The sequence below is a fragment of the Methylomonas koyamae genome, assembly GCF_006483455.1.
Lineage (GTDB): Bacteria > Pseudomonadota > Gammaproteobacteria > Methylococcales > Methylomonadaceae > Methylomonas > Methylomonas koyamae_B.
In genome coordinates, this window is record NZ_PPPU01000003.1 from 1 (window position 1) to 57,671 (window position 57,671).

The 57,671-nt window shown below is 53.1% G+C and carries 51 protein-coding genes (1 of these 51 running past the window's edge); 35 read left to right on the forward strand and 16 right to left on the reverse strand.

Annotated features, from left to right (window positions below):
- The 3 genes from C2U68_RS00590 to gshA form a co-directional block, all read right to left on the reverse strand.
- Positions 1-772: DUF4336 domain-containing protein (locus tag C2U68_RS00590; RefSeq protein WP_260839148.1), on the reverse strand; the 772-nt coding region annotated here is incomplete at its 3' end.
- A 100-nt stretch (positions 773-872) separates the two neighbouring features.
- Positions 873-1,595 carry a phosphoadenylyl-sulfate reductase gene (locus tag C2U68_RS00595; protein WP_140910567.1) on the reverse strand — a complete coding sequence of 241 codons (723 nt, stop codon included), beginning with the start codon at positions 1,593-1,595 and terminating at the stop codon, positions 873-875.
- Between the two features lie 3 nt (positions 1,596-1,598).
- Positions 1,599-3,185, reverse strand: a complete 1,587-nt coding sequence (gene gshA, locus C2U68_RS00600) for a glutamate--cysteine ligase (protein ID WP_140910568.1) — start codon at positions 3,183-3,185, stop codon at positions 1,599-1,601.
- 246 nt (positions 3,186-3,431) lie between these two features.
- On the opposite strand from gshA, the gene recQ reads away from it, so the two are divergent.
- Positions 3,432-5,567 carry a DNA helicase RecQ gene (gene recQ / locus C2U68_RS00605; RefSeq protein ID WP_140910569.1) on the forward strand — a complete coding sequence of 712 codons (2,136 nt, stop codon included), beginning with the start codon at positions 3,432-3,434 and terminating at the stop codon, positions 5,565-5,567.
- Here the strand turns inward: recQ and C2U68_RS00610 are convergent.
- From C2U68_RS00610 to C2U68_RS00650, 9 genes are all read right to left on the reverse strand, one after another.
- Positions 5,564-6,010: a DUF1249 domain-containing protein gene (locus C2U68_RS00610; protein WP_140910570.1), complete on the reverse strand. Its 447-nt coding sequence runs from the start codon at positions 6,008-6,010 to the stop codon at positions 5,564-5,566. The genes recQ and C2U68_RS00610 overlap by 4 nt on opposite strands.
- Before the next feature lie 2 nt (positions 6,011-6,012).
- On the reverse strand, positions 6,013-6,417 hold the full coding sequence (locus C2U68_RS00615; RefSeq protein ID WP_140910571.1) for a 6-pyruvoyl trahydropterin synthase family protein: 405 nt from the start codon (positions 6,415-6,417) through the stop codon (positions 6,013-6,015).
- Positions 6,418-6,454: 37 nt separating this feature from the next.
- Positions 6,455-6,754 (reverse strand): PilZ domain-containing protein, encoded by a 300-nt coding sequence (locus C2U68_RS00620; protein WP_140910572.1) that lies wholly within the window; start codon positions 6,752-6,754, stop codon positions 6,455-6,457.
- Between the two features lie 230 nt (positions 6,755-6,984).
- Positions 6,985-7,947, reverse strand: coding sequence for a lipoyl synthase (lipA, locus tag C2U68_RS00625; protein ID WP_140910573.1), 963 nt, complete (start codon positions 7,945-7,947; stop codon positions 6,985-6,987).
- Positions 7,944-8,558 carry a lipoyl(octanoyl) transferase LipB gene (gene lipB / locus C2U68_RS00630; protein WP_140910574.1) on the reverse strand — a complete coding sequence of 205 codons (615 nt, stop codon included), beginning with the start codon at positions 8,556-8,558 and terminating at the stop codon, positions 7,944-7,946. The genes lipA and lipB overlap by 4 nt, the downstream gene beginning before the upstream one ends.
- Positions 8,559-8,566: 8 nt before the next feature.
- Positions 8,567-8,833: a YbeD family protein gene (locus tag C2U68_RS00635; RefSeq protein WP_140910575.1), complete on the reverse strand. Its 267-nt coding sequence runs from the start codon at positions 8,831-8,833 to the stop codon at positions 8,567-8,569.
- Positions 8,830-9,672 (reverse strand): D-amino acid aminotransferase, encoded by an 843-nt coding sequence (locus tag C2U68_RS00640; RefSeq protein WP_140910576.1) that lies wholly within the window; start codon positions 9,670-9,672, stop codon positions 8,830-8,832. The genes C2U68_RS00635 and C2U68_RS00640 overlap by 4 nt, the downstream gene beginning before the upstream one ends.
- Positions 9,669-10,814 carry a D-alanyl-D-alanine carboxypeptidase family protein gene (locus tag C2U68_RS00645; protein WP_409563840.1) on the reverse strand — a complete coding sequence of 382 codons (1,146 nt, stop codon included), beginning with the start codon at positions 10,812-10,814 and terminating at the stop codon, positions 9,669-9,671. The genes C2U68_RS00640 and C2U68_RS00645 overlap by 4 nt, the downstream gene beginning before the upstream one ends.
- Positions 10,815-10,956: 142 nt before the next feature.
- On the reverse strand, positions 10,957-11,589 hold the full coding sequence (locus C2U68_RS00650; RefSeq protein ID WP_140910578.1) for a helix-turn-helix transcriptional regulator: 633 nt from the start codon (positions 11,587-11,589) through the stop codon (positions 10,957-10,959).
- A 197-nt stretch (positions 11,590-11,786) separates the two neighbouring features.
- Here C2U68_RS00650 and C2U68_RS00655 point away from each other — a divergent pair, with 197 nt between their 5' ends.
- Both C2U68_RS00655 and C2U68_RS00660 read left to right on the forward strand, forming a co-directional pair.
- On the forward strand, positions 11,787-12,167 hold the full coding sequence (locus C2U68_RS00655) for a group I truncated hemoglobin (protein ID WP_140910579.1): 381 nt from the start codon (positions 11,787-11,789) through the stop codon (positions 12,165-12,167).
- 15 nt (positions 12,168-12,182) lie between these two features.
- Entirely contained in the window at positions 12,183-13,169 is a 987-nt protein-coding gene (locus C2U68_RS00660; RefSeq protein ID WP_140910580.1) for a 2Fe-2S iron-sulfur cluster-binding protein, read from the forward strand.
- On the opposite strand, the gene C2U68_RS00665 is transcribed toward C2U68_RS00660, so the two are convergent.
- Complete coding sequence (locus tag C2U68_RS00665; protein ID WP_140910581.1) at positions 13,166-14,041, reverse strand: LysR family transcriptional regulator; 876 nt, start codon at positions 14,039-14,041, stop codon at positions 13,166-13,168. The genes C2U68_RS00660 and C2U68_RS00665 overlap by 4 nt on opposite strands.
- Positions 14,042-14,163: 122 nt before the next feature.
- On the opposite strand from C2U68_RS00665, the gene C2U68_RS00670 reads away from it, so the two are divergent.
- The 5 genes from C2U68_RS00670 to C2U68_RS00690 all read left to right on the forward strand — a co-directional run bounded on the left by C2U68_RS00670 (position 14,164) and on the right by C2U68_RS00690 (position 20,119).
- Entirely contained in the window at positions 14,164-15,015 is an 852-nt protein-coding gene (locus C2U68_RS00670) for a hypothetical protein (RefSeq protein ID WP_140910582.1), read from the forward strand.
- 22 nt (positions 15,016-15,037) lie between these two features.
- On the forward strand, positions 15,038-16,615 hold the full coding sequence (locus C2U68_RS00675) for a DHA2 family efflux MFS transporter permease subunit (RefSeq protein ID WP_140910583.1): 1,578 nt from the start codon (positions 15,038-15,040) through the stop codon (positions 16,613-16,615).
- A complete protein-coding gene (locus C2U68_RS00680; protein WP_260839149.1) occupies positions 16,612-18,063 on the forward strand; it encodes an efflux transporter outer membrane subunit in 1,452 nt (483 codons plus the stop codon). Before C2U68_RS00675 ends, C2U68_RS00680 begins: the two co-directional genes overlap by 4 nt.
- 6 nt (positions 18,064-18,069) lie before the next feature.
- On the forward strand, positions 18,070-19,227 hold the full coding sequence (locus tag C2U68_RS00685) for an HlyD family efflux transporter periplasmic adaptor subunit (protein WP_140910584.1): 1,158 nt from the start codon (positions 18,070-18,072) through the stop codon (positions 19,225-19,227).
- 157 nt (positions 19,228-19,384) lie between these two features.
- Complete coding sequence (locus tag C2U68_RS00690; protein WP_140910585.1) at positions 19,385-20,119, forward strand: DUF5765 domain-containing protein; 735 nt, start codon at positions 19,385-19,387, stop codon at positions 20,117-20,119.
- Positions 20,120-20,123: 4 nt separating this feature from the next.
- Here the strand turns inward: C2U68_RS00690 and C2U68_RS00695 are convergent, their stop codons facing one another.
- A complete protein-coding gene (locus C2U68_RS00695) occupies positions 20,124-21,005 on the reverse strand; it encodes a carbohydrate kinase family protein (RefSeq protein ID WP_140910586.1) in 882 nt (293 codons plus the stop codon).
- A 226-nt stretch (positions 21,006-21,231) separates the two neighbouring features.
- Between C2U68_RS00695 and C2U68_RS00700 the strand changes: the two genes are divergently transcribed.
- The 5 genes from C2U68_RS00700 (at position 21,232) to C2U68_RS00720 (ending at position 29,157) form a co-directional block, all read left to right on the forward strand.
- Complete coding sequence (locus tag C2U68_RS00700) at positions 21,232-22,659, forward strand: circularly permuted type 2 ATP-grasp protein (RefSeq protein WP_140910587.1); 1,428 nt, start codon at positions 21,232-21,234, stop codon at positions 22,657-22,659.
- Complete coding sequence (locus C2U68_RS00705) at positions 22,653-23,594, forward strand: alpha-E domain-containing protein (protein ID WP_140910588.1); 942 nt, start codon at positions 22,653-22,655, stop codon at positions 23,592-23,594. The genes C2U68_RS00700 and C2U68_RS00705 overlap by 7 nt, the downstream gene beginning before the upstream one ends.
- Before the next feature lie 79 nt (positions 23,595-23,673).
- Positions 23,674-24,930 carry a hypothetical protein gene (locus tag C2U68_RS00710; RefSeq protein WP_140910589.1) on the forward strand — a complete coding sequence of 419 codons (1,257 nt, stop codon included), beginning with the start codon at positions 23,674-23,676 and terminating at the stop codon, positions 24,928-24,930.
- Positions 24,927-28,241 (forward strand): DUF2126 domain-containing protein, encoded by a 3,315-nt coding sequence (locus C2U68_RS00715; RefSeq protein WP_140910590.1) that lies wholly within the window; start codon positions 24,927-24,929, stop codon positions 28,239-28,241. Before C2U68_RS00710 ends, C2U68_RS00715 begins: the two co-directional genes overlap by 4 nt.
- Positions 28,242-28,383: 142 nt before the next feature.
- The gene (locus C2U68_RS00720; protein ID WP_140910591.1) at positions 28,384-29,157 is read left to right on the forward strand and encodes a PEP-CTERM/exosortase system-associated acyltransferase; all 774 of its coding nucleotides are present in this window, start codon (positions 28,384-28,386) and stop codon (positions 29,155-29,157) included.
- Positions 29,158-29,163: 6 nt separating this feature from the next.
- Here C2U68_RS00720 and prsR read toward each other — a convergent pair whose 3' ends face one another.
- Together prsR and prsK are read right to left on the reverse strand one after the other, a co-directional pair.
- Positions 29,164-30,543 carry a PEP-CTERM-box response regulator transcription factor gene (gene prsR / locus C2U68_RS00725; RefSeq protein WP_140910592.1) on the reverse strand — a complete coding sequence of 460 codons (1,380 nt, stop codon included), beginning with the start codon at positions 30,541-30,543 and terminating at the stop codon, positions 29,164-29,166.
- Positions 30,543-32,627 (reverse strand): XrtA/PEP-CTERM system histidine kinase PrsK, encoded by a 2,085-nt coding sequence (gene prsK / locus C2U68_RS00730; protein WP_140910593.1) that lies wholly within the window; start codon positions 32,625-32,627, stop codon positions 30,543-30,545. Before prsK ends, prsR begins: the two co-directional genes overlap by 1 nt.
- A gap of 75 nt (positions 32,628-32,702) precedes the next feature.
- Here prsK and C2U68_RS00735 point away from each other — a divergent pair, with 75 nt between their 5' ends.
- From C2U68_RS00735 to C2U68_RS00835, 22 genes are all read left to right on the forward strand, one after another.
- Positions 32,703-33,176, forward strand: a complete 474-nt coding sequence (locus tag C2U68_RS00735) for a Crp/Fnr family transcriptional regulator (protein WP_140910594.1) — start codon at positions 32,703-32,705, stop codon at positions 33,174-33,176.
- A 31-nt stretch (positions 33,177-33,207) separates the two neighbouring features.
- Entirely contained in the window at positions 33,208-33,945 is a 738-nt protein-coding gene (locus C2U68_RS00740) for a PEP-CTERM/exosortase system-associated acyltransferase (protein ID WP_140910595.1), read from the forward strand.
- A 41-nt stretch (positions 33,946-33,986) separates the two neighbouring features.
- A complete protein-coding gene (locus C2U68_RS00745) occupies positions 33,987-36,407 on the forward strand; it encodes a tetratricopeptide repeat protein (protein ID WP_140910596.1) in 2,421 nt (806 codons plus the stop codon).
- Positions 36,408-36,428: 21 nt separating this feature from the next.
- A complete protein-coding gene (locus C2U68_RS00750; RefSeq protein WP_140910597.1) occupies positions 36,429-37,106 on the forward strand; it encodes a polysaccharide biosynthesis/export family protein in 678 nt (225 codons plus the stop codon).
- A 55-nt stretch (positions 37,107-37,161) separates the two neighbouring features.
- Positions 37,162-38,715: an XrtA system polysaccharide chain length determinant gene (locus C2U68_RS00755; RefSeq protein WP_140910598.1), complete on the forward strand. Its 1,554-nt coding sequence runs from the start codon at positions 37,162-37,164 to the stop codon at positions 38,713-38,715.
- A 10-nt stretch (positions 38,716-38,725) separates the two neighbouring features.
- The gene (locus C2U68_RS21470) at positions 38,726-38,923 is read left to right on the forward strand and encodes a hypothetical protein (protein WP_260839150.1); all 198 of its coding nucleotides are present in this window, start codon (positions 38,726-38,728) and stop codon (positions 38,921-38,923) included.
- Positions 38,924-38,944: 21 nt separating this feature from the next.
- Positions 38,945-39,634: an XrtA-associated tyrosine autokinase gene (locus tag C2U68_RS00760; protein ID WP_260839163.1), complete on the forward strand. Its 690-nt coding sequence runs from the start codon at positions 38,945-38,947 to the stop codon at positions 39,632-39,634.
- The gene (locus C2U68_RS00765) at positions 39,621-41,288 is read left to right on the forward strand and encodes a TIGR03016 family PEP-CTERM system-associated outer membrane protein (RefSeq protein ID WP_140910599.1); all 1,668 of its coding nucleotides are present in this window, start codon (positions 39,621-39,623) and stop codon (positions 41,286-41,288) included. The genes C2U68_RS00760 and C2U68_RS00765 overlap by 14 nt, the downstream gene beginning before the upstream one ends.
- A gap of 12 nt (positions 41,289-41,300) precedes the next feature.
- Positions 41,301-42,329 (forward strand): XrtA/PEP-CTERM system-associated ATPase, encoded by a 1,029-nt coding sequence (locus C2U68_RS00770; RefSeq protein ID WP_140910600.1) that lies wholly within the window; start codon positions 41,301-41,303, stop codon positions 42,327-42,329.
- Between the two features lie 8 nt (positions 42,330-42,337).
- On the forward strand, positions 42,338-43,462 hold the full coding sequence (gene wecB / locus C2U68_RS00775; RefSeq protein ID WP_140910601.1) for a non-hydrolyzing UDP-N-acetylglucosamine 2-epimerase: 1,125 nt from the start codon (positions 42,338-42,340) through the stop codon (positions 43,460-43,462).
- A 7-nt stretch (positions 43,463-43,469) separates the two neighbouring features.
- Positions 43,470-44,339, forward strand: coding sequence for an XrtA system polysaccharide deacetylase (locus C2U68_RS00780; RefSeq protein ID WP_140910602.1), 870 nt, complete (start codon positions 43,470-43,472; stop codon positions 44,337-44,339).
- Positions 44,336-45,355 carry a FemAB family XrtA/PEP-CTERM system-associated protein gene (locus C2U68_RS00785; protein ID WP_140910603.1) on the forward strand — a complete coding sequence of 340 codons (1,020 nt, stop codon included), beginning with the start codon at positions 44,336-44,338 and terminating at the stop codon, positions 45,353-45,355. The genes C2U68_RS00780 and C2U68_RS00785 overlap by 4 nt, the downstream gene beginning before the upstream one ends.
- A 2-nt stretch (positions 45,356-45,357) precedes the next feature.
- The gene (locus tag C2U68_RS00790; protein ID WP_140910604.1) at positions 45,358-46,554 is read left to right on the forward strand and encodes a TIGR03087 family PEP-CTERM/XrtA system glycosyltransferase; all 1,197 of its coding nucleotides are present in this window, start codon (positions 45,358-45,360) and stop codon (positions 46,552-46,554) included.
- A 4-nt stretch (positions 46,555-46,558) separates the two neighbouring features.
- A complete protein-coding gene (locus C2U68_RS00795; protein ID WP_260839151.1) occupies positions 46,559-47,695 on the forward strand; it encodes a TIGR03088 family PEP-CTERM/XrtA system glycosyltransferase in 1,137 nt (378 codons plus the stop codon).
- 21 nt (positions 47,696-47,716) lie between these two features.
- The gene (locus tag C2U68_RS00800) at positions 47,717-49,606 is read left to right on the forward strand and encodes an XrtA/PEP-CTERM system amidotransferase (RefSeq protein WP_140910605.1); all 1,890 of its coding nucleotides are present in this window, start codon (positions 47,717-47,719) and stop codon (positions 49,604-49,606) included.
- 99 nt (positions 49,607-49,705) lie between these two features.
- Positions 49,706-50,491, forward strand: coding sequence for a hypothetical protein (locus tag C2U68_RS00805; protein ID WP_140910606.1), 786 nt, complete (start codon positions 49,706-49,708; stop codon positions 50,489-50,491).
- 369 nt (positions 50,492-50,860) lie between these two features.
- Positions 50,861-51,718: an HprK-related kinase A gene (locus tag C2U68_RS00810; RefSeq protein ID WP_260839152.1), complete on the forward strand. Its 858-nt coding sequence runs from the start codon at positions 50,861-50,863 to the stop codon at positions 51,716-51,718.
- On the forward strand, positions 51,715-52,782 hold the full coding sequence (locus tag C2U68_RS00815; protein WP_140910608.1) for a nucleotidyltransferase family protein: 1,068 nt from the start codon (positions 51,715-51,717) through the stop codon (positions 52,780-52,782). The genes C2U68_RS00810 and C2U68_RS00815 overlap by 4 nt, the downstream gene beginning before the upstream one ends.
- A 52-nt stretch (positions 52,783-52,834) precedes the next feature.
- Positions 52,835-54,049 (forward strand): TIGR04063 family PEP-CTERM/XrtA system glycosyltransferase, encoded by a 1,215-nt coding sequence (locus C2U68_RS00820; protein ID WP_140910609.1) that lies wholly within the window; start codon positions 52,835-52,837, stop codon positions 54,047-54,049.
- Between the two features lie 82 nt (positions 54,050-54,131).
- Positions 54,132-55,247, forward strand: coding sequence for a glycosyltransferase (locus tag C2U68_RS00825; RefSeq protein WP_260839153.1), 1,116 nt, complete (start codon positions 54,132-54,134; stop codon positions 55,245-55,247).
- A complete protein-coding gene (locus C2U68_RS00830; RefSeq protein WP_140910611.1) occupies positions 55,244-56,590 on the forward strand; it encodes a phenylacetate--CoA ligase family protein in 1,347 nt (448 codons plus the stop codon). Before C2U68_RS00825 ends, C2U68_RS00830 begins: the two co-directional genes overlap by 4 nt.
- Before the next feature lie 15 nt (positions 56,591-56,605).
- A protein-coding gene (locus tag C2U68_RS00835) for an asparagine synthetase B family protein (protein WP_260839154.1) crosses the window boundary here: on the forward strand, positions 56,606-57,671 show its 5' portion. 716 nt of this gene lie beyond the right edge of the window; 1,066 of the gene's 1,782 nt are visible here — the first part of the coding sequence; the start codon lies at positions 56,606-56,608; its stop codon lies beyond the right edge, outside the window.

A 57,671-nucleotide genomic window follows, 5' to 3' on the forward strand; every position in this document is an offset into this window, starting at 1 on the left:
GAGCGCCGCCACAAGCTTCCAGGCCAATCAGACTAACCGGCAAGTTGGCGAAATAGCTCAGCATCTCTGCCCGTCTCAGTTTCTTTTTCACCGGCCTGTCGTTCGCCGCCTGGCTGTACAGATGAAAAATGCTTTTTGCCGTATCCAGACCCACCACGTTACTATTCATTTCGGACTCCTCGTCGCTCCGTTTAAATTCTCTGGCGCAGTATGACACCGCGTGGGGTGGGGAGGAGTCCATGCCATCATCCCAATCGAGAATCCGCTGCGCACAACGATATAAGCCGGTTCGATCCTTTATCAATAACTTCATGCTGCGCGACATTCCCAGCCGGCCGTAGACGCCGAGTAAGCGGGCGGCGAGTCGCGCCAATAAAGCATGGTCTTTACCGAAACAGAACAGCAGGTCCGTCAAAATCAGCGTGCCGCTTTGTTTATGTAACCACACGGTTTCATTGATAACCGGCAGCCCTTCGATAAACAGGCTGTCCAATTCTGCGGCCCATGTCGCTCCTTCCGCTGAAGGAATGATCGGAAAACCGGCTAAATCCGGCCGTTTTTCTGCTAGCCCCGGTGCAATATAACCTTGAGCGTCGCGGCAGGCCTGCAGAAAAGGTAAGAAGAATAGGTGATGGCTTTTGTTCGGTGCGATCACGTGTTTAACCGGGCCGATTTCGGCGATCGCGCCGATCAATTCCGGCGCAGGCAATATCGGGGAATGCACCCAGACTTCGCCATTGGCGAGCCTGACAAAAGTCGACCGGGTGGTCAAGTGGAACGGACCGAGCTTAAGCGGCTGTTGCGCATACCAGATTTGGCCGGGAACCAGTGTTTGCAAACTCATAAATCGATCCGGCCGCCGCTTCGCCGGTTTATTTGCCGATGTTTCCGCCATGCAGGCCGCACTCTTTTTTCGCGCTGTCCTCCCACCACCAGCGTCCGGCGCGTTCGTGTTGGTTCGGTAACACCGGCCGGGTGCAAGGCTCGCAGCCGATACTGATATAACCGTGTTGGTGCAGGTCGTTGTAAGGCACCTGATATGCCTCGATGTAATCCCACACCTGAGCGGACGACCAATTCAGCAACGGATTGAACTTGACCAGCTGTTTGCCCGGACCGGAGAAGCCGGCGTCGAGCTGCACTTCCGGAATATCGCCACGAGTGTCCAGGCTCTGGTCTTTGCGTTGGCCCGTGATCCAGGCGTCCAAGGTCGCCAATTTCCGTTTTAAAGGTTCGACCTTGCGGATGCCGCAACATTGTTGGTGGCCGTCTTCGTAAAAACTGAACAGGCCTTTTTCCTTGACGAAGCTATCCAACTGTTCGCGGTCGGGGCTCAAAATATCGATGGCGATGCCGTAATGCTTGCGTACTTTTTCGATGAAGCGGTAGGTTTCCGGATGCAGGCGGCCGGTATCTAGAGAAAACACCTGAATGTCTTTCCGGATGTTCAATGCCATATCGATCAACACCACATCCTCGGCGCCGCTGAAAGAAATGGCGATGTTGTCGAAATTGGCCAGCGCCGCTTTCAGAATGGTGCGCGGATTTTTGCCTTGCAGTTCGGTTTGGGCAGTGTTCAGATCGAATGCGGTCATAAATTAACTCTGGGCAAAGTAACGAGATAAAAATTCGTCGAAATCGAGCTCGTCGCCGGCTTCGATTTCGGCTTGTTTCTGCAGCGAGCTGGCGGCCAGCTCTTCGAATTGGCGCTGGCTGTCGGCATCCAGCGGTTCGGCGTTGAAATAATGTTTGTGCAAGGCCGAGGTGTTGCTGGCAAAGCAGCCGAATTCCTGGCCGTTTTCGCGCATGCAGGCCAGAATCCGTGCCGACGGCGTCAACGCCGGGTTGTCGACGACGGCGAGCTGCTGCTGCAAGGCGAGTTGGTAAGGTCGATCCAGGCTGCCGCGGTCGAGTACCGCACAGATCGGTTGCATCGCGCAGAGGATGTCGTGCGCCCAATTTTGCAGGGTAACCGGAGTGCCGTTGCGGTTTAGCTCCAATCCGGGCCGGCGGCCCTGGTTGGCGACCAGCAACTGGTTGCTGTTGTTGATTTGAAACTCGTCCGGCCCCTGTGGCGGGCTATCGTGCAACAAGCAGTAAAGCAAGAACGCCTCGACGAAACGGGCGGTGCTCTCGTCGATGCCGATCGGATTCAACAGGTTCAGGTCCAAAGAGCGCATTTCCACATACAGCACGCCGCGGCGCTTCAGGGCTAAAGTCGGCTTCTCGCCGGATTTGGCGATTTGTTTCGGCCGCATGGTGCTGTAAAACTCGTTCTCGATTTGCAGGATATTGGCATTCAGTTGCTGGTAGTCGCCGTCGATCTTGACGCCAATCGCCTGGTATTCAGGATACGGTGTGTTGATCGCCGCACTCAGGCTTTGCACGTAACCTTCCAACGAGTTGTAGTCGATTTTCAGGCTGGCTTGGTTTTTACTTTTGTAGCCGATGTCGCTCATTCGCAGCGATGTGGCGTAAGGGTGGAATAAAGTATGGTCGTCGAATTCCTTGAACTGTTCCATCAGCTGCGGCCGGCTTTTAAAAAAAGTCTTGCAGATGGCCGGTGATGCGCCGAACAGGTACAAAATCAGCCAACCTTGGCGGTGGAAGTTGCGAATCAAGCCGAAATACGACTTGGAAATAAAGTCTTCCAGCGACAAGTTGCCGCCGTCGTAACCGTGCAGTGCCGGCCACAACGCTTCCGGTACCGAATAATTGAAATGAATGCCGGCGATCGCCTGCATGGTGCGGCCGTAACGATGCCACAAGCCCTTGCGGTAGATGTGTTTCATCTTGCCGATATTCGAGCTGCCGTATTCGGCGATCGGAATGCTCAGATCGCCGTCGATGCCGCACGGCATGCTGGTGGCCAGCAGCATTTCGTCGCCCAGGTGCGGGTAAACGAACTGATGAATCTGATGCATGAAATGCAGCGTTTGCTTGATATCGGCAAACGGCGGCGTGATGAACTCCAGCAGCGCTTCCGAATAATCGGTGGTGATGTGGGGGTGAGTCAAAGCCGAGCCTAGGGCACGCGGGTGAGGGGTTTGCGCGATCAGGCCGTGTTCGGTGATACGGAGGCTTTCTTTCTCGATGCCTTTCAGACCTTGTTTTAGCAGGTATTGTTGATCGCGGTCGATCAGGTATTTGAGACGGTCGGGAAAGCAGCAATAGGTAATTAGCATAGAGGAAAAGGTCGGCGCCTGTGGCGTCTGGAGTTAGCGGGCCATTATAAAGGCTGGTGTCCGGTTTATAGAAATCGGGCTGACATCGAATGGAGAGATGAGGCGGTGCGCCGGCCATTTCAAGGTTCGCCAGCGCAAAAGCGTTTGTCGGGTTCCGCGTCGCTGTCTCGAGAGGTCATCTGTGTTGTAATACGCGCTTGATACCACATCCGGCGATTGCCGCTTCGAAACCCCGATATTTTGCCGATGACCCATAACCCCGCGCTGGACAAACTACGTAGCGTATTTGGCTACGACAGTTTTCGCGGCCAGCAGCACGCTATCATCGAACAGCTGATTGCCGGCCGCGACGTATTGGTGTTGATGCCGACCGGCGGCGGCAAATCGTTGTGTTACCAGATTCCGGCCTTGGTGATGGAGGGCGTCGGCATCGTCATCTCGCCGTTGATTGCCTTGATGCAAGACCAAGTCAGCGCCTTGCATCAGCTCGGCGTCAGAGCGGCGTACTTGAATTCCACCTTGTCTCTGGAGCAGGTGCGCGACATCGAACAGCGCTTGCAAAGCGGCGAGTTGGATTTGTTGTATATCGCGCCGGAGCGCTTATCCAATCCGCGCACCCAGGCCTTGTTCAACCGTTGCAAGATTGCCTTGTTCGCGATCGACGAGGCGCATTGTGTCTCGCAATGGGGCCACGATTTCCGCGCCGATTACCTGCAATTGTCGGTATTGCACCAGCAATTTCCGACGGTGCCGCGGATTGCGCTGACTGCAACCGCCGACGAACGTACCCGCCAGGAAATCATTAGCCGCTTGGCGCTGGAACAAGCTCAAATTTTCGTCAGCGGCTTCGACCGGCCCAACATTCGCTACCGGATTGTGCAGAAGGACAATGCCCGCCAGCAATTGCTGAGTTTTATCCGCAGTGAGCATCCCGGCGATACCGGCATCGTCTATTGCCTGTCGCGTAAAAAAGTCGAGGAAACCGCGGAGTGGCTCAACCAAAAAGGCCTGCGGGCGTTGCCTTACCACGCCGGTTTGGATCACCAACTGCGGCAGAAGAACCAGCACCAATTTTTGATGGAGGACGGCCTGATCATTGTCGCCACCATCGCCTTCGGTATGGGGATCGACAAGCCTAACGTGCGCTTCGTCGCCCATCTGGATTTGCCGAAGAGCATTGAGGCTTACTACCAGGAAACCGGTCGTGCCGGCCGCGACGGTTTGCCGGCTAACGCCTGGATGGCTTACGGTTTGCAGGACGTGTTGACCTTGCGCCAAATGCTGGGTGCCTCCAACGCCGATCCGGCCCATAAACGGGTGGAACTGCACAAGCTGGATGCGATGCTGGCCTTATGCGAAACGGTCAGTTGCCGGCGCCAGGCTTTGCTCGGCTATTTCGGTGACGTCCTGGAGCAGGCCTGCGGCAATTGCGATACCTGCCTGGAGCCGGTCGCGACCTGGGACGGCAGTCTGGCGGCGCAGCAGGCCTTGTCCTGTATCTACCGTACCGGCCAGCGTTTCGGCGTGACCTACCTGATCGACGTGTTGCTCGGCAAGGACGACGAACGCATCAAGCAATTCGGCCATGATTCGCAGTCGACTTTCGGCATCGGCAAAGCGCTCGACGAAAAGCGCTGGCGCTCGGTGTTCCGGCAATTGGTGGCCAAATCGTTGGTGGAGATCGACTTCGACGGCCACGGCAGTTTGCGTCTGGCCGACGCCTGCCGGCCGGTACTGCGCGGCGAGCAAACCTTGATGCTGCGCAAGGACGTGCAAACCGCCAAAACCCGGCGGGAGAAATACGAAAAACGCCAGCCGGGCGGCGCGGCGGATACGGCCTTGTGGGACGCGCTAAGAGCCAAGCGCAAACAGTTGGCCGACGAGCAGGACGTGCCGCCCTATGTGATTTTTCACGATGCGACGTTAATGGCGATGGTGGAGGCCCGGCCGCACAACCACCAGCAGTTGGGGCTGATTTCCGGCATCGGCCAGCGCAAGCTGGAATTGTACGGCGACGAGTTTTTGGCCGTCTTGGCCGAGTTCGATAACGCGGCAGAGCCGAGTTCCAGCTCCGATACCGTCGTCGAGAGTCTGGATTTGTTTCGCTTGGGTTATAGCGTGGAGCATGTGGCGCGGCAGCGGGGCTTGAGCGAGGATACCGTTTACAACCACATGGCGAAAGCGTTGGAGTCGGGTTTGGTGGAGTTGGGCGATGTCCTGACCCTGTCGCCGGCAGAGCTCGGCGAAATCGAAGCCGCGTTACTGGTGCGGCCGGACGAGCAACGCAATGCATTGAAACCGGTATACGAACAGCTGGGTGGGGCTTACAGTTACGGCATACTGCGCTGCGTCCGGGCCGCGCTACAGCGGCAGACGGCCTAGACTTGAGCGACCTCTGCCAGTTGGAAGCAGTAGTCGGTTTTCAGGCAATGGTCCAGCCATTTCTGTAGAAAATAGTTCAATCGCCACTTGTAATCGCGAATTTCAATCAGGTCGCCGGGATCCTGGTAGACCTTATCCACCGTCGGTCGGTCGTTGTCGCGGATGACTTCTGCCAGTTGGGCATCGAGATAGATTCGGATTTTGACCGCCGGTACCACCAGTTCCGAGCGTTGCTGATTGAAGCAGTGGGTTAGTTCGATGGTCAAGGTGTACGGATTGCGTTCCAGCACGTCCAGATAAAGAGCCGGTCTGTTCTGGGTCAACCCAATTGCGGATTTATCGAAGGAACGTAAATTAGGAATTAACTTGAACAATTTCTGGTAGTTGGATTCGCACAGCTGTTCCAGGCAAAACGAGGTGTTGACCGGCTGCACCAGGCTCATCGTCAATCTTCCCGATAGCAGGCGTTGGCGCTGGCGGTTTCCCACAGCACCACTTGGTCGACGTTGAAGCCCTGCTGCTTGACGTACTGGTAAATCATTTTGCTGAGCACTTCGGCCGTGGGATGTTCGTCTATGGCCAGATATTGTTCGTTATTGGCGATCAGTGCCGGAATGATCGGGTCGTCTTTGTGCAACAGAAAATTATGGTCCAAGATGTCGTCGATAAAGCTTTCGACGCAGGCTTTGACGTCGGAAAAATCGCAGACCATGCCTTGCTGGTTGAGTTGTTCCTGCCGAATCGAAATGCTGGCCTTGACGCTGTGGCCGTGCAGGTTGCGGCACTTGCCCGGATGGTTCATCAGGCGGTGACCGTAACAAAAATAAACTTCTTTGGTGATGATATACATAGCGTGCGACTTCCTTGTGGAGCGGCGGATCGGGTCCTTAATTGCCTTTGATGCTTTTGATCGACGCGGCGATTTCGTAATTGCCGTCGTTTTGTTTGACGCTGCGCACGACTTCGATGAACGCGGTCATCGGCGGTGTGATCGGTGTTTTCGGCAGAATGCTCACTTCCAGAGCCAAGCCGATATCGAACGGGCGGGCGGCGATAAACGAGACGCCGGCGCCGCTCAGCGTGGTGCATCTGCCGGTACTGACTTGGTCGGAGTCGGCCAACCGGTAAGTAATGTCGCAGTCGACGTCCATGCGGATGTAATCGCGTTTTTCATCATGAGTCAGCATTGAGTTCCTCCGATTCGAAGTGAGCGTGGTGGGTAAACGAACAATGGCGGGAGTGTACTATAAAAAAAACCGGTTCTGGGCAGGAAAACGTTGCGCTTGCACTTGACATGTTTATTTTGCCGAGCAGCTCAGGAATTTTGGGTTCCGTCGCCGGCCAGGCATTGGATAAGGGCGGATTTTGGGCTACGCGCCGGTGTCGGCGCTTGCCGGCGCGCGAGGCCGTAATGCGCCTATTCCGTCAAGCCGGCAGCCTGCATATCGGCATGGTAAGACGATCTGACCAAAGGCGCGCTGGCAACCTGGCGGAAGCCCAATTCGCGGGCGATCTCGGCGTAACGGGCGAATTGGTCCGGATGGATGTATTCCCGTACCGGCAGGTGGTCTTTGCTAGGCTGCAGATACTGGCCCAGTGTCAGCATGCTGCAACCGTGGGCCAGCAAATCCCGCATGACTTGCACCACTTCGGCTTCGGTTTCGCCTATACCCAGCATCAGGCCGGATTTGGTCGGCACCTGCGGCAAGCGTTGTTTGTGCTGTTCCAGTAATTGCAGCGAGGTTGAATAATCGGCGCCGGGACGGGCTTGCAGGTACAGGCGCGGCACCGTTTCCAGGTTGTGGTTGAATACGTCGCAAGGTTGGTTTTGCAAAATGTCGAGTGCTGTGCCCATCCGGCCGCGGAAATCCGGTACCAATACTTCGATCGTGGTTTGCGGCGATTTGGCCCGGACTTGGGCTATGCAAGCGGCAAAATGGCCGGCACCGCCGTCGCGCAAATCGTCGCGGTTGACCGAGGTGATGACGACGTATTTCAAGCCCATCGCGGCGATGGTCTCGGCCAGATTGGCCGGTTCTTCCGGGTCCAGCGGCTGCGGTTTGCCGTGGGCGACGTCGCAGAACGGGCAGCGCCGGGTGCATAAATCGCCCATGATCATGAAGGTTGCGGTACCGTGGCTGAAACATTCGCCCAGATTGGGGCAGGCGGCTTCTTCGCAGACGCTATGCAAACGGTGTTCGCGCAGCGATTGCTTGATCTTGTTGACTTGGTCGCCGCTCGGCAGTTTGACCCGAATCCAATCCGGCTTGCGCAACGGCGGTTCGCCGGTCTGTTCAACTTTGACCGGTATCCGCGACAGCTTGTCGGCTTTGCGTTGGTGGGTTTGCGGGGTAGTGCGGGACGGGGCGTTGAATGTCATGGTTCGATAGCCTTCAGCAATTGGTGGACCAGCGGCACCGCCAGTTCTTGAGTCGATATCTTAACCCCCAAATCCGCGAGTTGGGTCACTTGCAGTCCGGGGTAGCCGCAGGGGTTGATGTCTCGAAACGGGCCGAGATCCATCGCGTTGTTGATACTGATACCGTGATAACAGCAGCCGCGTTTGACGCGCAAGCCCAGCGAAGCGATCTTGCTGCCCGCGACGTACACCCCCGGCGCATCGGGTCTGGCTGCTGCCGATATACCGTATTGGCTCAGCGTGGCGATGGCGGCGTTTTCCAGCAGGCTGACCATTTGCCGGGGTCCTTGGTTCAAGCGGCGTAAATCGGCCAACAGATACACTACCAGTTGGCCGGGGCCGTGGTAAGTGACTTGGCCGCCGCGGTCGGATTCGACGACGGGGATGTCGGTGTTAGCGAGCAGATGTTCGCGTTTGCCGTTCAGACCCAGGGTGTAGACTGGCGGATGTTCGACGATCCAGATTTGATCCGGACTGTCCGGCAGTCGGTCGGCCGTGTACTGTTGCATGGCGCGCCAGACTTCGACGTAGTCGCGCAGGCCCAACTGGCGCAGTTCGGTGTTGCCGTTCACGGGCGAACTTACAGCGCCATCAAGACGTCCGGGCAGGCGGTCAGGCCCAGATAGATTGCATCCAATTGTTCGCGGCTGGTGGCTTCGATGACGACGGTGACCGCCGTGTAATTGCCGCCTTTGCTGGGGCGGCTGGTGACGGCGCCCTCACGGATGTCCGGTACGTGGCGGCGAATGATTTCAACCACGATCGCGTCGAAGTCGTCGCGGCTTCTGCCCATGGCCTTGATCGGAAATTGGCAGGGAAATTCGAGTAAGGATTCTGATTCGGTCATGACAAAGCGTTTTTATAAGCTTGCAACAATTCGTCCATGCGTTTCCAGAGCGGGCCGGGTTTACCGTCGCCGATCGCGGCACCGTCCAGGTTTACCACCGGTACGATTTCGCGGGTGGAACTGACCACCCAGACTTCGCTGGCTTGTTGCAGCGCTTCCAGGGCGATGATGTCTTCCCGGTAAGGGATTTGGTGCGCTGCCGCCAATTCCAGAATCACGTCGCGGGTGATGCCCGGCAGGATTTCGTGGCCTTTCGGCGGTGTGATCAACTCGCCGTCGATAACGGCAAACAGATTGCTGGCAGCGCCCTCAATGACGTAACCGTTTTTGACCAGAATCGCTTCAGTGCAGCCGCGGTCGACGGCTTCCTGGCGTAGCAGGATGTTGGCCAGTAGCGTGATGGCTTTGATGTCGCACAATTGCCAGCGGGTGTCGTCCAACGTAATCGCTTTGATGCCTTCGCTGCGGCCGGGGAAGGGCAGGATGTCGGCGGACATCGCGAACACGGTCGGTGTGGTCTGAGCCGGGAACGCGTGATCCCGTTTCGGCGCCCAGCCGCGGGTGACTTGCAGGTAAATGTATTGGTCGCGGCCGTCGTCGGCCAGTAGCGGCCGGAATATCGCTTCCCATTCGGCCACGCTATGCGCCAGCGGCAAACGGATACCGGCCAGACTGTTGTTTAGGCGGGCGATGTGGTCTTCCAGCCGGAACAGGCGGCCTTTGTAGGCCGGAATCACTTCGTAGACGCCGTCGCCGAACAAAAAGCCGCGGTCCAGCACCGAGACCTTGGCGTCCGCCAGCGGTAGGTATTCGCCGTTTAAATAGACTTGTTGCGTCATTCCTTCTCCAGCAAACCGATCGCGGCATCGTACAGGCGACGGAACAGGCCGCCTTCGGCCACGCTATCCAACGCCACCAGAGGTTTGCTGGCAACCGGGTCGCCGGCCAGGGTAATGTTCAAACTGCCGACTACATCGCCTTTGTTGAGCGGGGCGAATACGCCTTTGTCGATCTGGGTTTCGGCTTTCAGTTCGTTGAAGTGCTTACGCGGCGCCGTAACGTACAGGTCTTCCGCCAAGCCGACGGCCAATTTCGATGTCACGCCTTTGCGAATCCGGGTTTCGGCCAAGGCCTTGCCGCCCTCGTACAAGCGGTGGGTTTCGAAGAAACGGAACCCGTAATTCAGCAGCGACTGGCTTTCGTTAGAACGGGCATTGGCGCTGGCGGTACCCATCACCACCGAGATCAGGCGCATGTCTTCGCGTTTGGCCGAAGCCACCATGCAGTAGCCGGCGTCGTCGGTAAAGCCGGTTTTCAGGCCGTCGACCGACGGATCGCGCCACAGCAGCAGGTTGCGGTTTTGTTGGGTGATGCCGTTGTAGGTGAATTCCTTTTGCGAATCCCAGCGGTAGTATTCCGGAAATTCGCGGATCACCGCCTGCGCCAGCAGCGCCAAATCCCGCGCCGAGCTGTAATGATTGGGGCTGGGCAGGCCGGTGGCGTTTTCGAAATGGCTGTTGGCCATGCCCAGGCGGCTGGCTTGTTCGTTCATCATCGTTGCGAACGTTTGCTCGCTGCCGGCGACGTGTTCGGCCAAGGCCACGCTGGCGTCGTTACCGGATTGGATGATCATGCCTTGCAGCAAGTCTTCGACCCGGACTTGTTTATTGACTTCGACAAACATTTTCGAGCCGCCGGTTTCCCAGGCGTTCTGGCTGATCGTGACTTTCTCGTCCAAGGTTAAATGTCCGGCTTTCAATTCGCGGAACACGACGTAGGCTGTCATGATTTTGGTCAAGCTGGCCGGTGCGACGCGCTTGTCGGCATCTTTCTCGGCCAGAATCCGACTGCTGTCGAAATCCAACAAAAAGTAACTGGAGGCGGCGACGCTGGGGGCGGCCGGGGTGAAAATCGGGCCGGCGGCTGACAAAGACAGGCTGGTGAACAGTAACAGCAGCCCGCCAAACAGGCTGAATGTCATGCGAAGAGGGTGTCTCATGATTGCGATATTCGTATGTCGTTCGGGAAGCCGCTATTGTATCACCCCCGGCTCCCGCTTAGAAAAACCCGAACGCCGGGGCCGCAATACGCAAGCGGTGTGGATTCCGGTCGGCGTCCGACGGCTAGCGTTCGCCGGCGCAAATCCTGAATCGGCAGGCGCAATCCTGCTGCGCCATACACGCCGTTTGTTCGATCGGACTCTCCAATAAGGTGCCGATCAGCGCCCGGTCGAATTCGCACAATTCCGGGAATTGCTGAGCCAAGTCGTGGTAGACGCAGTTCACCGCTTTCAGGCTGAGTTGGCCGTTTTCGGTTTCCAATTCGGCGCGGTAGCCCAGGGTTTGCATCAATTCGACCAAAGTCTGGCGTTTCGCTGCCGGATCTTTGCCATTGAACTGCGGTGCCAACGACTGCGCCAGATTGACGCCCATCCGCGCCAGCATTTGCCGCAGGGCGGCTTCGCCGAGTTCTGATTTCAGTTCCGCCAATAACAAGGTGCAGAACCAGCCGTATTGCTTCGGCAAGCGGTTACGTCCCAGCTCCGTCAATTTGTAACTGCGCGCCGGCCGGCCGCCGGTGCTGTTCAAGGCCGCTTCGGCGACCAGTTGTTCTTTTTCCAATCCGACTAAATGCTGTTTCACGGCATTGCGCGAAATCTGCATTTCGACGGCCAGTTCGTCGATGCTTAGCCCGTTCGATGCAGCGAGCAGTAAATTCAGGATTTGTTCTTGGCGGGAGCCGCTGGGTTGGGTCATGGCAATGCTGCAAGTCAAAGGCTGGAGATGGCGCAATTCTATGCCGGAATCGGTGCTCGGCAAAGTATCGGAAAAGCCGATAGCTAATATAAATAAGTTTTATAATACAAATATTGTAAAAGTCGTCGGGTTGGCTTATTCTGCTCCCGGCTTCGACAAGCCGTACCGATTCATCCATTCCATATAGGCAGAACAATATGAGCGAAACCACTGCAACTCTGTACGAACAACTGGGCGGCGAAGCCGCAGTCAATGCTGCGGTCGATATCTTCTATCGCAAAGTGCTGAGCGACCATCGCATCAACCGCTTCTTCGACCACACCGACATGGACAAACAGGCCGCCAAGCAAAAAGCCTTTTTGACGATGGCTTTCGGTGGTCCCAACAATTATTCCGGCGCCGACATGCGCCAGGCCCATGCTCATCTGGTGAAAAAACTGGGCCTGGACGACTCCCATTTTGACGCCGTGGTCGAAAATCTGGCGATGACCTTGCAGGAATTGAATGTGCCGCAGGCTTTGATTCAGCAAGTCGCGGCGATTGCCGAAACCACACGCAACGACGTGCTGGGCCGCTAAGCGGAGATGCAGGTCATGCAGATACGCAAGATTAGCGTCGGCCAGCGCGAATTGGGTTGCCGGCCGGGCGAATCGGTATTGGACGCTTTGCTGCGGGAGCAGGTCGAGATTGCTTACGGTTGCCGGCAGGGCGCTTGCCAGAGCTGTATCGCCCGCAGCCTGGACGGAGCGCCGCCGGCCGCGGCCCAGGCCGGCTTGAAGGACGTACTGCGCCATCGGGACCACTTTCTGGCCTGCCTGTGCTATCCGGAACGCGATATGGCGATCGGCATCGGTTCGCCGGAACAACGCTTCTGCCACGCCACCGTGACCGGCAAGCAGTTGCTCAACGCCGAGACTTTGCTGCTGACGCTGCATACAGACCAAATATTGGACTACTACGCCGGCCAGTTCGTCAATTTGAAGCGCGGCGACAGTTTGCAGCGCAGTTATTCGATCGCCAACAACCGGGTCCACGCCCGCAACTTGACCTTTCATATCCGCCGGTTGGCCGGCGGCCGCTTCAGCGCATGGGCTCACGACGAACTGAAAGTCGGCGATCTACTGGAAGTATCCGATCCGCAGGGCCTGTGTTACTACTTGCCCAGCGGCCAGCCGGGCAATTTGTTATTGATCGGCACCGGCAGCGGCCTGGCGCCGTTGGCTGGTATCGTCAGCGAGGCCTTGCACCACGACCACGCCGGCCAGATCCATCTCTACCACGGTAGCCGGGAAATGGACGGTTTGTATTGGGTGGAGGAGATGCGCGGCCTGGCGGCGCAGCACGCCAATTTCCATTACACGCCCTGCGTATCGCGCGGCGATGCCCCGGATGGCGTCGCCAGCGGACGAGCTAATGATGTGGCGATGAAGCAATTGCCGGATTTGAAGGGGTGGCGGGTCTACTTGTGCGGCCACCCGGACATGGTGCAGCAGAGCAAACGCCAGGCTTTCCTGAATGGCGCCAAATTCGACGACATTTATGCCGACGCGTTTCATGTGGCGTCGACCACCTTGGACTAAGCGGCGAGCGTCGAATAATCCCGCTGCCGTTCGGCGGCGGCCAGGCCGCGCAGTTCAGCCAGCACTTGTTGCAGCACCGGCGAGTCGTTGTCGCGGCCGGACACCATGTAAGCCGGCAGCGTGAAACGCGGGCTATCCGCCACCGGATGCAGGCGGCCGGATTGTAGCAGCGGTGCTGCCAGACGGATCGGCAGAAAACAGGAGCCGCTGTTTTGCGCCAGGATCAATTGCAGCGCCATCCAGCCGATGTTAACCACTTGCGCCGAGCGTTCCAGGTTCGGAAAGGCATTGCTGTGCTGGGCGTAAAAACCCGGCGCCCAATCGACGTAGATGTAGTCGTCGTTGGGCCAGGGCCGGTCCGGATCGGTGCTCAGTAGTAGCAGGGTTTCGTCGAAGATGTGCTCCACCAGCAGGCCCGGGCTGTGTTGCGGCGTATACATCAGGCCGATATCCAGTGCGCCGGAAATCAGGCTGCGCATCAAGTCTTCCTCGAAGCCGATATCGGTGCGGATCGAAACATCCGGCATTTGTCGGCGAATCGCTCCTATCCAATCCGGCAGCAAGCCCTCACACAAGGCGATGCGGGCGCCGATGCTGACGCTGTCGCGGAAGCGGCTGGGTAAGCCGATGTCGTGGCGGGCCTGTTCCAAGGTCAGCAATAAGGCCTTGGCGTGGCGCAGAAAGCGCTGGCCGGGCTGGGTCAGGCTGGCGCCGGCCCGGTTGCGTAGGAACAAGGTAACGCCCAAATAGGCTTCCAGGCGCTGAATCCGGGTACTCACCGTCGATTGGGTCACGTACAGGCGGTTTGCGGCTTCCAGAAAACTGCCGTTGGCGGCGACGCTTAAAAAGGTTCTGATTTGGTCGATGTCCATGCGGTTTAGTATCGGTCTCCTCGATATTAAACTCCAATAAATATCGTTTGTCTTATCCGTGCTGGGTTTTTATAGTGAATAAATATATCGATTCGATCGTATATCCGATCTAGGAGTACAGCATGAAAACGACAACACACACCGATAAATACATTCGTGTCAATTCAAGATGGCTGCTGGGCTTGGCGCTGCCGTTGCTATTGGCGGCTTGTGCCGCGTCGCCGACAAAACCGGTCGCCTTTCAAACCAGCCAAATCCAGTCCTTGTTGATTGTGCCGGTCGCGGCACCGCCTCTGGAAGTCATACCCGACCTGCTGGAGCAACGCGACGCAGCGTATCGCCACACCCAGAATATGGCGATGGGCGTGGCGCCGGATAGGCAAAATTATCAGACTGCGGGCGGCATCGTCGTCGCCGGCATGGTAAGCAATGCGGCGGACGACGTCGATGCAATGATCAACGCTTTGCCGCCGACCGCCGCCGGTGGCCGCGCGGCTCAAACCCCGTGGACGCCGGAAAAGTCTGCGGCCGAAGCCTTGCAGGGCTTGTTGGCCCAATCTAACCGCGGTGCCGAATTGAGTCGCGACGGCTACCGATTGGCCGCGACGGATGATGCCAGCCTGCCACAATGGCGCCGAGCCATTCAAGCTTGGTATGCGCAGGATCTCAGCCAGACCAACTATGCGAGCCGTGGCCAATACGATGCCGTAATCGAATTGGGCGTGGGCCGTTACCGAATCTTCGAAGGCCAAACCTCGTTGCAACTGATGCTGAAACTGATCGATCCGGCCTCGGGCCGCGTGTTGGCCCGCACCCATTCCGAGAGCTTTCGGGTCGACGATAGCGCGCTGGCTTCGCTTCAACACGACGGTAAGGCATTCCGGCAACTGATTGCCGAGATGGCGGTACCGCTGTTGCGGCAAAGTCTCGGCGATTTGGGGCTGCGCAATGTGTCGAACGCCAATCAGAGCTGAGAACGGGCAAGCAGATTGAAGAATGAGCGCCGATTACCCGAAACGGCTGCGCGGTTGGCGCTTCAGTTTATTCAACCTGCTACTCGGCGGCGGTCATGCCTTGGTGATTTTCAACGCCGGCGCCTATATCGCGATGCTGCCCAGGGTCGCGGCCGGTTTGGGTGTGCCGCCCAGTTTCGGCACCTGGACCCAGACCGACTACATGATCGCGCTGGCCCTGGGCTTGCCGATCGGGGGCTGGTTGGGCCGCCGATTCGGTGAATACCGGCCGCTGATCTGGGCGTTCGCCGGTTTTGCGTTGGCCTCCTGGCTGTGCGCGCTCGCCGAAGACTTTCATCTGTATCTGGCGGCGCGAGTGGTGCTGGGCTTCTGCGGCGGCCTGACCCTGCCGTTGGGCCAGGCCTTGTTGCTCAAGGAATATCCGGACCAGCGCAAGTCGCTCGCTATCGGCGTTTGGAGCCTGTTTACTTTGACGCCGTTTACCTTCGGTCCGCCGCTGGGCGGCTGGGTGGCCGATTCGCTGGGTTGGCGCTGGCTGTTTTGGGGCAACATCCCGCTGGCGGTGGCGATTGCTGGGCTGCTGGGCGCCTTGCTGCATGGGCGCGGCGGGCCGCGCCTGCGGCAACGCTTGGATGTTCCGGGTTGCCTGATGGCGACAGCGATTTTATTCGGCGTGCAAGCCATTCTGAACCAGGGCAATGACTGGGATTGGGCCAATTCCGGTTACCTCATGGCGCTGGGTGTCGGCGTGGTCGTGTTGTTGCTGTATTGGCTGATTTGGGAATGGGGTTGCCGCCGGCCGTTTCTGGATATTCGCTTGTTCGGCCGACGCAATTTTACGATCGGCGTGATCGGCTTGTGCGTCGGTTTTCTGTGTTTTCAGGGTTTGTTGTCGTTGCTGATCGTGCAATTGCAGCTGGCGCTGGGTTACTCGTCGTTTCTGGCCGGCCTGGTGTTTTTGCCGATGGCGATTTTCGCCAAACCGATAGCCGGTATTTTTCATGAGGTAGTCAAACGGGTCGATGCCCGCCTGCTGGCCAGCGCCAATCTGTTGGGTTTTGCCGCCACTTATTTTTGGTTGAGCCGCTTCGACGACCCGGACAGTTTTGCCCAGTTGTGCTGGCCGAAACTGCTGGAGGGCGCCTGTCTCGGCAGTTTTTTCGTACCGTTAACCGCGTTGATGTTGCACGGCATTCCGGCCGAGCGGCATTGGCGGGCGCTGGAATTGGCCAATCTGTTGCGCATCGCCGCCGGCGCGATCGGTATTGCCTTGCAAGGGGTGATTTTCTACCGGCGTACGCCGTTGCATATGACCCGTTTCGCCGAAAGCCGCGACGCTTGGTCGGATGCCGGCGCGGATGCGCTGCAAAATTTACTGGCCGGCGGCTTCGAGGCCGATGCCGCGCTGGCCAAATTCGCCAAACTGGCGGGCAAGGCCCAAGCCATTCGCGGCTTGAACGACGCCTTCTGGTTGGCCGGCTGTATTTTCGTCGTTCTGGCGGCCTTGGTTTGGTTGGCCGAGCCGACCCGCGCCCCGGTTCGTGCCGCGCCGGCCATGCAGCGCGCGCTGGAAGAAGCATTAGTGGAGGAGGATGCATGATGGCCGTGGCGCAACGGTTCAGCTTGGTATTGTTGGCGATCGCTACAGGCGGCTGCGCGTTGTTCGGCGAGGACAGCCCTCGCGCCCAACTGGCGCTGATGCCGGCCATCGAGCAAACCTTGGCGCGTACCAGCACCGAGATGGCCGTGCAAGGCTCTTGGCCGGAGCAGCGCTGGTGGACGGCGTTCGGCAACCCGACCTTGAACGGCTTGATCGCAACCGCGCTGGCCGGCAATCCCAATCTGAAAGTCGCCGAGGCGCGTCTGCAGCAGGCCGAAACCTTGGCCGACTTTGAAGCTGCCGACCTGTATCCGACCGTAGACGCCAACGTCAGCTTTGCCGCGCAACGCTTTTCCGCCGACAGCGTGCAGGCTAAATTCGCCGGCCAGCACTTCCGCCACTTGTTGGTCAACCCGCTGGTGTTGCGCTACCACCTGGATTTTTGGGGGCGCGACCAGGCCAGTCTGCAAAGCGCGGTCGATCGCTCGCTGGCCGCCAGTGCCGAACTGGCCGACGCCCGGCTGTTGCTGGCCGTGGCCGTGGCAGGAGCCTATTTCGATTTACTGGCGGCCGCCGAAGAGTCAGAAGTGGCCGAACATATCGTCGCCGACCGGGAGACGCTTTACCGGTTGGAACAGAGCCGCCGCGCCGCCGGTTTGATTGGCGAAACGCCGCTGTGGCAAGCCGAACGCAATCTGCGCGCGGCCCAACAGGCGGCGGCCGGTTTGCGCGCCGAACAGGAATTGCGCCGTAACCAATTGGCCGCGTTGGCCGGGCAGGGTGCCGATTGGGGAACGCGGATCGGTATCGACGCCAAGGTCGTTCCGCAAGCGCTGGCCTTGCCGGCCGATCTGCCGTTGCGGTTGCTGGCGCGGCGGCCGGATCTGCATGCCGCGCGCTTGCAGGCCGAGGCCGCCGCCGAGGATATTCATGTCGCCAAAACCGCGTTTTATCCGGATGTCAATTTGCTGGCTTTCACCGGCTTTCACAGCGTCAGCCTGATTGATATTGCCTTGCAAGGCTCGAGTCTGGCCTATGCCGTCGGCCCGTCTGTCGAGTTGCCGATATTCGAAGGCGGCCGCTTGCGCGCCCAGCTTGGTTATCGGAAGGCGGCCTACGACCTGGCGGTGCAGCGCTATAACGCCGGCTTGCTGCATGCCGTGCAGGATGTCGCCGACGCCTTGAGCCGTTGGCGCGAACTGGATACCAAAGCCGCCGCACAGCAGCAAGCCGTGGCGGCCGCCGAAGCGCAAAGCCGGCTCAGCGAAAGCCTGATGCGCAACGGTTTGCACGATTGCAGCAAGCTTGTGCTGGCGCGGCTCGAAGCCAGTCGCGAGCGCCTGCTGCTGGCCGGCTTGGCGGCCGAACAACATAAAAACGCGGTCAGCCTGATCAAAGCCTTGGGCGGCGGTTACCAAGCAGCCGCCGAATCCGCAAACCAACCCTGAACCCCTATGCAGAAAACGATTCGCCCGCGCGAGATTCTCCAGCAGCGTCGCCGCCGGCTGCGCTTTGTCACCATGATGTTGCTGCTGGCCGCGCTTGCTTACGGACTCTATTGGTGGCTCACGCAACGCGATTGGGTAAAGACCGACGACGCCTTCATCGCCGGGCATTTGATTGGGGTCAAGGCTCAGGTCGACGGCACGGTGGTCGAGATCCTGGCCGAGAATACCCAAGCGGTTAACAAAGGCGATGTGCTGGTGCGGCTGGACGGCAGCTACGCGCGGGTGGCGATGCAACAGGCCGAAGCCGAGTTGGCGAAAACCGTGCGCGATTTTTACATGCAGAAAGCCCGGTTGGCGAGTTTGGGGCAGCGCCTGGCTGCCAAGCAAGCTGCCGTGGCTCAAGTCGAACATGATTTGCAACGCTTTAAAGCCGCGGCCGGCGACGGTGCGGTGTCCGATCAGCAAGTACAAAATGCCGAAGACAAATTGCGCGAATTGGCGGCGGCGATACGCGAGACCAGCGCCGAGCAGGACGGCGTGGCCGCCCAGTTGCGCGATTCCGGCGTCGAGGACTATCCGGCGGTGGCACAGGCCAAGAGCCGCTTGCGCCGGGCTTATCTGGATTACCAGCGGCGCGAGGTGCGGGCGCCGGTGGCCGGCTATGTCGCCAAGCGCAAGGTACAGGTCGGCGACAATTTGCATGCCGGCGCGGCGTTGATGGTGGTGGTGCCGCTGGACGAGCTTTGGGTCGAAGCCAATTTTCTGGAAACCCAGATTGCCGATATTCGACCGGGCCAGGCCGCCGAGATTCGGGTCGATGCTTTCGGCGGCGAACGGTTGTACCACGGCCGGGTACAGGGTTTGAATCCCGGTTCCGGCAGCAATTTTGCACTGTTGCCGACCGATAACGCCACCGGCAATTTCATTCACATTGCCGAGCGGGTGCAGGTACGGATTGCGCTCGATCCTGGCGAATTGCGCGCCCAGCCGTTGCAGCCCGGATTATCGACTTTGACCCGGGTGCATATTACCGGTGGTGGTGCGTCGGCTTTGGCATCGGAGGTGACTTTGGCCGGAGCCGCCTACCGCACCGATATTTACGACCACGAACTGGATGGGGTCGAGGACAAAATCGGCCAGATTATCGCCGCCAACCGCTCCTGACCGAGCCGCTGCCGCCGGTCGGAATAACCGTAAAAATTGCTGCAATTCACGGCCTGTCCGTGTATCTTTGTGGATTGGTTAACATAACCATAACGATAAGTTTAACCGCCAGCCCGACAGGGGCGGCTTTCTCGACTGTTTAACTCACGGATCAACCATGTGTTTTAGCGCCAATATGTCTTTGGGATTGGGGGTGGCCGGCTTGGTCGCGTCTAGCGTCACGTTTCTGGATAAGGACGAAACCTTTTGGGTCAGACTGGCCCGGGCCTATGCGATTTTCCATTTCTCGCTGATGGAATTCATTCAGTATTTCGCCTATCCGGTCGCCGACCAGTGTGGCTACGGCACTAATTTATTGCTCAGCGAATTGTCGTCGGTGCATATCAGCTTGCAGGCTTTTGCGATCATGCCGGCTTTGGCGACGTATTCGACCGACCCCAATGCCTTACGCAAAGCCTTTTTCGTCGGTTCCAGTCTGAGTGGCTTGTTCTTGATTCTGACCCGCTTGCCCAACGATTGGCAGTTGTTCGGTATCGATCCCAACTTCATCGGCCGGATGCAGTCCTGCCTGTTCATGGGGATTTACCATATCGGCTATGCGATCTCCAGCGCCTTCGGCCTGCTGGTCACTCACGGCTCGTTGTTTGCGCTGGCTTTGAGCGGCTTTGTCTGGAAAAACAATTGGCGGATCGGCACCTACCATTGCTTCGGCGCTCTGATGACTTTGTTCGTGCCGCAGTGGCTGTTCGGCGTGTCGACTGGCGAAGCGGCGGCGATGTATTGCTTTTACTCGATTCCGATCACGGCCAGTTTCATGCCGCAATTCAAACAGATTTTCATCGGCAGGGCCGCTAATTCGGCCGACGGTATGCCGGCGCGGCAGGAGTCTTAGCCGGTCAATGCCAGGCTTCTCTGAACCGCCGGTAAAATTCGGGGTCGCTGACCGTGGCCCCGCGTTGTCCGACGATGGCCGAGGCGAAATCTTGGGCGCGTTCCAGCGCCGACGCCAGCGGCCAACCGCGGGCTATCCCCAACAGCAACACTGCGGCAAAGGCGTCGCCGGCGCCAACCGTGTCGACCAGCGTCACGCTGCCGGCCGGTTTCACTTCGACAAATTCGCCGCCCGCGGTCAGCGCTAGTGCGCCATGCTCGCCGCGAGTCACCACCACGCCCTGCAAATCGTAACGTTGTTGCAATAGCAGCAGTTTGCTGTCGATGGCTTGGTGCTCCGGCAGCAACAATGCCAGCTCTTCGTCGTTCAACTTCAACCAATCGGCATCGGCTATCCATGTGTGGATGTCGTCCGCATTCCACCAGGGCGCGCGCAGATTGACGTCGAAAAACACCGGGCCGCGCCATTGGGGTTTGATCTGTTCGAAAGTCGCGCGGGATACGCCATGCCGTAGCGCCAGACTGCCATGGTAGAGCAAACCTGACTCGTGGCCGATGGGCAATTCCGGGGCGGCAATATAGTCGTAAGCTTGCTCCGCCAGAATATGGTAACTCGGCTGGCCGTTGTCGATACTGACTGTCACGCTACCGGTAGGGCGGGCGGCGTCTATCTCCACCCCATTTTGGCGCATGCCTTGGGTTTGCATGGCCGCCAACAATTCCGCCCCGGCCGAATCCCGGCCGATGCGGCTGACGAATAAGGGTTCGGCGCCCAAGCCTTGCAAATGCCAGGCAACGTTGAACGGCGCGCCGCCGAGAATCCGGCTGCCGTCCGCAAAACAATCGAACAGCGCTTCGCCGAAAATGGTGATCGAATCTGCCGGCATGGTGTCAGCCTCTTATATAGGTGTGGGGCGGCAACCTTAGCCAATCGGCCGAAAAATGGCAATCCGTTGCGATTGGCAAACGGGCCGACGGTCGTTTTAAGGGCGGCAGCTGACGTCTTGTGCACCGGATTGGTGCGCTGGTTTCGGGTTGTCTGTCGACGCCTATTTAACCGGCTGATAAATCAGCATTAATTTGTTTGGCATGTGGTTTGCTCTGGGTTAAGTCATGAATACACAAAATATTTTCGATGAAATGCGGGCCGGAGACGGCCAGGTGCGACGCCTGTATCAACCGTTTTCGGAGTGGCTGAAAGGTGTCGATCATGCTCAACTGATGCAGAAATCCCGTGAAGCGGAAATGCTGTTCCGCCGGGTTGGCATCACGTTCAACGTTTACGGCGAGGAAGCCGGTGCCGAACGCTTGATTCCGTTCGACGTGATTCCGCGGATACTGGCGGCCAACGAATGGCGCCAGCTTTCGGCCGGCGTGATTCAACGCGTCGCGGCCTTGAACGCTTTTCTGAACGATCTGTACCACGATCAGGAAATCATCAAGGCCGGCATTGTGCCGGCGACCATTCTGGAAAACGAAATGTATCGGCCGGAAATGCAGGGTGTCGACGTGCCGGGCGGGATCTATGCCCACATTGCCGGCATCGATATCGTCCGGACTGAAGAGAACCAATTTTACGTATTGGAAGACAATCTGCGCACGCCTTCCGGCGTGTCCTACATGCTGGAAAACCGCAAAATGATGATGCGGCTGTTTCCGGAACTGTTCCGCCGTTATGCAGTGGCGCCGGTCGAGCACTATCCGCAAGTGTTGTTGAACAACTTGCGCGCCGTAGCGCAGCCTGGCGTGTATGATCCGGTGGTGGTTCTGCTGACGCCGGGCGCCTACAACAGCGCTTATTTCGAGCACGCATTTTTAGCGCAACAAATGGGTATCGAATTGGTGGAAGGCCAGGACCTGTTCTGTAGGGAGAATGCTGTGTTCATGCGCACCACCGAAGGGCCGAAACGGATCGACGTGATTTACCGCCGGATCGACGACGACTTCCTCGATCCTTTGGCGTTCCGCGAAGATTCCATGCTCGGCGTGCCGGGGCTGGTTTCGGTCTACCGCAACCGCGGCGTGACTTTGGCCAACGCAATCGGTGCCGGCGTCGCCGACGATAAATCGACTTACACCTTTGTACCGGACATGGTGCGTTTCTACCTGGGTGAGGAGCCGATATTGTCCAATGTGCCGACTTACAAGCTGGAAAACCCGGACGACTTGAAATATGTACTAGAGCATCTGGCCGAACTGGTGGTGAAAGAGGTACAGGGCTCAGGCGGTTACGGCATGTTGGTCGGACCGACTGCGTCCAAGCAGCAAATCGAAGATTTCCGGGCCCGGATTCTGGCCGAACCGGACAATTACATCGCCCAGCCCACTTTGGCCTTGTCGACCTGTCCGACTTTGGTCGAGCAGGGTGTGGCGCCGCGCCACGTCGATCTGCGGCCGTTCGTGTTGTCCGGCAAGACCGTAACGCTGGTGCCGGGCGGATTGTGCCGGGTGGCGATGCGGGAGGGGTCGTTGGTGGTCAATTCCTCGCAAGGGGGCGGTACCAAGGACACCTGGGTGTTGAACGGAGATAAACCATGCTGAGCCGTACCGCCGATCATTTATATTGGATGGCCCGCTATATCGAGCGTGCCGAAAACATGGCTCGGGTGCTGGATGTGACCGACCGCATGTCGCTGGTCGCCAACAGCGCCTATGACGAGGCGGCGCGCTGGAAGCCGCCGGTATTGATCGCCGACGACCTTGCCGCGTTCGAGCGCGATTACGGCAGTTACACGGCGGCGAACGTGATGCGCTATATGGCCTTGGACGAACGCAATCCGTCCAGCATCGTCAGCGCGCTGGGGGCGGCACGGGAGAATGCCAGGGCGGTGCGAGTGGCGATGTCGTCGGAGATGTGGGAAACGGTCAACGCGCTGTGGCTGGAATTGCGGCAACGGATCCGGCTGGGCCTGCGCGAGGCCGATATCGGCGAATTTTGCGATTGGGTCAAGTCGCGCTCGCACCTGTTCCGCGGCGTGACCTTCGGTACCATGTTGCGCGACGACGGCTATAAATTCGTGCGGCTGGGCAGTTTCGTGGAACGCGCCGACAATACCGCGCGGTTGCTGGATGCCAAGTTTCAGTTGCTGCTGCCTAACGAAGATCCGGCCGCCGAAGTGGATTATTACGAATGGAGCTCGTTGTTGCGTTCGGTATCCGCGTTCGAGGCCTATCAGAAAGTTTACCGCGATACGATAGAACCGACCAAAGTCGCCGAGCTGTTGGTGTTGCGCGACGATATGCCGCGGTCGCTGCATGCCTGCTACGACGAGTTGGCGCCGATTCTGGAACAGCTTTGCCGCAAGCCCGGCTGCGAGTGCTTGCGTTTGGCCGGAGAGAACCATGCCCGGCTGCATTTCGGCCGGATTACCCACATCTTTAATAGCGGACTGCACGAGTTTTTGCAGGATTTTATCGCCCGTAACAATGCGCTCGGCATCGAGATTCAGCGCGCGTTTTTGAATAGCCCGGATTGAACCGCCGGGTAATTGCGGCTGGCCGCGGACGATGTCCGCTACAGATGCGGAACGGACAACAAGTGTTAAAGGAAGCAGGATGGTTAATTCATTGATACACCCCAAACAGGGCGATAAGGCCAATTCGGCCTGGTTCGACGAGTTTCTGGTCCGGTTGCTGGAAAACCGCGACCGTACCGGATTGACCGAAATGATTCGCGAGATCGATGCGTTGATGATCACCGTAGAGCCGGGCTGCTCGGCCGCTTATGTCAGCGAATTGGCCCTGATGACGCCTTACCACTATCTGGTGACATTGGAGTCGGAGTCGCATTGGATCCATATCCTGCGCATCGATATGGAGTCGCCGGACTTGCTGGTGCGGGAAGTGCGCGATCCGGGGCGCGGCGATATCTTCCGCAGTTTGAACGAGGTCTATCCGATCGGAGCGCATAAACCCAACTCGCGCTATATGGGCGAGATTTTCCGGGTCAGCAATCTTCACGAAGTGGTGGAGCAGCAAAAAAGCCGGGAAATCCGCTTTTTCAATCAGGACCAGATCCGAAAACTGGAATTGCCCGGCAATATGGCCATCGTCAAGCCGTCGCCTTACACCCACAACATCGTCGCTTATTGGGAACGGCCGCCGGAAGACATCCGGGTGTACGCATTGGGCAATAGCGTGATCCTGGACGAAGTCAATCGGGGTTACCATGCCGCCAAGGCGATTCAGGAAGAACTGGGGCTGGATAAACTGATCAGGCCGATCGACCATTTGGCGACGCGGGTTTACAGCCAGAACCGGGAAGTGGCGATTCTGGAGTATTTGACCCTGTCCAGCTATTACTACTGGGGATCCTACGATATCGCCAACCAGAATTCGTCGACCAACGTCACCAAGAGCATCCATTACGCCGACGAGCGCATTAGTCCGGCCAAAGTATTCACGGCGGCCAACCAGCCGTATTTCGTCAACCATTTGGTGGGATTGCCGTCGCCGACCGAAAATTTTGTCCGCAATTACGGGCCGCGTCTGCATCATTTGGCGCTGGCGGTCGCGGACGGCGAGACCGGCAACCAGGCCAATATCGATTACGTGGTCGATGCGATCCGGGCCAGGGGTAAGGATTTCCTGCTGGATGTGATCGGCTCGCGGGAAGAGGGTTTGAAGCAGATTTTTTCCAGCGCCTCCGAGCACTCGTCGTTGATTATCGAATACGTGCAGCGCTTCGGCGATTTCGACGGCTTTTTTACCAAGCAAAACGTTGCCGAGTTAACCCATGCCGCGGGCGTGGAGGAAAACTTGCGGCTATTACAGGCTGAAAGCGAAGCCGCCAATCCATTGGTGAATGCATGAGTATCCGGGTCGCGATAAACCACAAGACCAGCTATTTCTACGATAAGCCGGTGCAACTGGCGCCGCACGTGTTGCGCTTGCGGCCTGCCGTACATTCGCGGACGCCGATTTCGGCCTATTCGCTGCGGGTCAAACCGGAAAAGCACTTTATCAATTGGCAGCAGGACCCGTTCGGCAACTATTTGGCCCGGCTGGTGTTTCCGGAAAAAACCCGGGAGCTGTCGATTGAGGTGGATTTGATCGCGGAAATGACCGTGATCAATCCGTTCGATTTTTTCCTGGAGGAATACGCCGAGAAGTATCCGTTCGAGTATCCGGAGCAGCTGGCCAAGGAATTGACCCCGTATCTGGAAATTCGGGAGAAAGGGCCGTTGCTGACCGATTTTCTGAAATCCCTGCCGCGTAACGAACAAGCTGTGGTCGATTTTCTGGTGGCGGCGAACCGGGCGGTTAATCAGGCGGTGGCTTACTCGATCCGGATGGAGCCGGGTGTGCAAAGTTGCGAGGAGACTTTGCAGAAGAAACTGGGTTCCTGCCGCGACTCCGGTTGGCTGTTGGTGCAAGTGCTGCGACATATGGGCTTGGCGGCCCGCTTCGTCTCCGGCTATTTGGTGCAACTGGTGGCCGACGTCAAAGCGTTGGACGGGCCGTCCGGTACCGATCACGATTTCACCGACCTGCATGCCTGGGCCGAAGTCTACATTCCGGGCGCGGGCTGGATCGGGATGGATCCGACCTCGGGTTTGTTTGCCGGGGAGGGCCATATACCGTTGGCCTGTACCGCGGATTACGTCAGCGCGGCGCCGGTTAGCGGCGGCTTTACCGGAGAGGCTCAGACCCGTTTCGAATTTGCCAACCGCGTCACCCGGATTCATGAAGATCCGCGCGTCACCAAACCTTACACCGAGCGGCAATGGGCCGAGATTGATGCCTTGGGCGAGAAAGTCGACGCGGAATTAGTGGCCGGCGACGTCAGGCTGACGATGGGTGGCGAGCCCACGTTCGTCTCGATCGATAACATGGATGCGCCGGAATGGAACACGGAGGCCGACGGCCTGGAAAAACGTAAGCTGGCCGGCAAATTGATTCGGCGCTTGCGCGAGAGTTTTGCACCGGGCGGTTTGTTGTACTTCGGCCAAGGTAAATGGTATCCGGGTGAGGCTTTACCGCGCTGGCAGCTGGCTTGCTTCTGGCGCAAGGACGGCGTGCCGGTCTGGAAAAATCCGGGATTGCTGGCCGACGAAAGCCGGGATTACGGATTCGGTAGGGAACAGGCAGAGGGATTTGTGCGGGATCTGGCCAAGCGGCTGGGCTTGAAGGCGGCCTGCATCGTGCCGGGTTATGAAGATCCCGTGCATTATTTACACCAGGAAAGCCTATTGCCAGCTAATTTCGACCCGCAGCAGGCCGATTTAACCGACGATCTGGAACGGCAGCGGCTGGTCAGAATATTGAGCGGCAATTTGGGTGAAGCGGCCGGCTACGCCTTGCCGTTACACTGGAGTTATAGGGCTCGCTCCTGGAATAGCGCTGTGTGGTCATTTCGTCGCGGCGAGATGTATTTGTTGCCCGGCGATTCGGCTATGGGCTTGCGGTTGCCGTTGAACAGCCTGCCGTGGGTGCCGTTCGAACAACGGGAACAGCCGGTGGAGCGTAGTTTGTACGATACGGTTGAACCGCTGGGCGATATCGACTCGGAAGTCAGCCGGCGCTATAGCCAAACCGCGAAACAGGAATGGCATCCCCCCGAAATGGAGGCCGTGGACGAGCGCGACTCGAACGACCCGCTGTGGATACCGCATACCGCACTGGTGGTAGAAAGCCGGGAGGGGCGCTTGTATGTGTTTTTGCCGCCGACCAATGAACTGGAGCACTATCTGGATCTGATCGCCTCGGTAGAGGCCACCGCTGCGGCATTGAAACTTCCGGTTGTGATCGAAGGCTACCAGCCGCCGCACGATTTGCGTCTGAACCGCTTGCCGGTGACGCCGGACCCGGGGGTGATCGAGGTCAACATCCATCCCGCCGCCAGTTGGCGCGAGCTGGTCGAGAATACGGCCACGCTATACGAAGATGCGCGGCTGACCCGGTTGAGTACCGAAAAGTTCATGCTCGACGGCCGTCATACCGGCACCGGCGGTGGCAACCATGTCACTCTGGGCGGAATCACGCCGGTAGACAGCCCGATTCTGCGCCGTCCCGACTTGCTGCGCAGTTTGGTCACCTATTGGCAGCACCATCCGGCCTTGTCCTATTTGTTTTCCGGTTTGTTTATCGGCCCAACCAGCCAGGCGCCGCGGGTCGACGAGGCCCGTAACGATAGTTTGTACGAACTGGAAATTGCGTTTCAGCAAATGCCGGACGGCGAAGTGCCGGCGCCCTGGCTGGTGGACCGGTTGTTGCGAAATTTGTTGGTCGATATGACCGGCAATACCCACCGCGCCGAGTTTTGCATCGACAAGCTCTACGCGCCGGGTAGCGACTCCGGTCGACTGGGGCTGCTGGAGTTGCGCGCGTTCGAGATGCCGCCGCATGCACGGATGAGTCTGATGCAAATGTTGCTGCTCAGAACCCTGGTGGCTTGGTTTTGGCGTGAGCCCTACCGGAAGCCGCTGGTACGCTGGGGGACGCAATTGCACGATAAATACATGCTGCCGCACTTTATCGCCAGCGATATCCAGGATGTGGTGCTGGATCTGCAGACGGCAGGCTACGATTTCAAGAGCGAGTGGTTTGCGCCGTTTTTGGAATTCCGGTTTCCGCACATCGGTAGCATGCGCGTGGGTAATTTGCAGTTGGATTTACATCAGGCGATCGAACCATGGCACGTGCTGGGCGAGGAAATCACCAGCGGCGGTACTGCACGGTATGTGGATTCTTCAGTCGAACGGCTGCAAGTATCGCTGAACGGTGCGATGGGCGAGCGTTACCTGTTGAGTTGTAATGGCCGGCGGGTGCCGTTGCGGCCGACGGCAAAGCAAGGCGAAATGGTAGCCGGGATTCGCTATCGGGCCTGGAATCCGCCTTCTGCCTTGCATCCCACCATCGGCGTACAGGCGCCGTTGGTATTCGATTTGATCGATACCTGGAACGGCCGTTCGGTGGGTGGTTGCACCTACCATGTCAGTCATCCCGGCGGGCGGAATTACGATACTTTGCCGGTGAATGCTTACGAAGCCGAAGGCCGGCGGGTTAGTCGGTTTTTGCGGCACGGTTACACGCCGAGTGCCGGATCGGCGGAAGTGCCTGTCGAGCAACTGAATAGGGATTATCCGTTGACTCTGGATTTACGCTGGAATGCCACTAGCTAACTTGTTGCCTCGGTGGAGGTTGTACTTTTTTGTCACGCGGTTTCAAAATTAACAGAATTGAGATACCATTTTGAAATGGCGCGTGAAAAAGTTTTCATAGTTAGTTGAACTTATTAAACAAATTTATTAAGTGTGGTGCCGCGTGATCCAAAGTCCGCATTCATTCGATAGTTGTTTCGAGGTGTTTTTAGCCGATACGCCTGAAGCAAAAGATATCCATTACCGTATTCGCTACCGCGTTTATTGTGACGAGTTGGGCTTCGAGGACAAGCAGTTGTATCCGGACGGGATCGAGAGTGACGAGTGGGATAGTCGCGCTGTGCATTTTCTGGTCCGGCATAAATTCAGCGGCGAGTGGCTGGGTGCGCTCAGATTGGTCAGGCCCGGCAAGCAAGGCTTTCCATTCGAAGAACATTGTACCCCGTATCGAAGCCTCCCAAAGGCTTGTTACAGCCGTGCTGTAGAGATTTCCAGGCTCTGCGTGGTCAAAGAGGCTAGGCGTTTTGCGCTGCGCAAAAGCAATGTCCATTTCGATGCTAAATCGACGAATATCAGCTTTTTGCACGATTACCGTAATCTGAATCGAAGCATCATGTGGGGGCTTTATCGGGCAGCAACGGTTTATTCGGCCCGGAGCGGTATCGACGACTGGTTTATTTTTGTTACGCCGGCACTAGCGTACTTTGTTAGCAAGGAAGGCTTCTCGATGCGCCAAATCGGCGATGCGTGCGACCATCGCGGGCAAAGAACCCCTTATCGTTTGAACGTTAAACACATCTTGCAAAATCCGCTGTGGTTACAGGACTACCAACAGGATTACCGTTTGTATTCGGAATTAGCCGAGACGCGTGCGGTCCGTTACGGCGGTCGGGATTTGCACCAAATCGGGGTAGTTTCCTACGTAAACCGTGCGTGACGGTGACTACGGTGGTGGCTGGTCGTCAGAATGGTTTCTGATTAAGCCCTGTAAGCCGTACTTTTCGAACAGCCCGTAAAGTGTAGGGCGAGTTACTCCCAGTAATTTAGCCGCTTCGGAAACATTGTTGTCCGCATAATTCAAGGCGCGTTTGATGGCTACCGTTTCTGCGGCCTCCCGTACCGATTTCAGATTGAGCGGCATCGTATGTTCTGCCGAGTGGCCGATCTCCAGATCGGTTGCGGTGACGACGTTGCCGTCCGACAATATCGTTGCCCGTTTGATTTTATTCTCCATCTCCCGGATGTTGCCTGGCCAGTAGTAGGCCTCCATAGCCTGGGCGGCGTCGTGGGAGAAATGTTTTTCCTTCATATGGTTTTCCCGGCAGTAGCGCTGTAGCAGGGCGTTAGCGATAGTAATTATGTCGCCCTCCCGTTCGCGCAATGGCGGAATATCGACCACGATTTCACTCAACCGATAATACAGGTCACCGCGGAAAGCGCCTTGCTCGATCAGGTCCGGTAATTTGCGGTGGGTGGCGCAGATGATTCTGACATCGACTGCTATCTCCTTGCGGCCCCCCAACCGCTCTATCACGCGTTCCTGAATAAAACGGAGTAATTTGGCCTGTAACGCGAACGGCAAATCGCCGATCTCGTCCAAGAAAAAAGTACCGCCTTGGGCATATTCGATCTTGCCTTTGGTTTGGGCGACCGCCCCGGTAAATGCGCCTTTTTCGTAGCCAAACAGTTCGCTTTCCAGCAGCGTTTCGGGTATTGCTGCGCAGTTCACCGCGACAAATGGCTGGTCGGCGCGCGAACTTAGCTTGTGCAAGGCTTTGGCCAATAATTCTTTACCGGTGCCGCTTTCTCCGAGTAAGAGAACGGTGGCCTGGGTTGGCGCAATTTTCTCGACCATGCGCATAACCGACTGCATCTGCGGACTGGTGGCTATTACGCCGTGCAGCGGCTTTTGCTGCTGCAGATTCTGATAGTCGCGCTCTAAGGTATCCAACTGAAAGGCACGTTCGATAATCAGGCCGAGAATATCCGGGTCGACAGGCTTTTGGTAAAAATCGTAAGCTCCCAATGCTACGGCGTGAATTGCATTGGCACGGTCATCGTTGCCGGTGACGACGATGATTTTTGTTGCGGGGGCAAGAGCCAGAATTTCTCGCAGTGTGGCTAAGCCTTCACTGGCATTGCTCGGGTCCGGAGGCAGGCCCAGATCCAACGTGACAACACTGGGCGTATGTCTTCTAAAAGCGGCAATGGCTTCACTCCGGTTGCCGGCAACAACGACTTCGTATTGTTCGAAGCTCCATTTCAACTGTTTTTGCAAACCTGGGTCGTCTTCAACAACGAGCAGTAGTCTTGATTGGGTCATTAATTTCTTGGGGTTTCGGAAAGGCGTTTTGCTAACGGCAGTTGTATCGTGAATGTCGTGCCGAAGCCAGGTTCACTGTCGACGTGAATCTGGCCTGAGTTCTTAGTTATGTAATCACGGGCTTCGTAAGCACCTATTCCCATACCGGCGTTACCTTTGGTGGTGTCGAATGGTTTGAATAAGCGTTCGGCTATGAATTGTTGATTCATGCCTGTGCCGTTATCCACGATCTTGACCTGAGCATAGTCTTGGTTTTTTGTTAATTCAAGCTTAACCCAGCCACCGTCGCCACGCGTGGCGTCCTGGGCATTTTGTACCAAGTTGGTCAAGATATTGGTTAATTTTATTTTGTCTGCGGAGACCGGGCACTCGTCAAGGTTGGTTGTTAACTCAATCGGCGGCGATCCGAGGTGTTGTTGGGCTATTGAGCGGACGATGGTCGCTAGATTGACGATACTGTTTGCGGTGGCTTGAGGTTCTCCTTGTTTTAGCTGTTCGACAATATGGTGCATTTTTTTGACAACATTATTCAACGTGTCGATAGTGTCGTCGAAAAAATCGGGGTTATGTTTGTGTTTTTCGGCGTTTCTGACAATCAATGAGATTTGTGCGACTAAGTTTTTTAAATCGTGCACTAAAAAAGCGGAGAGCCTATGGTAGGTTTCGAATTGGCGATTGTTAGCCAACTCTTCGCTGGCTCGATTCAGCGCTAACGCGTTCGCTAGTTGCATGCCGACCGTTTTCAGTAGGTCATGGTCTTCCCAGTTGAGTTTTCTCGGCACTCTGGCCTGAGTTAAGACGACGAAAGCTTCCAGTTTGTTTAAGTGAAATAGCGGGACTATCAACCAGACTTGACTGTCTTCGTAGCACCAGGGGGACAAATCGATGTCGTCGTATACTTCGGGAGCATGGGATAATTCAAAGAAGTCTATAACCCACTGTTTGTTTGCCAAATAAAGGGGCAGGTCGCCTACGTTATGTAGGTAATCAATTTCCTGAGGTGTTAGTCGCAAATTTTGCTCCGCGGCCAGAAAAAATTTGCCTTGGTCATTTTTTAGCCATAAACCGCCGCCAGTGCTTTCCACCAAGTCGGTCAGGGTGTTGATAATAAAGCCTTTCAGTTCTTCCAAGGATTCAAGTTTGGCTAGAGCCTTACTGATTTTGAGCCACTCCTCGCGGTAGTCGTAACTATAGTGAAAAAAATGTTTGCTAAAGTAAACCTTGGCTAGGGCTCTAATCTTGCCCGACGTGAAAGGTATGATCAGTAGCAGTAGTGCCAGAAATATGAATACTGTTTGAGCGGTTTCACCCCACTCCGTGTTTGCGCGTTTGATATAGAACCCGGCGAAAGACATTAAAATGAGATATGCACCGCAGCCAAATAAGATTGTGGTGTAAAAAATAGTCTTGCGGGGTGTTGTCAGTTCCTGGTTTTCACTGTTAAGCTTGAGTCGGGTAGAAGTGATCGCCAAAAATGGGGTTACCATCGCATTGGTGATGCCGCGCGATTGCCAGAGTGCGAAGTCCAGATGGTTGAACAACAGAGATTTGCTGTAAACCAGTAAATCTACGGCAAAAATAGCTCCCAGGCTGACACAAAGGAATTTTAAATTCCAGCGCTGTTTCAAGGGGGTGCTGCGATAAAGTTGCTCGACCAGAATCAGACCGAGAACTGCAAATACAACATGACCGGCAAATCTGGGATCGGTGTCGAGAACGCTGGTTGTCCATCTCAACGCTTGCGGAAACGCCTCCAGGCAAAAAATTAGCAATGCAAACGCTGAAATAACGATGCTCGTGTGCCCTTTAAACAATTGCTTGTAGCTATTGTAACGCTGTTTCGAAAGTAACGATCCTAGTAGGAAAAACCAAGCTCCGTTGCGTATCGTTTCGTGGGCGAGGGTGTCGGCGAAGAAATAGTGGCTATTTTTTGTTGCGAGCGTCACGCTGGTCGACCATACGACGGAGCAGAGAACTGCTATTATGAAAGGGTAATATCGGGTTTTAATGGCTACAACGAAAATCAATAAAAGCCCGTACGCGACGCTGGCAGTGAAGTAGCTGTAGTAAATATAGTTTTCCATGTATAGGTGTTGGGGCTGCATGCTTCCCGCGGCATTATAACCAGCGAGTCAGTGTTATTGATATGGTTTCGCCTGATGATTGAGATACTTAGTGACGTTCTGAACAACCCGTTGTTTAAAGAGGGTAGTGCGTGGCGGAGGTATAAGCTGAGCGCAGGCGCCACTATCGTCAAAAAGGGTGAGCAAGGAAAAAGTTTGTTTTACTTGGAAGCAGGCTCGGTCAGGGTTTTAGGAGGGGCTGAACTGGATGGCAATAAGCGGGTCAGTCCAGGTCTATGTGATCTCGAAGCCGGAGCCGTTTTTGGCGACGTATGTTTGTATGAGGCTAGGGAGCGCACGGCCTCAGTCATATCGTTGACAGATGTCCAGTTACTGGAGATTCGTAGTGACATGTTAAGCGTTTACATGGATGACCATCCGGTTCAGGGGTATTTGTTTCTGAAAGAGTTGTTTCAAACAATGTCGAGGCGATTGGGGTTGGCAAATGATCGTATCGAGCATTTACTGGCATGGGGTATCAAAGCTCATGATATCGATAAGTATTTATAGTCGATAACCAATATTTTAGAGAGCGCATAAAATGGAAGTCGCACAAAAGCTGTCATTAGTCGAAAGCTTTAGTCGCTATTTTAGGGTTTCCTTGGCGGAGACCGTTGCGCAAAAACAGCAAGTATTTCGGATAAGGTATCGAGTGTATTGCGAAGAGTTTAAGTACGAATCGCAAGAGCATTTCATAGATCAACTTGAGATCGACGAGTACGATCCTCATTCTCGCCATTGCTTGATCACCCACATTCAAACTGGTTTGCCCGCTGGTTGCGTCAGGATGGTTCCGGCGTTGGGTCCAGAATCCGAATCGCCACTGCCTTTGGAGAAATACTGCAGCAATAGTCTGGATCGAGATGTGATCGGTAGTCTTCAGCTTGAGCGGCATACGGTATGCGAGATATCAAGATTGGCGGTCGACGGCGCTTTCCGCAGAAGAACTGGGGAAACTTTGACCCGGTTCGGCGAGATAAACGGTTTGCATTTCTCGCAGCAGGAGCAAAGGACTTTTTCATCCATTGCGGTTGCCTGCTTTTTTGCGGCAACTGTTTTAACCGAGCTCGATAAGCGAACTAATGTCTTCGCGATGATGGAGCCGTTTTTGCCGAGGATGATGCATCGGTCAGGTATAGATTTTCAGCGTGTCGGTAGGGACATTGACTATCACGGTATTCGAGCGCCCTACTTTATTACTACACAGTCTGTATTGGAAAATATGCATTCGGAATTGCGGGAACTATACGCTTGGATCAAACAAACTATTGCTGAATAACATTTGCTAAATTGTAGCTGTATTTTTGGGAGTGCTAGTAAGTGGCTATAAAAATAATTAAAGATAATGTCGATAACGGTCTGGCATTACTTTGTTTTCTTCTGCTGATTGGGTGTAACTCTCCGGTTGAAACTGCCGATAGCCATCTGCAAAAAGGGAAAGACTTTATCGAGAAAGGAGAGTTTGATAAGGCTTTCCTTGAGCTAAAAAGCGCCAATCAGAGTGATGATAAAAGAGGAGAGGTTTACTACTATTTGGCGTTGTTGGATGAAAAATCCAATAATTATAAATCGATGAAACAAAACTTGATCAGGGCGTTAGAGCTAGATGCTAATTTACTTCAGGCTAGATTAAAGCTGGGTAAGTTGCATGTGTTATTTGGTGAGTTAGATAAAGCATCGGAGCAGGCTAAAGCCGTATTGAATGTAGATCCAGCCAACTTAGAAGCTCAGATTATCGAAGCCTCTGTCTATGTGAAGCAAGAAAAGAACGATCAAGCTAATACTATCGTACAACAATTATTGAAAGACAATCAGAGTAATGTCGATGTGCTTTCATTGGCGGCCGCTCTGGCTTATAAAGCTAACCAAGCGGTAGAGTCTTTGAATCTAATTGAAAAGGGCTTGAGTATTGATGGTAAGAATATTGCATTGCGTTTATTCAGGGTAAAGATCAACGCATCGAATAATGCAGTCGATAAGGTAATAGAAGACTATAAGCAGCTTGTCGAGCTATATCCGGAGAATAACAATTTTAAATTGAGTTTGGCTTCGATTTATTCTATGACAAATAAGCTGGATTCGGCTGAATCCCTGCTTCGGGATGTTTTAGAAAAAGAAGGTTATAAGCCCGATTCGGAAATTACATTGCTCGAATTTTTCAATGCTAGATCCAAAGATCGAGTACCTGCGGAATATGAAGCTATGGTGAATCGTCATCAGCAACAGGCTGCTTCGATTGTGGAGCTATCGAAATGGATGATGGCAAATGGCTTTACAAGCAATGCTGAAACTGGTTTGAAGAAAGTCGTTGCCTCGGAAGGAAGTAGTGAGTTGGGTTTAACTGCACAAGTACTAATTGCTGACATCGCTGTTGGTGCCAAGCAATACGATTCTGCAACACAAATCGTTGATAAAGTGCTTTCGTCAGATTCGGATTTTGTTCCGGCTAAGTTATTAAAGGCTAGGCTTTTTCTGATAAATAGCAATCCTGACGAAGCTGTGGCTCTGCTTAATAAATTAGTCTGGGATAAGTCGAATTTAGACGAAGTCTACTCTTTATTGGGGCAGGCCCATCAAGTTAAGAAAGATCGCAAAACAGCAGATAGATATTTTAAACAGGCCTTGGAAGTGAATCCGGTTAACATGGTGGCCTTTACAAATAGCTTTGGAGCTTATCTTCAGACCGGTCAGAGAGATGCGGCCAGACAGATTGTGGAAAAGGCGCTTAAATTAAAACCAAATCAAATTAATTTTCTTATTGGCGATGCGGAACTTGATATCTTAGAAAAACGTTGGGATCAAGCTCAAGATGCTGTGCATAAAATAGCTTTGTTTTCCAAAGAAAAAGCGGTTCCTATTTATTTGCAGGCTAACGTGTTGCAAGGTAGGGGCAAGTACGCCGATGCAGTAGTGTTGTATGAAAAGATTCTTCAGGAATTTCCCGGTCATCTCAATTCGATGATGAATCTGGTTCGTAGCTATGATGCTTTAGGCCAGAAAGAAAAGGCATTGGCATATCTCGAAAAACACCATGAGCGACATCCTGCTGATGAGGTGATAGTTGGGGTTTTGACGGACGTTTATTTGACCAGTAAAGATTACGGCAAAGCTAAAAAGTTGCTTGCCGTGCAGGTCGAACAGTTTCCTAGAACTCCTTCAGCCTATTTGGCTTTGGCCAAAGTGGAAGCGTTATCTGGCGGAAATGTCGACACCGTAAAGCAAGTCTATTCGAAGGGCCTACAGGCCAATCCCGGAGACATACAATTGAGTCTGGCTTTGGCAGGGCTGTATGAACAGGCTAACGAAAAACAAATGGCAAGAAAAATTTATCAGGAATTGCTTGCCAAAGATCCTGATGTTGACGTGGCGATCAATAATTTATCTTCCTTGCTTGTGGAATCTGATAGCGACGATGATGTGGCTAAAGGCGTGCTGTTGGCGGAGAGGTTTAAAAATTCGGAAAACCCTTATTTTCAAGATACGTACGCTTGGGGGCTTGTTAGATCCGGTAAGATCGCCGATGGGATGAAATTATTGGAGGAGATCGTTATCAAAGAGCCAAAACTGCCTGAATTTAGGTACCATTTGGGTGTGGCGCACTACCGCAGTGGCAACAAAGCTACTGCAGTATCGGAATTAAAGCAGGCAATTGCTCTCTCTGATAAGCAGAAGAAGGGGTTTGCTGGCGTGGATATAGCGAAGAAGATGCTGTTCGAGATCGAACATTCTGTAACCAAATAAATTAGACTTTCCTAGTAGGCTATGTTGATAAACAATAAAATATTCTGCGCAGCTTGGTTTGCGGTATTTTCTTACGTATTTTTTTCTGGATGCGCTCAGCCTTTACTTGAAGACGTAGAGCAGGCATCCGATTACACTTATCGTATCGGCCCCGGAGATAGCGTAAACATATTCGTATGGGGTAATCCGGAATTGTCGACGTCAGCAGCTGTAAGGCCGGATGGAAAAATAACTGTGCCGTTGGTTGAAGAGCTTTTGGCAAGCGGTAAGACACCCTTCGAGTTGGCGAGAGATATCGAGAAGGTGCTGTCTACTTACGTTAAAAGCCCTCAGGTCGTGGTTATGGTTGGAGGCTTTAAAGGTGTGCGAGATCAGCAAATTCGAATTATCGGAAGAATTGGTGGCGGTGGGGCCGGCGGTGGCGGAGGTGCCAGTGGCGGCGGCGGCGGCGGAGGGATCGGTCGATATCAAGGGAAATCCATCCCTTACGAGAGAGGCATGACATTGCTGGATGTTATTATCCAAATTGGGCTTGATCAATTTGCCGATGGAAACAGGGCAAGCGTTATACGAAACGTTAACGGAGAGTTAAAGCCGTATGCTGTGCGAATCGATGATTTGATTGATAATGCGGATTTAACGGCCAATGTTTTAATGATGCCAGGGGATATTTTAATTATTCCTGATGCGTATTTTTAAAACTGTTTCGGGGTGTTTTTTTAATAATGGTGAATGAATTTAAGGTCTTTTAATTATGCAGCAAGATCTTTCAGAAGTGTATTTTTATTTAAAAGGTACGCTTAAGTACAAACGAGTAGCCGTTATATTCGCGTTGGTGGTATGTATTGGTGCTTGGGCTTATGTGTTTTTAATGCCTGATAGGTTTGAATCTAAGGCGAAGGTGCATATAGATTCGGCCACAGTGATTAGACCGCTCATGAGAGGGATGGTTATTGAGCCAGATATATCTGCTTTGATAAGAATAATACAGCAGTTAATGTTCACCCGGCCTAATTTGGAAAAAATTATCGAATTGTCTCAGTTGAGCCGAGTTCAGGACGATTTCGGCGGCAAATCGGATTTAATCGAACGTCTCAAGAAAGACATTACCATCACTGGCGGAAGGGGGGATATATTCGACATCGCCTTTGCTTCTAAGGATCCCGAAGTGGCAAGGAGTGTGGTGCAAGCGGTGTTAACAGTGTTTTCGGAACAAACCGAAGGTAAAGCGCTGGCTGATGCCAGTGATGCTCAGCGTTTCATAGAGCAGCAGATACGGGATTATGAAATTAGATTGCAGGATGCAGAGAAGGCCAAAGAAGAGTTTAAACGAACCAATTTGGATTTATTGAACGATACCGATCAATTTCAAGCATTGCAGAAAATGAAGGAGCAGTTCCAGGACGCCAATACTGCACTTCAGCAAGCCATATCAAGAAGAGACGTTCTCGCGGAACAGGTAGCCGAAGTCCGAGATTCAGATGAAGATTGGGGGATTCCTACGACCTCCCAAGATGTGCCGTCCGCCGATAACGCCAGAATCGAGTCGCTAAAAGACAAGCGAACTGAGCTTTTATTGAAATACACCGAAAAGCATCCGTCTATAATCGAAATAGATAAGTTGATAAATACGCTGAAAACTCAGGAAGAACAGCAGGCGGCAGGTAAACAGGTTTCGGTGGAAAAAGAAGCTAAGAGCGATGAACAGACTTCGATCGCGCCCGCTAAAATGACAAACCCATATGTGCAAGCCCTGAAAATGGGATTTGATAACGCCCAAGCAGAGGTGGCTTCCAATGAGGCTTTAGTAGATTCGATTCGAAAACGAATAGCCAAACTGGAGGAGGGTTTGAATGAGCGTTTAACTATCGAGACGGAGATGAAAAATCTAAATCGCGATTACGAAACGATCAGTCGTAAATATTCTGAGTTATTGGAAAGAAGGGAGCAGGCACACATCACCGAGCGCGTGGATGATCAAACTTCAAGATTAAAGTTTAAAATAGCTGATCCTCCGAGTAAACCTGATAAGCCGAGCTTTCCGAACAGAAAGTTATTTTATTCGTTGGTTTTACTGGTAAGTATCGTAATAGGGTTTTGCGTCGCTTTTTTAATTTATTTTATTCGTCCGGTTTTTATGTCTACGCGCCAAGTTCGCGTGGTAACTGGACTCCCTTCTTTGGGCAGTGTGTCCTTAACCTCCCAGGGCATAACCAAATCCAGTAACGTCGACTGGGTGTTAGTATCGACGTTGCTGTTATTGGTGGCTGGATATTTTGGAATTATGGCGCTAGAAATACTTAAATAAGGCGTTAATGATGAGTATTATTGAAAATGCGCTAAAGAAAGCGGCTAAACAAGGCTTGGTTGTCAATAGCGAAACTGTCGAGCCAGCCAGTTTGGATGTCGGTAAAAAACCAGGTTTGCAGGATATCGATTTAGTAGAGTCCGACAACACAAATTTCGGTATTGGGACCAAAGTGGTTGCGGACAGGCAGGTCGTTATCGATTGGTAAGCACTATCTGAAAATGGTTTCATTGATAGTAACAATGCTAAGTCTCAACTTGCTGAAGAGTTTCGGGTGATAAAGCGTCCTTTGGTTAACAATATCCAAGGTGCTGAGAATAACGGGATTAACCGGTCTAACCTGATTTTAATATGTAGCAGTTTACCTGGAGAGGGGAAAACATTTGTTTCGATTAATTTGGCACTTAGCATCGCTAATGAAAGAGATAAAAGCGTTCTGCTTATTGATGCCGATGTTGAGAAACCGGGTGTAGCTAAACAGCTTGGAATTGATAACTCTCGCGGATTGATTGAATACTTGGAGGACGACAGAGTCACTTTTTCAGACATTTTATTAAAAACCGATTTGCCGAATTTGAGCATTATTACTGCGGGTAAGCGGCATAAGTACTCAACCGAATTGTTGTCTAGTCAGCGAATGTATTTGTTTGCCGAGGAAGTTAGTCGCCGCTATAAGGATCGTATCGTTATCTTTGACTCCCCGCCGCTCTTGGTTGCTACCCAGGCTCAGATTCTTGCCGAGCTTGTTGGGCAGGTCGTACTTGTTATTGCTGCGGAAGTTACTCCGCAGAGTGTTGTAAATGAATCGGTTTCGAAACTGAGCAATTGTGACGTGGTAATGACGTTGCTAAATAAAACGAGAAAAGAAATAGATATATACGGTCATAACTACAGTTACGGGAAATATGGCCATTTTTGATTGTCGTGGGGTTTCGTTTGATAAAGCCAGCCGGCGTCTGCTTGCCGCAGGCCTTTTTGCTTATTTTGGTTTTTCAGAAGTCTGTTACGGATTTGATTGGCGCGTGACTCCTAGTTTATCTGCTTCCGAAACGTTCACTGACAATATAAATCTCGCTAACGTTGATAAAAAAAGCGGCTTCGTGACCGAAGTTACCCCAGGGCTATCATTAAACGGTGCATCCCCTTGGAGTAATTTTAATCTGAATTATCGGCTGCAGAGTTTGCACAATGCCGGTGGGCGTGATGATCTGGATTTTAATCACCAACTGAATATGTCGTCTTTGTATCAGGCGGTGAGGAATACATTATACATACAGACTACAAGTTCAATTAGTCAACAAAATATTAGTAATGCGTTTGTTACCACCGATAATATTTCCGGTTCCGGTGGCCGAACCGAGAATAAGAACTTTAGTATCTCTCCTTATTGGACGCCACGATTCGGTTCGTTTGGGAGTGGGTTGGTCAAGGTTGGATATAGTCGGTCTACTTTTGACAACGCTACTTCGGAAGGGACAACAGGTGTGGTCCCGGATAATTTTGTAACTGATTCCGATACTTTTACGCGCCAAGCCCGTCTATCGAGCGGATCTTTTTTTAGCAGCGTGAATTGGGCTCTAAATTATTCGTCGACGGAACAAACTAGAGGAACAGGTCAGGATGTCCGTTTTGAACAGTATCAAGGAGATATGCGTTATTTTTTTAATCGAAAGTTCAGCGTTTTCGGTCAGGCAGGGTTCGAAAATAATGATTATCAGACTACGCAAAATAGTATACGAAACGGCTTCTTCTATACTCTTGGCGGACGCTGGAGCCCCAGCCGCTGGTATTGGTTAGAAGTAGGTTTGGGTAATAACAAGCATGCCACGCTACAATTTAATCCGTCGAACAATTTTAGTTCTACCATTACATATCGTAACAAGGATGTAGGGCTGAACACTGGAGACTCTTGGGATGCGAGTCTGAGGTATCAGCTTCAGCGAGCTAATATCGGCTTCAACTATAGTCAAGAGACTACCACAACTCAGCAGTTATTGACCGAGCAGGGCTATTTCCTCAGAGATGCATCTGGGAATCTGAGTCAAGTGATCAACACTCAAGATTTAATTACTCAGGGTTTTTTGATGGTGGACCCGTCAGACCCAACCGGAACTCGGTTAATTCCCGGCCCCAATTTTAATAACTCTCGGCTCGTGGCAAATCCATTCGATTTGGTCAATGATGTCATTATTCGCAAACGCGGAGCATTGTCGGTCAGTTACCAATCCGGCAAAAGCAGTTATAACGCTTCGGTTTATAACGAGAGGCGGTCATATGAACTTCGAGCTGGCGAGGACATGTCTTATGGCATTTCCGGCGGGTGGCAGTGGCAAATCGAGCCAAGGTTGGACTTTTACCTAAGGCCATCTTGGCAGCATAACGAGGGCCAAATTACGGATAACACCCGGTACGATGTCGCATTGGGCCTTACGCGCGCAATACCTATAAATCTCGGAAGACCGTTACTGATGAATACCAGATTAGAGTTTCGCCACATCAACCAAAGTTCTGACACTTCACGTTTCGACTATACTGAAAACCGTGCAACAGCCAACTTCAATGTTCGTTTCTGAATTATCTTAAGAATGTACGACGGTTTTTATAATCTCACCCAAAAGCCTTTTCAGCTCAGCGCGGATCCTGATTTCTTTTTCCAAAGCTCAGTCCATAAACGGGCGTTGGCCTATATGCATTATGGCCTGACCCAGGGTGAAGGCTTTGTGTTGGTCATCGGTTCGCCCGGTACCGGCAAGACCATGTTGGTAAAAAGTTTGATCAAAAATTTGAATAAAGACAAATTGTTGATCGGCGTAATGATGACGTCTCAGGTCGGGCCGGAAGATACTCTGAGAATGGCTGCATCAACGTTCGGTTTCACATTTTCCTTGACTGACAAGGCTAGTTTGCTATCGGGCTTTGAAAAATTCATCGTCGAAAAAGCGAGAGAAGGAAGGCGGTTATTGCTGATTGTGGACGAAGCGCAAAATTTGCCTAAACAGTCGCTGGAAGAGTTGCGAATGTTGACGAATCTGGATGTGAACGGCAACCCAGTATTCCAGGTGTTTTTGGTTGGACAGACGGAATTGAAGCGCACTATTTATGCGGCTGACATGGAACAGTTAAAACAACGCATAGTTTCCACATTCCAACTCGATCCTTTGGATTTGGAAGAAACTAAGGAATATATTTTGTTTCGCCTGCAAACTGCCGGTTGGTGCGGAACGCCGGAATTTGCTCCGGGTGTTTTCGATGTGATTCACGAATTTACCGGCGGTATACCTCGGCGAATTAACTCGTTGTGCGATCGTCTATTGTTGTTCGGTTATTTGGAGGAACTGGCACTATTGAACGAAGAAGCAGTGCAAAAGGTGATTGTCGAAGTCAAAGAGGAGATGTTGCTCGAATCGGGAGATGAAGACTTTCATATGCCACCCCTGGTTTCCAGTCGTGTTGGTGGTCTCGATGCGAGCTTGGAGCAAAGATTGGATCGCTTGGAAAGTATCGTGGACGGCTTAAGGGTTAGCGCCAATAAGGAGAAAGCCCTGCTTAGAAAGGCGATCTTGCTACAGTTGGATATGGATAGCGTTTACGGTGAAACAACGGATTCCGAATAGGGTTAATAATGCCTAAAACTATAGTCTGTGTCGTCGGCGCACGGCCGAATTTTATGAAAATGGCGCCTATTATTCGGCAAATGCAACAATTAAAAGATCGGATCGTCCCTTATCTTGTGCATACGGGCCAACATTACGATCAAACGATGAAGGATACGTTTTTCCAACAATTGGGTATTCCGGAGCCGGATTGCGATTTGGGGGTTGGATCGGGGACGCATGCGGTCCAAACCGCAAATGTCATGTTGCGTTTCGAGCCGGTTCTGGACGAGGTCAAACCCATTGCCGTTCTGGTTGTTGGTGACGTTAATTCTACGATTGCATGCGGATTGGTAGCGGTTAAAAAAAATATTCCGCTGATTCATGTGGAGTCGGGATTGCGGAGTTTTGATCGGGAGATGCCGGAAGAGATAAACCGTATTCTTACCGATCAGATTTCGGACTTGCTATTTACGACCGAACGAGCGGCGGAAACCAATCTGGTTAAAGAGGGAATTGCGCTCGAGCGGATCAAATTCAGCGGCAATGTCATGATAGATACCCTGCTGGCGAATTGCAGACAGGCCGATTCCTTGTCTCAGATTTTGCAAAAATATGGCGTCGATTGCCTTGTCTCCGAAAAAAAGTATGCATTGTTAACTATGCACAGGCCGTCTAACGTCGATGATGTTGAAACACTATCGCGCTTGGTTTCGGTAATTGTGGATATCAGTAAAAAATTGCCTGTGGTGTTCCCTGTACATCCTCGGACCCAGCAAAAACTGCGCGAGGCTGGTTTGTTATCGCAGTTGGCGGAGCAGGATATCGTATTGCTCCCACCAGTGGGCTATCTGGAGATTTTGGGATTGATGCAGTCAGCCCAGTTAGTGTTGACTGATTCGGGCGGGCTACAGGAAGAAACCACTGCATTGGGTGTGCCCTGTATCACCCTCCGCGAAAATACCGAGCGGCCTATTACCGTAACTGAAGGTACCAATACTATTGTGGGTAGTGATCCTATCAAAATCATGATGTGTGTCGACGATATTATGGCGACCGGCGGTAAATCAGGTCGGGTGCCTGAATATTGGGATGGTCGGGCGGCCGTTAGAATCGTGGAGGAGATTTTGCGGCATTATCAATTAGCGGGCTAACAAACTGATGAACGCAGCAATTAAGCCTGTTAACGCGATGACAGTGGATGTCGAAGATTACTTTCAGGTGTCGGCATTCGAGCGGCATATAGCGCGCGACCAGTGGGATAATCTTCCGCACCGGGTCGAGCAAAATACCAGCCGAATTCTTGATTTGTTTGAGCAGAGGCAGGTTAAAGCGACGTTTTTCACGTTGGGTTGGGTCGCCGAGCGTTATCCTGAACTGATACGGAGAATCGTTGCCGATGGCCACGAGTTAGCGTCCCACGGCTACCAGCATACTCGCGTTACTGAACAGACGCCGGACCAATTTCTAGAAGACCTGCGCCTGAGTAGAAATATTCTGGAAGATACTTCGGGGCAGGCTGTTATCGGCTACCGAGCTGCTAGCTATTCGATAGGCGCAAACAACCTTTGGGCTTTGGAAATTTTGCAGGAAGAAGGGTTTGTTTATAGTTCCAGCATTTATCCAGTAAAGCACGATTTATACGGCATGCCAGATGCGCCGCGTTTCGCTTATCGGCCAGCCAACGCCCCAGGCTTATTGGAAATTCCGATAACTACGTTGAATCTGCTCCAGCGTAATATTCCGTGCGGTGGCGGCGGATTTTTCCGCTTATATCCCTATTCTTTCTCTAAGTGGGCTTACCGCTACATTAATAATTACGAAAAGCAGCCCGGTATATTTTATTTTCACCCGTGGGAAATCGATCCGGAGCAGCCCCGGCGAGAGGGATTATCGTTTAAAACCCGCTTTAGGCATTACCTAAATCTCGGCAAGATGCACCATAGACTGGATAACCTGCTTAGCGATTTTGCCTGGGACACCATGCGTAATGTATTCCTAACCCAATCAGACCGTCCCCACCAACCATGATTAAATTGCTTGAGCCCTCCCAAACAGAGCGTTGGGATAAGTTTGTTTTGGCAACTTCCGGAGGCAGTTTTTTTCATTTGGCGGGGTGGCAGCAAGTAATCAAACAGGCTTTCGGGCATCCTACTTATTACTATTATTGCGAGCGAGACGGTCAAATCACCGGGATATTGCCCTTAACCCACATTAAAAGTCCGTTGTTCGGAAATACTTTGGTTTCGAATGCGTTCTGCGTATACGGCGGTATCCTGGCGAGTGACGATCAGTCATTCACGGCCTTAAAAACGCAGGCGCAGCAATTAGCGAGGGATTTGAGGGTCGATTGTCTGGAAATGCGAAATCGGGTGCAGGCACATCCAGAGTGGCCTCATAAAGAACTTTACGTGACCTTCAGAAAAGAACTGGATCCGGACGTTGAAAAAAATCTAAACGCGATACCCAGAAAACAAAGGGCGATGGTACGTGCTGGTATCAGGGCCGGTTTGGTTAGCATTATCGACGACAATGTAGATCGCTTCTATGCCGCCTATTCGGAAAGTGTCAGAAATTTAGGCACGCCTGTTTTTTCGAAAAACTATTTTCGCATCCTAAAGGAAGTTTTCGGCAACCGTTGCGAAGTGCTGACTGTAGAGCATGAAGGGCGCTTAATTGCCAGCGTCATGAATTTCTATTACAAGGATGAGGTTTTACCGTACTACGGCGGCGGTGTTGAAGCAGCTAGGGATCTGAAAGGTAACGATTTCATGTATTGGGAAGTGATGCGCCGTGCTGTAGAGCGAGGGTGCAAGATTTTCGATTACGGCCGCAGTAAAATCGGTACCGGATCCTTCCGTTTCAAGAAACACTGGGGTTTCGAGCCCGAGCCCTTGTTTTATGAAGTAGATTTAGTAACGGCAAAACAAATTCCGGAAATCAATCCGCTCAATCCAAAATACCAACTGTTTATAGCTGCTTGGAAAAAACTGCCGCTCCCGGTTAGTCAGTGGATCGGTCCTTGGTTAGCCAAAGACTTGGGTTGAGCATGAAGCCCAATTTGCTGTATCTGGTTCATCGGATACCTTATCCGCCGAACAAGGGCGATAAGATCCGCTCCTTTCACTTTTTACAGGCGTTGTTGGCAGACTACGACATTTTTCTAGGTACGTTTGTAGACGACCCTGATGATCGCCAGTACGTCGGTGCCTTGGCTGATGTGTGTAAACAAGTCTGTTGCGTCGATCTCGATCCTCGACTCGCAAAACTCAAGAGCGTGTCCGGCTTGTTGACGAATGAAGCCTTAAGTTTACCGTATTATCGCAATGCCGAATTGCAAGCTTGGGTAGACCAGACTATCCGTGAGCATTCTATCAATCGGGCGTTGATATTTTCTTCGCCAATGGCTCAGTTCGTGCGTAAGCATGCTGCGTTAACGGTTGTTGCCGATTTTGTTGATGTCGATTCCGACAAATGGCGGCAATACGCCCAGAGCAAGGCGTGGCCTGCTAGCTGGGTTTATCGGCGTGAGGCCCAAAAGTTGTTGGAGTTCGAGCGCGTCATGGCGGCGCGCACCGCCGCCACTTTGTTCGTGTCGGAACAAGAAGCCCGTCTATTCAGATCGTTGGCGCCCGAGGCCGCGGACAAAATTACGTACGTGAATAATGGTGTCGATATAGAGCGCTTTGATCCTGCGCTTAGTTATCAACGGCCGTTCTCTGCCGATATGAAATCGATTGTCTTTACCGGAGCCATGGATTATTGGGCTAATGTTGATGCGGTTAAATGGTTTGCGGAACAAGTGTTGCCGTTGATTTTGGCAAAAAGTCCCGCATTGCGGTTTTACATCGTCGGCTCCAAGCCGGCGCGAGAGGTTCTGCAATTGGCCGAGAATAGTGCTGCGGTGATTGTCACCGGTCGCGTCGACGATGTCAGGCCATATATAGCCTACGCCGATTTGATCGTGGCGCCGTTGCGGATTGCTCGCGGTATTCAAAATAAGGTTTTGGAAGCCTTGGCGATGAATAAGCCAGTGGTTGTCTCTTCTGCCGGAATGGAAGGCATACCGATCACGCAGGATTTGCAGTTGGCGGTGGCCGACACCGCGGAAAATTACGCCGACCGGGTTTTGGCGTTTTTAGAAAACCAGCCGGAGCGTGGTGATTCAAACCGCCGTTTTGTGCAAGACCGTTTCGGGTGGGCTGAGAATGGCCGGCGGCTGCGCCAAATGCTGGCTGGGGAGTGAGGCTGTGTCCGAAGCGAAGCCGCCGTTGATTGTACATATCATTTACCGACTGGGAGTTGGTGGGCTCGAAAATGGTCTGGTTAATATTGTCAATAAATTGCCGACAACTCGTTATCGTCACGCGATCATTTGTTTGACTGAAAGCACCGATTTCAGTCAACGTATCTGTCGGCCCGACGTCGAAATTTTTGAATTGCACAAACGGCCCGGTCAGGATTGGCGCTCCTTTCGTAGCGTTTATCGGTTATTGAAGCAATTGCGGCCGGCAATCGTCCACACGCGCAATTTAGCGGCCATCGAATACCAAGTTTGCGCTTTGTTGGCGGGTGTGAGTTACCGCATACATGGCGAGCATGGCTGGGATGTGTTCGATCCCGACGGGAGCAACGTCAAGTATCAGTTGTTACGCAGAATACTGGGGTCGATTATTCATCGATTTATTCCATTGTCCCGCCATCTGGAAAGCTACCTGCGGGATAGGGTGGCAATATCGGGAAGCAAGATTACTCGTATTTGTAACGGAGTCGACACAACGGTGTTTTATCCTGGCGAGAATGAGGCTATCGTTCCGGATGGTTGCGGTTTGGCATTGCGCGATAAAGTTGTGATTGGTACCGTCGGCCGTATGCATGGGGTTAAGGACCAAATTACCCTAGTCCGCGCTTTTATCCTAAGCTGTCAGCAATCGGCAGAATTTGCCGAACGTTGCCGATTATTTTTAATTGGCGATGGCCCGTTGAAAGCAGAAGCTATCGATTTGTTGAGTGCCTCGAATTTAGCGGATTGCGTCTGGTCGCCTGGAGAGAGAGCCGATATTCCGGTGATATTGCGTGCAATGGACATTTTTGTGTTGCCCTCGATTGCAGAAGGGATCTCAAATACGATTTTGGAAGCAATGGCTAGCGGTTTGCCGGTTATCGCAACCCGTGTCGGCGGCAATCCGGAGCTCGTGACCGATGGCGAGACAGGTCGATTGGTTCCGGCTCAGGATGTCGTAAGTCTGTCGATGGCTTTGAATGAATTGGCGTTAGATGGCGAATGCCGCCGCCGCTTTGGAGAAGGTTCCCTGAGGCGAATTCATGCTGAGTTTTCAATCGATAGTATGGTGGCTCGTTACCAGCAAGTGTATGACGGGCAATAATTTGCGTCGGAGAGATTTTATATGTGCGGGATAGTGGGTATTTTCGATATTCGGGGATTGAGCGAAATAGACCGCAGTCTGCTGTCGCGCATGAACGAGTCCCAGTTTCATCGCGGCCCGGATGAGGGTGGGCTACATACCGAACCTGGATTGGGATTTGGTCATCGCCGCTTATCGATTATTGATTTGTCTAGTGGGCAGCAACCGATGCACAGCCAGGACGGAAACGTCGTATTGACGTACAACGGCGAAGTTTATAATTTTCCTGAACTACGTTTGGAACTCGAAGCTTTAGGCTACGGCTTTAGAACTCACTGTGACACCGAGGTCATTTTGTACGCCTGGCAGGCGTGGGGCGAGGCTTGTGTCGAACGCTTGCGCGGCATGTTTGCATTTGCGATTTGGGATAGACTGAAGCAAACCTTATTCCTGGCTCGTGACCGTCTTGGGGTTAAGCCCTTGTTCTATGCGGAGCTGTCAAACGGACAGTTTATTTTTGGTTCTGAACTCAAGGCATTGACGCAGCATCCGTTGTTGCCTAAGGACGTCGATGTCACGGCCATAGAGGACTATTTCGGATTTGGTTACATTCCCGATCCGAAGACCATCTACCGGGGGGTGTACAAGTTGGAGCCCGGTTATTGCTTGACCATCAAGCGGGGCGATGCGGGTTTTCGGCCGAAGCAATATTGGGATGTAACGTTCCAGCCTGTGGGTTCGGTTGACCCCGTCCAAGCCGGCGAGGAGCTAATTGCTCGTTTGCGGGAAGCGGTTAAAATTAGGATGGTTGCCGATGTGCCTTTAGGCGCATTTTTATCCGGCGGCGTTGATTCCAGCGGCGTGGTGGCGCTGATGGCAGGTTTGTCCGCTGATCCGGTGAACACCTGTTCGATTTCTTTCGGTGACCCTAATTTTAACGAGTCTGAATTTGCCGCTAGAGTTGCCGAGCGTTACCACACCGCCCACCGCGTAGAGCAGGTCGATCCAGATGATTTCAGTTTGATCGATCAGCTTTCCGGCTTGTACGATGAACCTTACGCCGACAGTTCCGCGTTGCCCACTTATCGGGTGTGCGAATTGGCCAAGAAGCAGGTTACCGTGGCGCTCTCCGGTGATGGCGGCGACGAGAGTCTGGCTGGATATCGCCGCTACCGCTGGCACACCTATGAAGAACGGGTCCGATCCGTATTACCGGACGCATTGCGCATGCCGTTGTTTTCCGCTCTCGGTAGGGCCTATCCGAAGTTGGATTGGGCGCCGAAAATACTTCGCGCAAAAACGACTTTGGAGGCGATCGGTCGAGATTCGATGGCCGGTTATTTCCATAGCGTTTCCGTGTTGTCGAATGCTATGCGTACCGAATTGTTCAGCGAAAGTTTGCGGCGTGATTTGCAAGGCTATCAGGCGGTTGAGGTGTTCCATCGTTACCGGGATCGGGCTCCGCAGGATTCGTTGTCGATGGTCCAGTATTTGGATCTGAAGACTTATTTGGCTGGTGATATTTTGACCAAAGTCGATCGGGCCAGTATGGCTCACGCGTTGGAAGTGCGTGTGCCGTTGCTAGATCATAAGCTGGTGGAATGGATGGCAACTTTGCCGCCTGAATTAAAGTTAAAAGGTCGGGAAGGTAAATATGTTTTCAAGAAAGCGTTGGAGTCATATTTGCCGTACGATGTTCTCTATCGACCTAAAATGGGTTTTTCGGTGCCGCTATGCAGTTGGTTTAGAGGTCCTTTGAAACAGCGGGTGCAAGACGCTTTGTTGGGTAGCACGCTGGCGAACACAGGTTGGTTCGATCATAGTTATTTACAGCATATCGTTAGTCAGCACCAATCGGGGTTGCGCGACTACAGTGCCGCAATTTGGTCTCTATTGATGTTCGAGGCCTTTGCGCGGAATAATCTGACCTGATAGTTAAGAAATATCCCTTGTACAACTGTGCAATAGACACCGGAAAAGTGTTTTGCTAAAGTGTGACGTAATTCAAAGTTAAATCCAGGGTGAGCAGAAATGAGCGATGCAAATAATACGTTGCCCGAACATGGCGAACAATCAACCGGCGGTGCGGCCATAGACAAAACGCGGCGGACGTTCGCAAAGGCCAGTGTCGCTGTTCCGATCGTCATGACTTTAGCCAACCGTTCGGCATGGGGCGGAGGGAAACGGAGTTGTGGCACGATTTCCGGTTTTCAATCTTACGCCAGCGCTGGGAATGTTGATCCCTCAGGCACAGGAACCTATGTGCCGCCGACTCCAAATCCACCCAGTCATTACTGTGGAGCAGGCACGGCAACAAATTGGCCGACAAACACCACCATCAAGTGCAGACCATTCACCAAGACTCACGAAAGTGGGGCGCCTTTGGAAGGCGGCTATTGTTTGCGTGATAGATTGTTAAGCGACGGTTCGCCATCGACTTCTACAACGAATAAAGGTAAGTGGAGGGCCAGAGATACTTGGGACTCTACTGTTGGAACAAGTACTGCATCCCAATACAATACTGTGGGCCAGTTCAAGCATGCTGATGTCAAATCGTTAGAAAATGCTTCAACTTATATCACCTTGGAATACGCGCGAAGCAATGGAGTGCCGGACGACAGATCGTTGCACGATTGCATTCGAGATTTGAGTGCCGGAAGTTACACTCTGGACAACTGTTTCGCTTGGTTATTTGTAAATGCCTGCCATGGCAAAAACTTTATAGGCACTACTCCGGCCGATGTCAGAAGATGTTACACAGATTATGACGAGGCGACGGTTATCGGTTTTTGCAAACACCTTATCGGTAATTGTTAGTATTTGGGGAAGTAATCCCGCCGTGCTAAATGGTGCTACCGTGCTGTGGCGTAGTGTTGGAAATGTGATATGCCATCAGTATGATGACGCATTGCTTGTTTTCCATGAGTCCTCTGGCGAAACCCACCTTATGGCAGGTGTTTCAAAATCTTTGCTTGAATATTGCTGTTCGGGGGCTATATTTAGTCTAGACGATTTGCTGGAGTGGGCTGGTCAAACAAATGGCGATAAAACCGACGTGTGCCAGTCGCGCGATTTGATGCTATCGACTCTCGCAGAAATTTCCAAAATTAACCTTATCGAAACAATTCGTTGCGAGTACGTGAGTTAAGTTTACCTGCTGTTCGCGAGGCGATATCCGGGAGCGGATTGATACTTCAAATCGGTTGTTTCGTATTTTCAATTAAGTCAAGAATTAAGTGTCTGGCGGAAGCTATATCTTCTCTTTATGGAGATTACGAATTAGCGGATGACTCCTTCATTGACTTTCATGTCGACTTAAATGTCGTAAACGATGTAAGCAGACTTTTTTTTCGCAAGAAGGCTGTTTTTCTATCGGACGGCTTTGCACCGTTTGACCCGTTGCCATATCAGCATGCCCCCGCTTTAATAGAGTGGGGTATGAACTGGTGTGTTTCCAGCCAAATCAATACATTTTTGATCATTCACGCCGCCGTGGTCGAGAAACACGGTTACGCAGTGGTAATGCCGGCGCCGCCGGGTTCGGGAAAAAGTACGTTGACGGCTAGTTTGGTACAAGAAGGGTGGCGCTTGCTGTCCGACGAATTAACCTTGGTGGATCTTCAGACTGGTTCCGCGAGTCCTTTCCCACGTCCCATTAGTTTAAAGAATGAGTCTATCGATCTAATCAGGTGCCGCTACCCCAAAGCGGTATTCGGCCCATTAAGCTCTGACACGGTCAAAGGTAGCGTTTGCCATGTGCAACCGCCTACTGCCAGCGTCGAAATGCAACACCAATCGAGTCCCATTGGTTGGGTGGTGTTCCCTAAATACCAGCAAGGAGTTGAGGCCGAGCTTCTAAACATTGGTAAAGCCGAGACCGTTATGGAACTGGCGGATAATTCGTTCAACTACAGCATATTGGCCACAACCGGGTTTAATGTGCTTACTGATATCGTTGACCAAGCCGATTGTTACCGTTTTCGATACAGTCGGCTTGACGATGCAATAGCGGCATTCGAGAACTTAGCCTACTCGAAAAAATGATCGAGTTTCCTCTTATCGTAAAAGTTCTTAACGGCGAGATGTCGGCGCCAGAACTGACGTTGAAACAATGGGAACTATTGATTCGCCAAGCTCAAGCGTCAATGCTCGGGGGCGTCTTATGTTATCGGTTCGATCCTGACTCGATTCCGAGTAGAGCGTTACGTCATTTGCAATCGGCGCGGGTTCATTCCGACAAGCAAGTCAACGATTTGTTGTGGGAAATTCATCACCTAAAGAAAGTGGCTGCTGAGTTGGGCTTGCCTTTAATCTTGCTTAAGGGTGCCGCCTATGCCGCTTCTGCCTGTCCGGCTGCTAGAGGTCGTTTTTTTTCGGATATCGACTTGTTGGTACCGAAACCGGTCATCGCCGAAGCCGAGAAAAAGTTAATGGCCCATGGCTGGGTCAGTAGTTTGCATAATACGTACGATCAGTATTACTACCGGAAATGGATGCACGAAATACCGCCGTTGCGGCATGTATTTCGCGGCAGCGTTATCGATTTGCATCATAATATTCTGCCGCTCACATCCAAAGCCTGTCCTAATGCCAGTTTGCTTATCGAAGCAGCAGTCAATGTAGGCGACAATCCGCAAATTCGTGTGTTGCAAATGCCGGACATGGTAGTCCACAGCGCGGTACATTTGTTTTACGATGGCGAATTGGATCACGGATTGCGCGATTTGGTGGACCTGGACAGTTTGCTTAGAAACAGTTCCGAGGATATTGCTATGCTTGTGGTCGAGCGGGCTTTTGAGTTGGGGCTGCAGCGGAGTATTTTTTATGCTTTCCGGTATCTGAATATCATTCTGCAAACACCCATTTCTGCGGAAGTGCAGCAACGAAGTCAACAGGCGGCGCCGGGACGCTTCGGATTACAGATGATGGATTTCTTGTTTCTCAGGGCGCTCATGCCGGCGCACCCGAGTTGCGGCGATCAATGGACTGGGTTAGCCCGATGGCTGTTATATGTAAGGTCCCATTGGCTGAAAATGCCCTGGTATTTGCTGTTTCCGCATTTGTCTAGAAAAGCTTGGTTTAGGCTGATGGGTAAAGAAAAACATTAGTTTGTGATGCTCTCTGGGGGTCGCAGCTAATTGCAAAACAATACTAATTGACATGAAAATTCTGCATATATTGGACCATTCCATCCCATTGCACAGCGGATATACCTTCCGCACCCGGGCCATTTTGGAGCAGCAACGTAAATTGGGCTGGGAAACTTATCACGTCACATCGGCCAAGCATCTGGGAAACACCGCAGCGTTCGAAGAGATAGACGGTTTGCAATTTTATCGCTCGGATCAGCCAACAGGCTGGCTGGCTGGGTTGCCGGTCTTAAACCAATGGGCGATAGTCGAAACTCTGTACCGGCGTCTTACCGAAATAATTCCGCAAATAAAACCGGATGTTCTGCATGCGCATTCGCCAGCCTTAAACGGTCTGGCCGCACTCCGAGCCGCACATAAGTTCCGATTACCGTTAGTCTATGAGTGCAGAGCATTTTGGGAAGATGCAGCGGTGGACCACGGTACGACTCTGGAAGGTAGTTTGCGTTATCGGTTGACCAAGTACTTGGAAACCTTTGTGTTCAAACGGGCGGATGCTGTGACCACAATATGCGAAGGCCTGCGTGGCGATATCGTTCAACGCGGGATAGCGGCAGATAAAATCACCGTCATCCCGAATGCGGTCGATATAGAAAAGTTTAATTACGGCGAACAAGCCGACTCTGAGTTGTTAAAGCAATTGGGTTTGACCGGAAAAACCATTTTGGGTTTTATCGGCTCGTTTTACGCCTACGAGGGCCTGTTGTTATTGCTGGACGCCTTGCCTGCAATCGCCCGGCAACAACCGAATGTCCGCTTGCTGTTGGTCGGAGGTGGGCCGCAACAGCCGCAAATTGTCGAAAAAATTGCAAATCTCGGCTTGCAGGAATGGGTCGTCATGCCGGGGCGGGTACCGCACGATCAGGTGCAACAGTATTACAACTTAGTAGACTTGTTGGTTTACCCGAGAATGTCGATGCGATTGACCGATCTGGTGACGCCGCTCAAGCCATTGGAGGCTATGGCGCAAGGTCGGATATTGGTGGCATCGGATGTCGGCGGACACCATGAGTTGATCAAAGATCGCGAAACCGGCTACCTATTTGAGGCGGGCAATGCCGATGCCTTGGCTAATACCATATTGTCTGCGTTGCAGGATCAGGGACACTGGGATGCAATTCGGAGAGCGGGCCGAACTTACGTGGAACGAGAACGTAACTGGCAGCGAAGCGTCAGTCATTACCAAGCCGTTTACGATGGATTGCTAAGCCAACGCAATGTGTGAACGACAGCCTCGGATCGTTGTTTTTAGTTCGTTATATCCCAGTCGAGTGCGGCCGAACGCCGGCGTATTTATTCGGGAACGCATGTCCAAAGTAGCCGGGCATTGTGCGTTGGTAGTGGTTTCGCCGGTGCCTTGGTTCCCTTTGCAAGGGTTGATTCGGAAACTCCATCCCGGATACAGGCCCCAACCCGATCTAGTAGAAGAACAAAACGGCATCACCGTATATTTTCCGCGTTTTCTGGCGTTGCCGGGAATAGGGCGGGCTCTTGACGGTTTTTTCATGGCAATTTGCAGCTTGCCGGTAGTTCTAAAGCTCAAAAACAAGTCGGCGGTCAATTTGATTGACGCCCACTTCGCCTATCCAGACGGCTATGCAGCCTCCTGGCTCGGACTATGGTTGAAATTGCCGATGACTATTACCTTGCGGGGTACCGAGTTACCGTTGTCTAAAATTCCTGGCCGGAGGAGGCGTATGTTAAGCGCCCTAGCTCGCGCGGCCAGAGTGTTTTCTGTATCGGAGTCTTTGAAAACCCACTTGGTCGGATTGGGTGCCGATACCAACAAAATTCGGGTGGTCGGCAACGGCGTGGATACCACAAAATTTTTTCCGATCGATAAAGCCCAAGCCAGAAAAGCATTAAATATTGCCGCCGACGCCCAGGTCTTGATTTCGGTCGGCGGTTTGGTGGATAGAAAAGGTTTTCATCGCGTCCTGGAGATATTGCCTGACTTAAAAAACAATCACTCCCGTTTGTTGTACCTCATTGTTGGCGGAGCAAGTCCGGAAGGCGATATCAAGGCCCGCTTGGTCGCCCAAGTCGAAGCCTTGGGTTTGACGGCCGATGTGCGTTTTCTGGGCGCCATGGCGTCCGATCGTTTGTATCAGGTATTGTCCGCTGCCGATGTATTTGTGTTGGCGACCGCGAACGAGGGCTGGGCCAACGTCTTTCTTGAGGCCATGGCTTGCGGTCTGCCGGTTGTAACGACGGATGTCGGCGGTAACAGGGAAGTGGTCTGCAGCGGTGACCTCGGAATCGTTGTCCGGTTTGGAGACCGGCAAGCGTTGCAGGATGCGGTCGATGCGGCATTGGCTACGAATTGGAATCGGGAGGCGATTATCGAATATGCGCGACAAAATAGCTGGGACGGTCGCGTCGAAATATTATTGTCTGAATTCAATAACTTGGTGAACGTATGAGTTTTTATACCTCGTTGTGCTCTTCGCTGATATTTCCGCTTCACGAGGTCCTGAAAAAACACTCGACGGTCAGGGTTCGGCGCGATATGGAACGCAGCCAATGGTGGTCTCCGCAGCAAATTAGGCAGGCTCAGCTGAAAACGCTGCGTTTATTCTTGAGCGATGTGCAGGCCCATGTCCCGTATTACCGACAATTGTTTGCCGAGTTGGGTCTCGATGTCACTCAGATAGAGTTATCCGAGTTATCCCGGTTGCCGCTGTTGACTAAAGCGGAAATACGGCAGCATTTGCCTGAAATGTCCGCGGATGACGCAGAGGGATTGGCGAGATTTAATACTGGTGGCTCCAGTGGAGAGCCGTTGATTTTCTATATCGGCAGGCGCCGTGTCAGCCACGATGTCGCCGCCAAATGGCGCGCAACGCGCTGGTGGGGTGTGGATATTGGCGATCCCGAGGCTGTGATCTGGGGGTCGCCAATCGAGTTAGGCGCCCAAGATAAGATTCGTCTGTTACGGGACAAGTTGTTGCGGACGCATTTAATTCCCGCATTCGAAATGTCCGCGGAAAAAGTCGATGATTTTATCCGTCAGTTGCAGCAGATCAGGCCCAAAATGCTATTCGGTTACCCCTCGGCGTTGGCGCATATCGCCGGTCGCGCCGAACAAACCGGGGTGAGGTTGGATAATTTGGGCGTCAAAGTGGCCTTTGTTACTTCGGAGCGCCTGTACGATCATCAGCGGGAAAAAATCGAAAGCGTATTCGGCTGCCCGGTGGCAAACGGATACGGCGGCCGCGATGCCGGCTTCATCGCCCACCAATGTCCGCACGGCGGCATGCACATTACGGCGGAAGATATCATCGTCGAGATCGTGGACAAAGACGGAAAGCCACTGCCCAATGGAGAATTGGGGGAAATTGTCGTTACCCATCTGGCAACCCGCGACTTTCCTTTCATTCGTTATCGCACCGGCGACATGGGCATATTGTCCGAGAAGATGTGCGGATGTGGACGCGGTTTGCCGTTGCTGGAAGAACTCCAGGGACGCACGACCGACTTTGTAGTTGCGCTCGACGGAACTGTGTTACACGGTTTGGCCCTGATTTATGTACTTCGTGATCTGGAAGGTGTCGAGGCTTTTAAGATTACCCAAGAAAGTTTGGAAAAAACCACGGTACAAATTGTGAAATCCGCCAGTTATCGGGATGCAGCCGAGCAAAAAATCGTCGCGGAATTTAAAAAGCGTCTCGGCCAAGCGGTTACCGTCAACATTGAATACACCGATTACATTCCCAAAGAGCGTTCCGGCAAATTTCGGTATGTGATCAGTCATGTAAAACCATAATTTTCAACGGCAGCTATGACAAAATTTGCGGGATGGATGGGGCCGGTTTCCGACACGGAATCGGCGGTTGCAACCCTGGCACAAACAGCGGGTGAATTGCCGGTTGTTCAGTGCGCCGGCCGCGGTTATGCGGTAGCGACTGACTCGGCCAATTACAAGCAAGTGGGCGGCGTGTTGTTGGTGGCGCTGCAATCGGCATATCCCACCGATGCGTTGTCGAGTTTATTGGAGGCATATCTACAGCGCGGAATCGAGGCGTTACGGCGTCAGCCCGGCATCGTAAACTTGTTGCTGATTGATGAGCGGCAACAAACGACGTTTTTAATGACCGATCCGATTGGGATTAGCCACATTTATTACGCGAGGACCAACGACGCATTGGTGTTTGGTTCCAGCGCGGATTTTGTGGTGCGTCACCCGCAGGTGAGCAATGCCATTTCGCCCCAGTCGGTTTTCGACTACCTCTACTTCAACTATTGCCCCAGCCCAAACACCATTTATCGACAGGTGATGAAACTGGAAGGCGGGCAATGTCTCAGTTTTCATGGTGGTAAAGTCGCCATTGATCGGTATTGGCAGCCCGACTTTTTCGAAAACGACTGCGATTTACGCCGGTCTGGCCGTGAGTTGCAACAATATCTGGTCGAAGCTGTCCGCGATAGAGTGGCAGACGACGAAAATACCGGCGCATTCCTGAGTGGCGGCCTGGATAGCTCCAGCGTCGCCGGCGCACTAGCGCGAGTATTTCCCGGCAAGGCCAAGACTTTTTCCATGGGATTTCAAGTCGCCGGGTATGACGAAATCGAATACGCCAATATTGCGGTTGCTGCGTTTAAAACACGTTCCCATACTTATTACGTTACGCCGGAAGATACGGTTGCTGCGGTTCCGGCAATTGCTGCCTACTACGACGAGCCGTTCGGTAACTCGTCCGCGCTTGCGGCCTACTACTGCGCCAAACTGGCAAAAGACAACGGCGTTAACCGGCTATTGGCCGGCGACGGCGGCGACGAAATCTTCGCCGGCAATGAACGCTATGCCAAGCAGATGTTGTTCGAAGGCTATCATCGCCTGCCGCAAT

What these genes read in the sequence shown, in the direction of transcription:
- C2U68_RS00595 (WP_140910567.1), bottom strand. Translation starts at nt 1,595, where the DNA reads ATGACCGCATTCGATCTGAACACTGCCCAAACCGAACTGCAAGGCAAA.
- gshA (WP_140910568.1), bottom strand. Translation starts at nt 3,185, where the DNA reads ATGCTAATTACCTATTGCTGCTTTCCCGACCGTCTCAAATACCTGATC.
- recQ (WP_140910569.1), top strand. Translation starts at nt 3,432, where the DNA reads ATGACCCATAACCCCGCGCTGGACAAACTACGTAGCGTATTTGGCTAC.
- C2U68_RS00610 (WP_140910570.1), bottom strand. Translation starts at nt 6,010, where the DNA reads ATGAGCCTGGTGCAGCCGGTCAACACCTCGTTTTGCCTGGAACAGCTG.
- C2U68_RS00615 (WP_140910571.1), bottom strand. Translation starts at nt 6,417, where the DNA reads ATGTATATCATCACCAAAGAAGTTTATTTTTGTTACGGTCACCGCCTG.
- C2U68_RS00620 (WP_140910572.1), bottom strand. Translation starts at nt 6,754, where the DNA reads ATGCTGACTCATGATGAAAAACGCGATTACATCCGCATGGACGTCGAC.
- lipA (WP_140910573.1), bottom strand. Translation starts at nt 7,947, where the DNA reads ATGACATTCAACGCCCCGTCCCGCACTACCCCGCAAACCCACCAACGC.
- C2U68_RS00635 (WP_140910575.1), bottom strand. Translation starts at nt 8,833, where the DNA reads ATGACCGAATCAGAATCCTTACTCGAATTTCCCTGCCAATTTCCGATC.
- C2U68_RS00640 (WP_140910576.1), bottom strand. Translation starts at nt 9,672, where the DNA reads ATGACGCAACAAGTCTATTTAAACGGCGAATACCTACCGCTGGCGGAC.
- C2U68_RS00645 (WP_409563840.1), bottom strand. Translation starts at nt 10,814, where the DNA reads ATGACATTCAGCCTGTTTGGCGGGCTGCTGTTACTGTTCACCAGCCTG.
- C2U68_RS00650 (WP_140910578.1), bottom strand. Translation starts at nt 11,589, where the DNA reads ATGACCCAACCCAGCGGCTCCCGCCAAGAACAAATCCTGAATTTACTG.
- C2U68_RS00655 (WP_140910579.1), top strand. Translation starts at nt 11,787, where the DNA reads ATGAGCGAAACCACTGCAACTCTGTACGAACAACTGGGCGGCGAAGCC.
- C2U68_RS00660 (WP_140910580.1), top strand. Translation starts at nt 12,183, where the DNA reads ATGCAGATACGCAAGATTAGCGTCGGCCAGCGCGAATTGGGTTGCCGG.
- C2U68_RS00665 (WP_140910581.1), bottom strand. Translation starts at nt 14,041, where the DNA reads ATGGACATCGACCAAATCAGAACCTTTTTAAGCGTCGCCGCCAACGGC.
- C2U68_RS00670 (WP_140910582.1), top strand. Translation starts at nt 14,164, where the DNA reads ATGAAAACGACAACACACACCGATAAATACATTCGTGTCAATTCAAGA.
- C2U68_RS00675 (WP_140910583.1), top strand. Translation starts at nt 15,038, where the DNA reads ATGAGCGCCGATTACCCGAAACGGCTGCGCGGTTGGCGCTTCAGTTTA.
- C2U68_RS00680 (WP_260839149.1), top strand. Translation starts at nt 16,612, where the DNA reads ATGATGGCCGTGGCGCAACGGTTCAGCTTGGTATTGTTGGCGATCGCT.
- C2U68_RS00685 (WP_140910584.1), top strand. Translation starts at nt 18,070, where the DNA reads ATGCAGAAAACGATTCGCCCGCGCGAGATTCTCCAGCAGCGTCGCCGC.
- C2U68_RS00690 (WP_140910585.1), top strand. Translation starts at nt 19,385, where the DNA reads ATGTGTTTTAGCGCCAATATGTCTTTGGGATTGGGGGTGGCCGGCTTG.
- C2U68_RS00695 (WP_140910586.1), bottom strand. Translation starts at nt 21,005, where the DNA reads ATGCCGGCAGATTCGATCACCATTTTCGGCGAAGCGCTGTTCGATTGT.
- C2U68_RS00700 (WP_140910587.1), top strand. Translation starts at nt 21,232, where the DNA reads ATGAATACACAAAATATTTTCGATGAAATGCGGGCCGGAGACGGCCAG.
- C2U68_RS00705 (WP_140910588.1), top strand. Translation starts at nt 22,653, where the DNA reads ATGCTGAGCCGTACCGCCGATCATTTATATTGGATGGCCCGCTATATC.
- C2U68_RS00710 (WP_140910589.1), top strand. Translation starts at nt 23,674, where the DNA reads ATGGTTAATTCATTGATACACCCCAAACAGGGCGATAAGGCCAATTCG.
- C2U68_RS00715 (WP_140910590.1), top strand. Translation starts at nt 24,927, where the DNA reads ATGAGTATCCGGGTCGCGATAAACCACAAGACCAGCTATTTCTACGAT.
- prsR (WP_140910592.1), bottom strand. Translation starts at nt 30,543, where the DNA reads ATGACCCAATCAAGACTACTGCTCGTTGTTGAAGACGACCCAGGTTTG.
- prsK (WP_140910593.1), bottom strand. Translation starts at nt 32,627, where the DNA reads ATGGAAAACTATATTTACTACAGCTACTTCACTGCCAGCGTCGCGTAC.
- C2U68_RS00735 (WP_140910594.1), top strand. Translation starts at nt 32,703, where the DNA reads ATGATTGAGATACTTAGTGACGTTCTGAACAACCCGTTGTTTAAAGAG.
- C2U68_RS00740 (WP_140910595.1), top strand. Translation starts at nt 33,208, where the DNA reads ATGGAAGTCGCACAAAAGCTGTCATTAGTCGAAAGCTTTAGTCGCTAT.
- C2U68_RS00750 (WP_140910597.1), top strand. Translation starts at nt 36,429, where the DNA reads ATGTTGATAAACAATAAAATATTCTGCGCAGCTTGGTTTGCGGTATTT.
- C2U68_RS00755 (WP_140910598.1), top strand. Translation starts at nt 37,162, where the DNA reads ATGCAGCAAGATCTTTCAGAAGTGTATTTTTATTTAAAAGGTACGCTT.
- C2U68_RS21470 (WP_260839150.1), top strand. Translation starts at nt 38,726, where the DNA reads ATGAGTATTATTGAAAATGCGCTAAAGAAAGCGGCTAAACAAGGCTTG.
- C2U68_RS00765 (WP_140910599.1), top strand. Translation starts at nt 39,621, where the DNA reads ATGGCCATTTTTGATTGTCGTGGGGTTTCGTTTGATAAAGCCAGCCGG.
- C2U68_RS00770 (WP_140910600.1), top strand. Translation starts at nt 41,301, where the DNA reads ATGTACGACGGTTTTTATAATCTCACCCAAAAGCCTTTTCAGCTCAGC.
- wecB (WP_140910601.1), top strand. Translation starts at nt 42,338, where the DNA reads ATGCCTAAAACTATAGTCTGTGTCGTCGGCGCACGGCCGAATTTTATG.
- C2U68_RS00780 (WP_140910602.1), top strand. Translation starts at nt 43,470, where the DNA reads ATGAACGCAGCAATTAAGCCTGTTAACGCGATGACAGTGGATGTCGAA.
- C2U68_RS00785 (WP_140910603.1), top strand. Translation starts at nt 44,336, where the DNA reads ATGATTAAATTGCTTGAGCCCTCCCAAACAGAGCGTTGGGATAAGTTT.
- C2U68_RS00790 (WP_140910604.1), top strand. Translation starts at nt 45,358, where the DNA reads ATGAAGCCCAATTTGCTGTATCTGGTTCATCGGATACCTTATCCGCCG.
- C2U68_RS00800 (WP_140910605.1), top strand. Translation starts at nt 47,717, where the DNA reads ATGTGCGGGATAGTGGGTATTTTCGATATTCGGGGATTGAGCGAAATA.
- C2U68_RS00805 (WP_140910606.1), top strand. Translation starts at nt 49,706, where the DNA reads ATGAGCGATGCAAATAATACGTTGCCCGAACATGGCGAACAATCAACC.
- C2U68_RS00815 (WP_140910608.1), top strand. Translation starts at nt 51,715, where the DNA reads ATGATCGAGTTTCCTCTTATCGTAAAAGTTCTTAACGGCGAGATGTCG.
- C2U68_RS00820 (WP_140910609.1), top strand. Translation starts at nt 52,835, where the DNA reads ATGAAAATTCTGCATATATTGGACCATTCCATCCCATTGCACAGCGGA.
- C2U68_RS00825 (WP_260839153.1), top strand. Translation starts at nt 54,132, where the DNA reads ATGTCCAAAGTAGCCGGGCATTGTGCGTTGGTAGTGGTTTCGCCGGTG.
- C2U68_RS00830 (WP_140910611.1), top strand. Translation starts at nt 55,244, where the DNA reads ATGAGTTTTTATACCTCGTTGTGCTCTTCGCTGATATTTCCGCTTCAC.